Origin of the sequence: Mycobacterium sp. 852002-51152_SCH6134967 (genome assembly GCF_001667105.1) — a bacterium.
Classification (GTDB): Bacteria; Actinomycetota; Actinomycetes; order Mycobacteriales; family Mycobacteriaceae; genus Mycobacterium; species Mycobacterium neumannii_A.
Genome location: NZ_LZIK01000062.1, coordinates 55,133 through 110,879 on the forward strand (window position 1 = coordinate 55,133; position 55,747 = coordinate 110,879).

Below are 55,747 nucleotides of genomic sequence, written 5' to 3' on the forward strand. Positions count from 1 at the left end.
GGCGGGAGGTCGCGATGCGGTGGCGCGGGGTCAGTCACGTGGAGTTTGCGGTGCTGTACTACGACGACTCGATCGCCTTCTACGACGCGTTGTTCGGCTGGCTCGGATACAGCAGCTTCTCGTCGATGGACATGGAATACCAGTCGATCTACTACATGACGCGCTACGTCAACCCGCACAGCTACATCGGCATTCAACCTGCCCACACCGGGGCGAAGCTGACCCACGCCGACCAGTCCGTCGGCATCAACCACATCGCCCTGTGGGCGCGTAGCCGCAAAGAAGTCGATCGCTTCCACCGCGAGTTCCTGGTCGCGCGCGATGTCCCGGTCACCGACCCACCGAGGGAGTATCCGCAGTACTGGCCCGGCTACTACGCGGTCTTCTTCGACGATCCGATCAACGGCATCCACTGGGAGTTGGCGTGGGTGCCGAAAGTACCGACGCCCCGGCATGTTTGGTCGTTCTACCGAGCGTTGCGGGCATTCGCCAAAGCCAGGCCGGACCTGGCGAACACCGTGGCGGGGGTCACGTGGCAGGCGAGAAGGACCCTGCCGCGCCAGTAGACCGAAGTCAGGGGAGGGCTACCCGCACCGAGCCGTCACACGCCTGGACTGTAGGGCTGGCGACGCGCACCGAGCCGTCGCACAAGCCCGATTGCGGATGGCTTGGGCGCACCGAACCGTCACCGGGGGCAGCGACATCGGAGTATTCGATCCTCAGCTCCGGATGCGGTGAGGGGGTCGCATGGGCGGCACCCGCGGTGAGTGCTGCGGCGAGGGCCGCACCGCCCAACAGCGTCGCCCCGATCATCGACTTCATCGCGCCGTGTGTGTTCATGTCTGCCTGGTTCCTTTTCTCGAGGCTTCGCGTCGTATCGCGTCGCCAGTGCGATGACTAGAAGGCGCCGGACGCGCTACCGATCCCAAGAACTGCGATCGCCGAATCGGGTTCAATGTTGGTGATGACACGCACGGATAGCGCATCGCGGGTGGTCAAGGCGCCGTTGAGCCGCGTCTTCGAGGCGCTCGTCGACCCTGAGGCGCTGGTCCAGTGGCTGCCGCCGTCGCGGATGACCGGCCGATTCGAACACTTCGACCCCCAGCCTGGTGGTTCCTACCGAATGGTCCTGACATACAGTGACCCGCCCGCGCAGGGCGGCAAGAGCAACGCCGACGCCGATGTCGTCGAGGGACGCTTCGTTGAGATAGAGCCCGATGAACGCGTCGTTCAAACCGTCGACTTCGCCTCTGCCAATGCGATTTTCGGCGGAACGATGACGATGACGTGGTCGGTGACGAGGGTCGACGGCGGCACCCGGGTCGAACTGCGCGCGGACGACGTACCGGTCGGGATCTCGGCCGCCGACCACGCGGAGGGAATGAATTCTTCGCTGCAGAACCTCGCGGACTACCTCGCCAGGCGACAGGCCGTGTTTCGCGCCGAGTGATCGGCCCACCAAGCGATGCACGCCCGATGCATTGTGAGATCTCGCCGGCATCAGGTTTGAACGGGTTCTTATGCGTGAACACTTGCTCCCGAGCTAGGGGGGTGGGCTTGGAGTCCATGGGTCGTCTAGCTCCGACACAACAAAGGAGCAACACAATGCATAAATCACTGGCGGTTGGCGCAGTGACTCTCGGTCTGCTGTTCGGCGGCGCTGGTGTCGCCAATGCGACTGATCTGACCGTGCCCGCAACGACCACCACGACGGTGGCGCAGGAAGTCGAGCACGAGCAGGAAAGCGACAACACCGGTCTGTGGGGGCTTGCAGGGCTCCTGGGGCTGCTGGGCTTGCTCGGACTGAAGAAGCGCAGGGACGCCGACTACCCGGCCGTTCGCAACACCGGTACGACGAACCCGCCGCCGCCGCGGGCGTAGTACCTCACTCGATCTACGAGCCCCCGCCAGGCCCGCCCTGGCGGGGGCTTCTCGAGTACTGATAGGGCAGAATCGCGCACGTGACGCAGCCGCCGCACCGCCCGGGTCCGCCTGACTGGCGGGGCCGTGGCTCGCCGCCACCGCACCCGTCACAGCGGCGACCTCCGCCCCGGCCGCCGGAGCCGCCCCGGCAACCGGCCCCGCCGCCGCACGAGCGGCCGACCGAGCAACTCCGCACCCCGAGGGGGCCGGCGAGCGCCGGTCCGACACAACGCTTCCCGCGACCACCGTCACCGGCCGACGTGCAGCCGACCCAGCAGATCCATCGACGAGAACCGATCCCACCGCCGCCACCACCAACGTTCGGGGCGCCGGGCGGCGACGAGAAGCCGCGCCGCAGACACGGTTTCAACAAAACGTCGATCGTGCTGGTCGCCGTCATCGTGCTCGCCCTGCTGGCGGGTGGCCTGGCCGCCGGCGAGCTCTATGCGCGGCAGCGCGCGGACAACATCTTGACCGAGGTCGCCGAGTGCGTGACCGAAGACGGCGTCAAGATTTCCTTCGGAGTGAACCCCCCGTTCCTGTGGCAGCACATGACGGGGCATTACACCAACATCTCGGTCACCACCGACGGAAACCGGGTGCAGAGCGCCGACGGTATGACCGCGGAGGTCACCCTCGCCGATGTGCGGTTACAGGACCCCGGAGATTCCAAGGGCACCATCGGGTCGCTCGACGCGACGCTGAGCTGGAAGTCGACCGGTATCAAGGACACCGTTGCCGCGAACCTGCCCGGCGTCGGCAATCTGGTCACCGGCGTGCGTACCGACCCCGCGGCGGGGACGGTGATCCTGGAGGCCGGCGACAACAGTGTCAGCGCCAAACCCGTCGTCACCGACGGTGACCTCAACCTCCAGGTCCTCGACGTCACCGGGCCGCTGCCCAAGGACGCAGTGCAGACCGCGCTCAACGACCTGACCAAGAAGCTCAACGACAACTACCCGCTCGGGATCCAAGCCGACAGCGTCGAGGTCACCGACTCCGGCGTGGTCGGCACATTCTCGAGTCGAGACGCCGCCATCCCCAAGGAGGACGCCAACCCCTGCTTCGCGCGCCTCTGACCGCGATCTCGCAGGAAGCCGGAGGCAACTACATAGGGGTAGGTGCAATGATGGTTGCCTCGGGACCTCGCCTGTGAGAGGGCGTGAATCAGTCCAGCGTCACGGCGATTTCGGGGCTGAGTTGATAGCCGGGCGCGAGCGGCAGCGTGTCGCCGCTCCAGAACGAGCCCGGATCGAACCAGTTGTAGTGCTTCTCCGAGGTCAGCAAACCCATCTCCTCGTAGGTGATTGCGACGGTCTCGGCGCAGTACGCGGTCTGCAGCCCCACTTGGAGCTTCTCCTGTTTTCTGCGTAGCGTCGCATCGCGAACCTTCTTGTGTACGAACGGAATTCCGCGGGTGAAGTCGGTAACGGCGAGGCGCCCGCGAAACCACCGGCCGGTCAGCCGCGCGGTGCTCGGGAACGGTGTGCCGTCCATGCGGGCGACCACCTTCAACGCGCGGTCCTCCTGCTCGCGGCTGGCGTACGGCGTGAGCTGGCGCAGCCAGCAGCGCTGGTGATAGTTGTTGATCCACCGCTCCACCACCTGGCGTGCGTCGTTGAGTTGCACGCCCCGCTGGTTGCGCCCGGTCCACATGTCGGTCAGCTTGTCGCCCAGCTCGGCGTGCCAGATCAGCGGCGGCAGGTCTTCGATCGCGATCGTCATCCCTACGTGGTTGACCGGGCTGTTGGTCAAAGACTGAATCGCCCGGTCCGGCCCCGACCGTCCGCGAAACAGCCACAGATCGCCGGTGCGGGTCGCCTCGAGCGCCTGCTCCAACGACACGGTGGTTGGTTTCACATCCGCAGCTTAGGCAGACTGAGCGTCATGCGCGGTATCTGGAAGTGGGTCGGGCTGGCGAGTGTGGCGGGTGTGGTGGCAGGCGGGGCGCTGGTCGCGCGCGATCAGCGGCGCCGCAATTCGTACACACCCGATGACATCAGGGCGCGGCTACACCAGCGGGCGGCCGAGACCAACGCCGACGGTCAGGACGCGACGGCGTAGAGCCGGTGTGATCCGTTGAACCCCTTGAGTTCGGCGTCGCGGCCGTCGTCGAACTCGATGTCCTCGACGTCGGCTAGCGCGTCGCGCACCACCTCGCTCACCAGCACCTCGCCGCCGTTGGCTTCGTTCGCCACGCGGGCGGCCATCGCGACATTGCGCCCGAACAGGTCGTCACCGCGGCGCACCGACTTACCCATGTGAATGCCCATCCGGACGCGAATACCGTTGGGCAGACGACGAAGTGACTGCTGCACCTCGATGCTGCAGCGCACCGCTTCCTCCGGTTGGGCGAAGGCCACCATGAACCCGTCGCCCTGACTCTTGACCACGTAGCCCGAGTGTTTCTTCACGTGGCGGCGCACCATCTTGTCGTGGCGGCCCAGCAGTCGGACCCAGGCGCGATCACCGATGCGTTCGTTGAGCGCCGTCGACTCCTCGATGTCGGAGAACAGGATCACCATCTTGCCGCTCGGCGAGAGCCGGGCCAGGTCCGGTCGTTCGACCTCGGCCCAGTCCGCAAGGTCCTCGATCGAGGATCGCACCGCCGCGCCGAGGCCGTCCTTGCGCAGGATGTTCGCGGTCTGCCACACCTGCTTCACCGCCTCGCGACCGCCGCTGAACAGCATGTTCCTGGTGTCCAGACGCCGGTGGGCTTCGTCGAGTTCCTCACGCTGGCGGGTGTAGCGGATCCACAGCACGGCCAGCGCGACGGCTTCGGCCGCCGCCACAATCGCCAATACGTAGGCCACGATCTGGGCACCGGTCACCCCCTAAGTATTGGATGCTGAACCGGTGACGTCTGCGGAGCCCCCGTATTACGAGAGTCGCTACATCCGCGCCAACCATCCTGACCTGCCGCAGGCGCTGTGGCTCCGGCAGACGCTGCTGCTCCCCACGGCGGGGGAGGCGGTCGCAGACGTGTGGGTGATGGTCTTCGACCCGGACGGCGCAGGCAACCGCGCGCTCAAGGAGCCGTACCCGATCGAGTCGGCCGACTACGGCTATGAGGACTGGACCGCGCGCATCGCCGCGACCGTCCTCGACGACCGGTCGGCCGAGGGGGTGGTCACCGGTGGGCGCCGCTCGGCGCGGTGGGACCTGCGCATCACGCCGGGCGACGAAGCACCGGTCCGGCTGCTCACCGACCGTGCCTACGCGGCGCGGTTTCCGACCGCCAAGACGACGGTGCGCCATCCCCTCGCGCGCTTCGACGGATTGCTCGAACTCGACGATGTCCGCCTCGTTCTCGACGGCTGGACCGGCAGCGTCAACCACAACTGGGGCACCCGGCACACACCGTCATACGCATATGGGCAGGTCTGCGGGTTCGACGACGCACCGGATACGACGCTCGAGATCGTCACTGCCCGAGCGGCGTTCGGGCCGGTGCTGTTGCCCGGTGTGACGTTGTTCGTGTTTCGGCATGCCGGTCAGGAGTTCGCCGTGCGCTCGATCCGCGGCAGCCTGCAGACCCACGGCCACTACCAGCCGTTCACATGGACGTTCGGCGGGCGGGTCGCCGACCAGATGATCGAGGGCGAGATCGTCACGCAACCGTCCGACGTGATCGGGCTGACGTACACCGACACGGACGGCGCGACGAAATACTGCTACAACTCCGCGATCGCCAGCTGCCGAATCCAGGTGGCGGGCAAGGCGTTCGAGCGCGCCGAGTTGACGGCCAACCGGCGCGCGATGTTCGAGATCCTGACCAATGACCGCCACGAGGCAGTGTCACTGCTCGCCTGACGGCGACTCGAAACTGAACTTCTGCACGAATTCTCGCAACATTTTCGCGCAAAACCTCAGTTTCGGCGCATGCAGCGACCGTGGCGGTCGTGAGTCACCGGCTGACGAATTGCACCACGACTTCGGAGAACGCGTCATTGTCATCGCCGGCGGCGGTGTGCCCGGCCTCGGAGAGCTCGACGAATTCCGCCCGGGGCACCTTCTCCAGGAAGTCCTTGACCCCCGCGGTGCTGACCACGTCGGAGAGTTTCCCGCGGATCAACAGGATCGGGATGGTCAAGCTCATCACCGCGTGCTCGAGCTTCTCCTCGCGGACGAACCGGTCGTCGATCGGCGCGGTGAGAAACGCCGGATCCCAATGCCAGAACCAGCGTCCGTCGCGAAATCGCAGGTTCTTCTTCAGACCTTCGGGGTTGCGCGGTCGCTTCCGGTACGGCAGATACGCGGCGACCGCGTCGGCCGCCTCGTCGAGGGTCTCGAATCCGTCTATGCCGCTTGACATGAACTCGCGGATGCGCGCGCTGCCGTCCTTTTCGTACCGCGGCACCACGTCGACGAGCACGAGCTTGGTGACCTTTTCGGGTCCCGCAGCGGCGGAAGCCAGCATGCCCGTCATCCCGCCCATGCTCGCGCCGATCAAGGCGACCGGACGCCCGATCTGCTCGATGACCGCGAGCGTGTCAGCACTCAACGCGTCGACGGTGTAGTTGGCGCCCGGCGCCCGGTCGCTGTCGCCGTGTCCCCGGCTGTCCAGCGCGACCACGTGCAGACCCAGAGCGGCCAGAACGTGTCCGGTCTGCTTCCACGAGTAACGGTTCTGGCCGCCCCCGTGCAGCAGCAGGACGGAGGGCTGCTGCGTCTGCGCACCACGGTTCCACTCGTCGGCCACCAAGGTGATGTCCTCCGACCCGCGGAACTTAACGGTCTGCGGTTCGCTGTCAGTCGCGCTCACGGCCGTCCTCTCCGGCTCGCCCCGGTGGCTCACGTTACCTACCGGGAATTTCCGTCGATCCCGGTGTCCGTGATGAGAGCGTCAATATACTTTGCGCTCGTGCAGCCCGAGTTTGCCGCCCATGACCGTGAGCGCATCATCGAGGCTGCTTACGCCTGTTTGTCGCAACCACACTCGGGACCCGTTCCGATCGCTGCGATTCTGCAGCGGGCGGAAGTCTCGACCCGCGCTTTCTACCGTCACTTCGAATCCAAGGACGAGTTGTTCCTCGCCATGCTGCGCGAGGAGACCGACGCGTTGGCGCGGCGCCTCGACCGCGTCCTCGAGGAGAAGTCGGGTGCTCCCTCCGAGCAACTCGAAGCCTGGATCGAGGCGATGTTCGGGCTGATCCACGACGAGGAGATGCGGATGCACTTCACCGTCATCGACTCCGACGAGGTCCGCGCGGCCAAGGGCTATCGCGAGACGCGCGAGAAGGCACACGCCGATCGTGAGCGCTCACTGGTGGAGATCCTGCGGCGCGGCCGCGACCACGGCTCGTTTCCGCTGGCCGACCCCGAGCAGGATGCGGTAGCCATCAACGCGATCATCAGTCGCGTGTTGATCAGCCAGACCTTCGACGACCACGAGGGTCTGCGCCTGGCCAAGGCCCGCATGCTCGACTTCGCGCTCCGCGCGCTGGGCGCCAGGCAGGTCGTCGCCGAAGAGCGATGATTTCCGAGACCGCGCCGGTCCTGCCTGCTGGTTCGCGGTGCGCGAAAGTTAGCCGGTGGCCTTTGTAATGGGGAAACTGCCCTGACTGACGTCGGTGGTTGCGCAACCGCAAAATCCCGATATACGGTTCCCGGACGTCCGGCCGTGTGTACCCTTGCGCCACAGCCATCACGGGCGCGGGTTGTTGGTGTCAGGGAAGGTCGGCGGGCTATGGCAGTGCAGATGGCAGTGCGAAGCGCGCGGGTGGGAGCCGACTGATGGTCGCTGTCAATGCAATTGCAAAGCCCATGCGCGCGTTCGGCGGCTTCTACTCCATGGCGCTCGACACCTTCGTGTGGATGTTTCGGCCACCTTTCGCGTGGCGTGAGTTCGTCTCTCAGTCGTGGTTCGTCGCACGCGTGTCGATACTGCCGACCCTGATGCTGACCATTCCGTATACGGTGTTGCTGACCTTCACGTTCAATATTCTGTTGGTGGAGTTCGGCGCCGCCGACTTCTCCGGAACGGGCGCGGCGCTCGGAACCGTACGCCAGATCGGGCCGATCGTGACAGTGCTGGTGGTCGCGGGCGCAGGCGCCACCGCCATGTGCGCGGACCTCGGCGCGCGCACCATCCGCGAAGAACTCGATGCGCTGCGGGTAATGGGTGTGAATCCCATTCAGGCGCTGGTCGTTCCACGCGTGGCGGCCGCGACCTTGGTGTCGCTCGCCCTGTCGGCGACCGTGATCCTCGTCGGGCTGGCCGGCGCATACTTCTTCGTGGTCTACATTCAGAACGTCTCACCGGGTGCGTTCGCCGCCGGTCTGACGTTGCTCATCGGGACCACCGATGTCATCATCGCGTTGCTCAAGGCCGCGCTGTTCGGCTTGTCCGCCGGCATGATCGCTTGCTACAAGGGCATTTCCGTCGGCGGAGGGCCTGCCGGCGTCGGCAACGCGGTCAACGAGACCGTGGTCTTCACGTTCATGGCGCTGTTCGCGATCAACATCGTCGCGACCGCGGTCGCGGTGAAGGTGACGATGTGACTGTTTCACGGCCGCATTCCCAGTTCCCCTGGCTGAAAGCCCGGTTCAAGAGCGTCGCCGATCCATGGAACCGAGTCGGGATGCAAGCCAAGTTCTTCGGCCGCACCCTGACGTCGATCCGCTACACCGTCGTGCACTACCAGGTCGAGTTGATCCGGATCATCGCCCAGATGGGCCTTGGGGCCGGGGCGCTCATCATCATCGGCGGCACGGTGGCCATCGTCGGCTTCCTCACCGTGACGACCGGCGCCCTGGTGGCGGTGCAGGGCTACACCGACTTCTCCGAGATCGGCGTCGAGGCACTGACCGGTTTCGCCTCGGCGTTCTTCAACGTGCGGCTGATCGCGCCGGCGACGACGGCGGTGGCGTTGTCGGCCACCATCGGCGCGGGCGCCACCGCGCAACTGGGCGCCATGCGGATCAACGAGGAGGTCGACGCGCTGGAAGTGATGGGCATCCGAAGCATCGCCTACCTCGCATCGACGCGGGTGGTCGCCGGCTTCCTGGTCGTGATCCCGCTGTACTGCGTCGGCGTGATCGCCGCGTTCTGGGCGGCACGCTTCGGCACCACCGTGATCTACGGTCAGTCGACGGGCGTGTACGACCACTACTTCAGGACGTTCCTCAACCCCACGGATCTGATGTGGTCGTTCGGTCAAACCATCGCGCTCTCAGTGATGATCATGCTCGTACACACCTACTACGGCTACACCGCGCGAGGTGGACCCGCGGGCGTCGGTGAGGCCGTCGGGCGGGCGGTGCGCACCTCGCTCATCGTCTCGGCCTTCGTGCTGGTGATGCTGTCGCTCGCTGTCTACGGTCAATCCGGCAACTTCAACCTGGCCGGCTGATCATGGACATCGAAGACGAAGGCCTGCACCCCGCGTGGTGGACGTTGATCCTCGTGGTCATCCTCGCCGCCGCGATCTGGTTGACGTACGCCCTGTTCGTCGGCGCCTTCAGGTCGACCGAAACGGTCACGCTGACATCCGACCGCTCGGGTCTGGTGATGGAAACCGACGCCAAGGTCAAGTTGCGCGGCGTGCAGGTCGGTCGGGTCTCCGCAATCCAGGGTGGCAGCCAGCCGGTGGCGTTGAAGCTCGAGATCGACAAGGACAAGCTCCAGTTCATCCCGTCCAACGTCGAGGCGCAGATCCGGGCGACGACGGTGTTCGGGGCCAAGTTCGTCGATTTGATCTATCCGAGCGATCCGAGTTCACAGCACCTGGCCGCGGGTCAGGTGATCGAGTCGCGCAACGTCACCGTCGAAGCCAACACGGTGTTCCAGAACATCGTCGACGTGCTCGAACAGATCGACCCGGCCAAGCTCAACAGCACGCTGTACGCGCTCGCCGAGGGGGTCCGGGGTCAGGGCGAGCTGATCGGCCAGGCCACCACCGACGCGAATCAGGTTCTGCTCGAAGTCAATCCGCGCTACGAGACGGTGACCGCCGACTTGCGCGCGTTGCGGGATTTCAACGACACGTACAGCGCTGCGGCACAGGACATTCTGAGCACCTTGGACGCGCTCAGCACGACGAGCACCACGATCACGGCCCAGGCCAGCCAATTGGACGCGCTGCTGATGGCCACCATCGGGCTCTCCAACAGCGGAATCAACCTGCTGGCGCCGAACCAGGCCAACCTGATCAAGTCCATCAACGTGCTCGAGCCGACGACGAACCTGCTGTACAAGTACAGCCCGGAGTACACCTGCCTGCTGACCGGGGCGAAGACTCTGCTGGACACCGGCGGGTACGACGGGCCGGGAGGTAACGGCCGGACACTGGTGCTGGACGTGGCCCTGGGCGTCGGCGACGACCCGTACCGGTACCCCAATCACCTGCCGATCGTCGGCGCCAAGGGCGGGCCGGGCGGTAAGCCCAGTTGCGGCTCGCTGCCCGACGTCGCGCAGAACTGGCCGGTGCGCAACCTCGTCACCAACACCGGGTTCGGCACCGGAATCGACTGGCGGCCCAACCCCGGCATCGGCTTCCCCGGATACGCCAACTATCTTCCGACGACCCGCGCCGTGCCGGAACCGCCGAGCGTACGCAACCTGTTCGGCGGACCCGCGATAGGTCCGATCCCGTACCCGGGAGCCCCGGCTTACGGTGCCGATCTGTACGCCGACGACGGCACCCCACTGTGGCCGGGCCTGCCGGCCGCACCGCCGCCGATGGCGCCGCGGGACCCCGGTCCCACACCGGGTTCGGAGCCGTTCATCGTCCACTCGCCGGCCCAGGTACAGCCCACGCCGCTGCGACCGACACCGCTGCCGACGCCGGCACGACCGGGCCCCCCGTTCGGATGATCCACGACGCCATGAGAGGTGACACGCCATGTCCAGCATGAACGCCAGGGTTCGCCGAGACGCGGTGCGTCTCGGCGTGTTCCTGGCTGTCTGCCTGCTCGGCGTGTTCGGACTGTTCGCGGTCTTCGGCGAGATGCGCTTCGGGGAGGCCACCAACAGCTATGTCGCCGAGTTCACCAATGTCACCGGCCTGGAGAACGGGGACTTCGTGCGCATCGCCGGCGTCGAGGTCGGCAGCGTGGAAAAGGTTGCCATTCAACCGGATACCACCGCACGGGTCGAGTTCAACGCGGACCAGTCGGTGGTGCTGACCGAAGGCAGCAGGGCCGTCATCCGATACGACGACCTCATCGGCGGCCGTTATCTGGCACTCGAGGAGGGCGTGGGCGGAGTCAAGAAGCTCGAGCCCGGCGGCACGATTCCGTTCGCCCGCACGTCTCCGGCGCTCGACCTCGACGCGCTGATCGGCGGCTTCCGCCCGCTGTTCCGTGCACTGGATCCAGATCAGGTCAACGCGCTGTCGAGTCAGTTAATCCACGCGCTACAGGGGCAGGGCGCGACCATCAACTCGTTCCTGTCCCAGACCGCAGCGCTGACAACGACTTTGGCGGACCGGGACCGGCTGATCGGGGACGTCATCGTCAACCTCAACGTGGTGCTGGGGTCGCTCGGCGACCAGAACGACCAGTTCGCGAAGGCCGTCGACGCGCTCAGCGAACTGGTCGGGACGCTCGCGGAACGCAGAGCGGACATCAGCAACGGGCTGGCGTACACCAACGAAGCGGCCGGAACCGTCGCGGACCTGTTGGACCAGGCCCGGCCACCGTTGCGCAAGGCGGTCCAGGAAACGGACCGTGCTGCGGGGATCGTGGTGGCTGACCACGAGTACTTCGACAACCTGCTGAACACCCTGCCGGATGCCCATCAAGCGCTGGCGCGGCAAGGGCTTTACGGCGATTTCTTCAACTTCTATCTCTGCGACATCGTGCTCAAACTCAATGGCAAGGGCGGCCAGCCGGTGTACGTGAAAGTCGCCGGGCAGTCCACCGGGAGGTGTGCGCCGCGATGAGGTCCTTCTCGGAACGGAATCAGACCGTCATCGGAGCTATCGGGCTCGCGTTGACGATCGGCATCGTGCTCGGGGCGCTGAACTACGACCGGCTGCCGTTCTTGCAGGGCAGCGAGTACTCGGCCTACTTCGCCGAGGTGGGCGGGCTGCAAGCCGGTAAGGCCGTGCGTGTTTCGGGATTCGAGGTCGGCCGGGTCAAATCGATCGAGCTGGACGGACCGCGCGCCCTGGTGACGTTCACCGTCGACAGCGACATCCGGCTGGGTGATCGCACCGAGGCGGCGATCAAGACCGAGGGGCTGCTGGGCACGAAGATCCTCGAGGTCACCTCCCGCGGCGACGGCCGGCAGGAGGGCACGATCCCGCTCGACCGCACGAGGTCGCCCTATGAGCTGCCAGATGCGCTGGGCGAGTTGGCCACGGCGATCAGCGGTTTGAACACCGACCAGTTGTCCGAATCGCTGCGGGTGTTGTCGGCCACGTTCTCCGACACTCCACCGGAGTTGAAGATCGCGATCGAGGGCGTGGCGCGGTTCTCCGACACGCTGAACGAACGTGACGCCCAGTTGCGCGGGCTGCTCGGCAACGCTGACAAGGCCACCAAGGTGCTGGCCGAGCGCAGCAATCAGATCGTGAGTCTGGTCACCGACACCAACGCGCTGCTGGCTGAGCTGCAAAACCAAAGCGCCGCACTCGATGAGATCTCGGGCAACATCTCGGCGCTCAGCGGGCAGCTGCAGGGTTTCATCGGCGAGAACCGCGAAACCCTTCGGCCCGCTTTGGACAAGCTCAACGGCGTGCTGACGATCATCGACAATCGCAAGGAACGCGTGCAGAAGTCGCTCTCGTTGCTGACCGACTATGTGATGTCGCTGGGTGAATCGGTGTCGGGCGGCCCGTTCTTCAAGAACTACGTCGCCAATCTGTTGCCCGGCCAGTTCCTTCAGCCGTTCATCGATGCCGCATTCTCCGACCTCGGCCTGGATCCCAATGTGAAGCTGCCGTCCGAGCTGTCCGACCCGCAGGTCGGTCAGCCGGGTACACCGGCGCTGCCGGTGCCCTTCCCGCGGACAGGTCAAGGCGGTGAACCGCGGCTGACGGTCCCCGACGCCATCACCGGCAATCCCGGCGATCAAGCGTGCGGGCCGCCTGGGCTGCCATTGCCGGGGCCCGGCTGCTATCCATACCGCGAACCGCTGCCGGCGCCGCCCCCAGGCGGGCCGCCGCCGGGACCACCCGCCGAGGCGCCGCCTGCTATGCGCTCGACCGCGGACCCGACACCATCGCCGGTCGCGGTGCCCGCTCCCGGCGGGCAGGCCCACCTTTCATCGTCGGAGGCTGGACGATGACGCGGGGTGCGCGCAACATGTTGGCCGTTGCGTTGGTCGTGATACTGGCCGCCGGCGCGGTCGTGTTGTTACGCAACACCGGAGCGATCAACCGCACACACGTCGTCGCCTACTTCGACAACGCCAACGGCATCTACCCCGGCGACGACGTCAACATCGTCGGCGTCCCCGTCGGCAAGATCGAATCCATCGAACCGCAGCCCCACCGTGTCAAGATCTCGTTCTGGTACGACAGCAAGCACAAGGTGCCTGCCGATGCCAAGGCCGCGATCCTGTCGCCGACATTGGTGACAGCGCGCGCCATCCAACTGACCCCGCCCTACACCGGCGGACCGGTGATGGGCGACGACACTGTGATCCCGCAGTCGCGCACCGCCGTTCCGGTGGAGTGGGACGAGGTCCGGCAACAGTTGCAGAAGCTCGCCGAGACGCTGCAGCCCACCGAGCCCGGCGATGTCAGCCCGTTGGGATCGGTCATCAACACCACCGCCGACAACCTGCGCGGTGAAGGCGCCAACATCCGCGACACCGTCATCAAGCTGTCGCAGGCCGTGACCGCGCTTGGCGATCACAGCACCGACATCTTCTCCACGGTCAAGAACCTGGCGACCCTGGTCTCGGCACTGCAGGACAGCACCGACGTGATGCGTCAGCTCAACCAGAACCTCGCGTCCGTGACCGGACTGCTGGCCAACGATCCCGGCGAGGTCGCCGACGCGCTGCGCGACCTCAACAACGTCGTCGGGGAAGTGCAGACCTTCGTCGCCGACAACCGTGAAGCGCTGGGCACCACGTCGGACAAGCTGGCGGGGGTGACCCAGGCGCTGACCGACAGCCTCGGCGAGCTCAAGCAGTTCCTGCACGTGGCCCCCAACACGCTGCAGAACTACGTCAACATCTGGCAGCCCGCCCAGGGGGCGGTGAGCAGCTTGCCGATGCTCAACAACTTCGCCAACCCGATTTCGTTCCTGTGCGGCGGAATTCAGGCCGCATCCCGGCTGAATGCCGAGCAGTCGGCGAAGCTGTGCGTGCAGTACATGGCGCCGATCCTGAAGAACCGCCAGTACAACTTCCTGCCCATCATGCAGAACGTCTTCTCCGGTGCCACGACGCGGCCCAATGAGCTGACATACAGCGAGGACTGGCTGCGGCCGGATTACATTCCGCCGCAACCTGTCCCACCCGCAGCACCGCCGCCTCCGTCGGCGCAGGCGGCACCACCCGCACCGGCCGGCCCGCCGCTGGCGGCCGAGGCGCCGGTCTCGACGAACCCGGCCGACGGTCTGCACGGCATGATGGTGCCCCAGGGGGTCGGCCCATGATGCGGCGCAAGATTTTTCGTCCAGTAGCGGTGGTGGCCGTGTCGGCGGCGCTGCTGTCGGGCTGTTCCGACTGGCAGGGGCTGAACTCGCTTCCGTTGCCGGGCGTCGAGGGCACCGGCCCGGGTGCGTTCACGATTCAGGCGCAGATGCCCGACGTGGACAACATCGAGCCGAATTCCCGTGTCCGGGTTGCCGATGTGAATGTCGGCACCGTGCGCAGGATCGAGCGCCAGGGCTGGCATGCGCTGGTGACGATGGAACTCAACGGTGACGTCGAACTGCCCGCCAATGCGACGGCCAAGCTGGGGCTGACAAGCCTGTTGGGGTCGTTGCACATCGAGTTGGCCCCGCCGACCGACGCGCCCCCGACGGGCAAGCTGAAAGAGGGCTCGCTGATTCCGCTCGAGTCGTCGAGTGCCTACCCGAGCACCGAACAGGCGCTGGCCGCAGTGGCGCTGCTGCTCAACGGCGGTGGGATTGGCAATATCTACGACATCACCGAAGCGCTCAGTGTCGCGTTCACCGGCCGCGAGAACGACTTACGCAGCCTCATTGAGCAGCTCGACATCGCGATCGGGCACCTCGATGACCAGAAGCAGGACATCATCGAGGCCACCGAGAGCCTGAACAATCTGATGGGTCAGATCGCCGAGCAGAAGCCGGTGGTGGACAAGGCCTTACGAACCATTCCCGATGCCCTGGCCGTGCTCAGGGATCAGCGGCAGAACCTGGCTGAGGTGCTGACCCAGCTGGGTAGGTTCAGCGCGTTGGCCGCCGACTCGATCAACCAGACCAAAGACGCTCTGGTACAAGAGCTCAAGGACCTGGGCGTGGTGCTGGAGGAGTTGGCCGATGCCGGTCCCGCGTTGACCCGCGCGCTGAGCTTCTTGCCGACTTTCCCGTTCCCGAAGGAGACATTGCTCAATTGGATGCGCGGCGACTACGCGAACCTGACGTTGGTCGTCGACCTGACGTTGAGCCGAATCGATTCGGCGTTCTTCACCGGAACGCGGTTCGAGTGCAACCTGACCTGGCTGGAGCTGCAGTGGGGCCGCACCATCGGCCAATTCCCGAGCCCGTGCAACCACCATGTGCCGCCACCGGGCGGCAACCCGTTGGTCGCTCCGTATCGCTGGGATCAGGGGCCGTAGCATGCGAATGACCCGTCAGATCCTCATTCAGATGGCCATCTTCTCGGCCATCGCGATCATTGCGTTGAGCGTCATGATCTTTGGGTACATGCGGTTGCCGACTCTGCTCGGCGTGGGGCAGTACCGTGTCACGCTCGAATTGCCGGAGACCGGCGGGCTGTATCCGCGGGGCAACGTCACCTACCGCGGTGTGCAGGTCGGTGAGGTGAAAAGCGTCGATCTCACCGACAGGGGAGTCGAGGCGGTGCTGTCGCTGGACTCCAACGTCAGCATCCCCGCCGACCTCGAAGCCGAGGTGCACAGCGTGTCCGCCGTCGGCGAGCAGTACGTCCAGCTGCTCCCCCGTAGCGGCGATGGTCCGGAGTTGAGGGACGGCGATGTGATCCCGTTGGACCGCACCAGGGTTCCGACGGATATCAATACGGTGCTCGACGATACGGCCCGGGGGCTGCAGGCGATTCCGCAGGAGAACTTGAGGACCGTCGTCGACGAGGCCTATACCGCGGTGGGCGGGCTCGGCCCCGAACTGCGCCGGCTGGTCCAGGGGAGCGCCACGCTGGCCATTGATGCCCGCAAGAACCTCGACCCGCTGCTCACACTGATCGACGAGTCCAAGCCGATACTTGACACCCAGACCGAGACTGCCGGCTCCATTCAGGCGTGGGCGGCGAACCTGGCGAGCATCAGCGGTCAACTGCAGAGCCAGGATCCGGCGGTGTCGGGAATCCTGGCCAAGGGGCCGGGGGCCGCCGACGAGGTGCGCGCCCTGTTCGAACGACTGCAGCCGACCCTGCCGATCGTGTTGGCCAACCTGGTCAGCATCGGAGAGGTGGCACTCGCTTACCAGCCGAGCCTCGAGCAGCTGCTGGTGTTGTTGCCGCAGGGCACCGCGGTCACACAGGCGGTGGGCGTGCACAAGCGCAATACCAAGCAGGACTACATGGGCGACTCGCTCATCTTCAACCTCAATGCGATCCTGCCCGCGCTGCCCGCGCCGCTGCCGCTGCCGCCGCAGAACCTGCCGCCGCCGTGTACGACGGGGTTCCTGCCCGCGCAGCAGCAGCGCGTGCCGGTCTTCGAGGACTACCCCGACCGGCCGGTCGGCGACCTGTATTGCCGGACGCCGCAGGATGCGCCGTTCAATGTCCGTGGCGCGCGCAACCTGCCGTGTATCACGGTGCCGGGCAAGCGGGCTCCGACGTGGCAGATGTGCGAGAGCAACGAGCAGTACGTGCCGCTCAACGACGGCTACAACTGGAAGGGTGATCCGAACGCGACCCTCTCGGGGCAGCCGATCCCGCATGTGCCCCCGGATGTGCCCGTCGCCATCACGCCGCCTCCGCCGGGTACGCCGCCGCTGCCCGTCGCGGCCGCCGAATATGACCCCGCTTCCGGCGAATACGTGGGACCGGACGGCAAGGTGTACACCCAGTCAAACCTGGCAAACGGTGCGGCCGGCGAGCGGCCGTGGCAGTCGATGCTCGTCCCGCCGGGGAGCTGACGCTGAACTTTGCAGCATCGATACCGGCGCGGACGTGGTGCCGTTTCGCGGGCAGGTTCCGACGCTATGGTGTCGGACACGTAAGTTGTAGCCGACCTGTCTACCCGACCCCGACCTGGCCCGTGGGCCGCAGAGGAACTTAGATGGCAGACGAGACCACACCCGGCAAGGACGCCGCGGCCGAAGGTCCCGAGTCCACGACACCTGCCGAGACGGCACCGGCTGCTTCGGTGACACCCGCTGCTTCGACAACACCGACTGCGTCGACAACAGAGGCCGCCGAGACGACAGAGGCTGCCGGAGGCGTCGAGGCTGCCGGAGGCGCCGAGGATTACGACGCCGCCGAGGATGACGCGGAGCCCGCGCCGCCCAAGGCGCCGATGTCGCACGTCCGGTTGGCGACGATCGTCGGCCTGGTGGTCGTGGTGGCCCTCGCGGCGCTTGCGGGGTGGCTCGGATACCGGGCGTACGAGTCGCGGCAGGCCGAGGATCTGCGCAACCTCTTCCTGCAGGTCGGGCGGCAGGGCGCCTTGAACCTCACGACGATCAGTCACGAGCACGCCGAGCAGGATGTGCAACGTGTCCTGGACTCGTCGACCGGAACGTTCTACGACGATTTCCAGGCCCGCGCGCAACCGTTCGTCGAGGTCGTCAAGCAGGCGCAGTCGAAGTCGGAGGGCGAGATCGCCGAGGCGGGGATCGAGTCGTTGAACGACAACGAGGCCAAGGTGCTGGTCGCGGTGACCGTGAACACGACCAATGCCGGGGCGCCCGAGCAGGCGCCGCGGTCCTGGCGGATGAGGATCTCGGTGCAGAAGACCGGCGAGGACGAGGCCAAGATCTCGAATGTGGAGTTCGTACCGTGAGCAATAGACATCGACTTCCGCGGCGCAAGCGAGACAACGACGCCACCGACGAGGCCGCCGAGAAGGGCACGACGCCGGCATCCGAGGCGGTCGAGCTGACGGAATCGACGGCCGAGACGACGGCCGCGCCTGCGGAGAAGACCGAGGCAGTGGAGAAGACCACGGCCGCGGAGGACACCCCGGCGGCCGAAACGACCGAGTCAGCGGAGACGACCGAGCCCGCCACGACCGAGCCCGCCACGACCGAGCCGGCCACGACCGAGCCGGCCACGACCGAGCCCGCCACGACCGAGCCCGCCGGCAAGGGAGGCATCAACTGGGCCCGCGTCTTCGCCTTCGGCGTGCTGCCCGCCCTCGCGCTGCTGCTGGCAGGCGGAGCCGGTTATCTGAAGTGGGTCGACAACTCCGTGCGCAACGCGGATGCGGCGCGCGCCGAATCGGTCCAGGCCGCCAAGGACAGCACGGTGGCGATGCTGTCGTACAAGCCGGACACCGTCGAACAGCAGCTCAACGATGCACGCTCCCTGTTGACAGGCGAGTTCGAGGAGTCCTACACCGGGCTCATCAACGACGTGGTGATCCCCGGCGCACAGCAGAAGCAGATCTCCGCAGTGGCTTCCGTTCCGGCGGCCGCATCCGTTTCGGCCGACTCCGAGGAGGCCGTGGTCCTGGTGTTCGTCAACCAGACCGTGGTCATGGGGCAGGACGCGCCGACGGATACCGCCTCGAGTGTGCGGGTGACGTTGGAGAAGATCGACGGCGACTGGCTCATCTCGAAGTTCGAGCCGGTGTAGGGGCGTAGTGGCCGAACCCGAACTCATCGATGTCGATGCGCCGGGCGTACGGCTGCGCGCCCTCAGCTGGGGCACCGTCGGTGCGCCGATTGCACTGTGTCTGCACGGTTTTCCCGACACCGCGCACGGATGGCGCAACATCGCACCGCTGTTGGTCGACGCGGGATGGCGGGTGGTGGCGCCGTTCATCCGAGGCTATGCACCGTCGTCGACCGCATCCGACGGCAGCTACCACGTCGGCGCGCTGATGGACGATGCGCTGCGGGTGCTCGACGCGGCCGGACCGACGGGCCGCGACGTGCTCATCGGGCATGACTGGGGAGCGATCGCCGGTGCCGGGCTCGCCGCGATGCCCGACAGCCCGTTCTCGAAGGCCGTCATCATGTCGGTGCCGTTTGCCGCGGCGTTCCGACCCCTTGGCAAGACGCCGGATGCGGGCCGGCTCGCCGCGCAGTTGCCCCGCCAGTTACTCCGCAGCTGGTACATCATGTACTTCCAATTGCCCGGCCTTCCCGAGCGATCCGCGTCGTGGGTGGTGCCCCAGTTGTGGCGCCAGTGGTCGCCGGGTTACGACGCCACCGAGGACGTCGCCCACGTTCTCGACGCGATCGGTGCGCCCGAGAACTGGCGTGCCGCGCTCGGGTACTACCGGGCCACCGTGCGCAACAGCAAGCCGCCCGCGCAGTACGCTGAACTGCACCGGCATTGGCTCTCGGCGCCGCAGCTTCCGACTCTGTACCTGCATGGCACCGACGATGGTTGTGCCTCAGCGGATTACACCCGGTGGGTCCGGCGGGTTCTGCCGGAAGCTAGCGAGGTCGCCACCGTCGAGCGGGCCGGTCACTTCCTGCAGCTGGAACAGCCGGAAGCCGTCGCGGGGCACATCGTCGACTTCATCGGCTCGACGCGCGCTTAGCCTGGGGGACATGGGGCGACGACTGGCTGCGGTGGATGCGCAGACGTATTGGATGTCGGCGAAGATTCCCAGCGATCAGTTTCTGCTCTACGGTTTCGCGGGGGACGTTGCCGATGTCGAGTCGGCCCTAGCGCGAATCCGTGACCGGGCGCGGGGCTGTACTGAGCTGCGCCTGCGGGTGCGTGACGGCAATCCGCTGACATATCCGCGGTGGGTGCCCGCGGACGTCTCGCCGAACCAGTTCGTGATGCATGCCGCGGGGGCCAGTTGGGCGGGCTGCCTGGCGATCGTGGCGGGGTTGTTGAGCTCGGACCAACTCGATCCGCGGATCATGGCATGGCGAATCCACGTCTTCCCGGCTGTCGAGGATGTTCCGGGAGCGGGACTCGGAACGGTAGCGGCGGTGCAGGTGGCGCACGCGCTCGGGGACGGTGTGCGGTCATCGGCGTTGGCTGCGTGGCTGTTCGGGAGACGAGAGATCGTGCCGAATGTTGCGGCGCCAGAGCGGTTTCTAGGGTCGAGGCTGCCGTGGCGCGGTTGTGCTGCCGCGCGGGCTCACCGTGGGTTAGTGCGAGATACGTCGGCGGGATTGATTCCGCCGCAGGCGGATTCGCGTCCTGCGTTGCGGAGCAATGCGCGACCGGAAGGCTTGCGCAGCATCCGGACCGTGGTGATGCGGCGTTCACAGATGCCAGGGCCCACGGTGACGACTGGCGCATTGGCCGCGGTGTCCGAGGCGTTGGCCGCGCACTTGCGGGAGTTCGGTGATGACACATCGCTGCTGGGCGCCGAGGTGCCGATGGCGAAGACGGGCGAGCGGCGCGCCCACAATCACTTCGGCAATGTGGGTGTGGACCTGTATCCGGATCTGCCATTCCATGAACGTGCTGCGCGCATTGCCAAGGACCTGGAGCAACGCCGGCGCAGGGCCGCCCATCCGGCGATGGTTGCGTCTGGTAGGGCGTCCGCTGCGGTGCCGGCATCGTTATTGCGTTATGGCATAGAAAAATTCGATATGACACTGCGTTCCCCGACGGTCACCGGGAACACCGTCGTCTCCAGCGTGAACCGTGGACTTGCCGACTTGCAATTTGGAAGTTCGCCCGTCGTCCTGACGGCCGGATTTCCGGGGCTGTCTCCGATGATGGGCGTGACGCACGGCGTACACGGCATCGGAGACACCATCGCCGTCAGCGTGCATGCGGCTGAGTCGGCGATCGGCGACATCGACTCTTACGCCGAGAGATTGGAGGCGGCCTTGACCGCCGAACACCCCTAGAAGGGTGGGGGTTTGTTGCGTTCGGCTAGGAGTTGGTCGACGATGGTTTGGTTGTGGCGGCGTTCGTCGTTGATGGCTTGTTGGCGGGCTTGGGTGCGGGTTTGTTTGCGGCGCGGCATTTTCAGGGTGCGCGCCTGGCTGGCGTCGCCCTCGCTGTCGGTGTCGGCTGTGTGGTCGATGATGGCGGGGGCGGTGGGGCGGCACAGTTGGGGAAACAGCATTCGGCTACCGGGGTGGGTGGTGTAGGTCTGGCCCTCGCGTGAGGTCCACTCGACTCTGCCGTCGGGGTATTGCTTGTCGCGCCAGCCGGCGAAGGTTTTCAACAGATGATGTTGGCGGCATAAGCATTTGAGGTTGGCGGCTTGGGTGGGCCCGGCGGGGTAGGCGATGGTGTGGTCGAGATCGCAGTCGGTGGCGGCCACGTCACAGCCGGGGAACCGACACGTCATATCCCGGCAGCGCACGAACCACGCCAGCTTGGCTGAGGGCCGGTAGCGCGGTTCGGGCCCGGCCTGCCCGGGATGGATGAGGGGTTGGTGGGTGGCGGTGGCGGCCAGCTTGCCGGCCAGCAGCGGGGCCGGCAGCAGGCCCTTGCCCATCAGATAGCCCGGGTCGATGGCGGCCGGCCCGGCGGGTTCGGGCTCTTGGCTGTAGGACACGTGCCCGTCGAGCATGGCCGGGGTGTCATCGCCCAGTGAGTCTTCGCGCGCGATCACATGGACCACGACCGTGCTGGGGGTGGGTGCGGCAGCGTCGCAGTCAGCGCGCCCGCACGCGCAGGCCAGCCGCTCAGCACCATGGCCGATGGCGCCCAAGGCATCAGAGCGGCGTTGTTCGGCGGTGCGCGGGTCGTGGGCGCAGACCGCGGCGGCCATGGCGTCTAGGCGGGCATCGAGGGCGTCGGCGTAGGTGGCCACCAGTGTGCCGTCGATGGTGGCGGCGCCTGATCCGTCGGCGGGGTTGTGGATGTCGATGTGGCGTCCGCGCGCGGCGTATTCGGTGCGCCGCACGGCGGCGGGGTCGTAGCGGTCCACGCAGGTGTCGATGGCGGTGTGCAGTTTCTCGGTGGACAGGGTGGCCCATCCGCAGAGTTGGGTGGCCAGCTCGGTGTCGAGTTTTCTCAGCGCGCCCGCATCGCGCACCAGGCGGCTGCGGTGGGCCACTGCGGCCACGGTGCGGTAGGTGAGGGCCCCGGTGGCAAACACCCCAGCGACCTGGGGTAGGCGCCGGCGTAGGTCGTCGGCGAGCAGTAGTTGGTGAGAGGCCACCCCCAGGGAGACGCCTTGGGCGGCGGCGACCTCGGCGGCGGCGATGGTCCAGTTGTCGATGCACCACTGTTCGCGGTCGACGGCCCCGGCTTCGGCGATCAAACGTTCCAGGACGTCGGCGGCCGCGGCCAGTCGGCGCGCGCAGGCGGCGTTTTCCACCCGCGCCCACGCCCCGATCGCACCCGCACCCCGGGCGCCTTCGGCGGCGGCCACCAATCCCTCGAACATGTGATCGAATCTATCGACCCAGCCGTCGCGCAACCAGCGGCTACGCGCATCTGGGGATGAACCCCAACTTGGGGATAACCCGCGTGCGGGCGGATGCCCAGAGTTGGGGATACCTGGTTCACGCGACGGGGGCCAACAAGGTCGGCTGGAACGCGGAGGGCTGGGCACGCACGCACGGCGTGGGGGTAATGACCACTCGATCATGCGAGGGGGCTGGGCAGCGGCTTAACACATGGCCTAGATTTTGTTGCATGACTGCCTACGACGTCGGAGTGCTGATCCTGCGCGTGGTTCTGGGCCTGACCATGGCCGCCCACGGCTACAACAAGTTCTTCGGACCGGGAGGCCTCAGCGGCACTGCCGGGTGGTTCGACAGCATGGGGATGAAGCCGGGCAAGTTCCACGCCCGAGTCGCCGCGACGACCGAGATGGCGGCCGGCATCGGTCTCGCGCTCGGCCTGCTCACCCCGATACCGGCCGCGGGCTTCGTGGCGCTCATGCTCGTCGCCGCGTGGACCGTGCACCGGGCCAACGGCTTCTTCATCGTCAAGGAAGGTTGGGAGTACAACCTCGTGCTCGCCGCCGCCGCCGTCGGCATCGCGACGATCGGCGCGGGCAAGCTCAGCCTCGACCACCTGCTGTTCAGCTCGACGAGCTTCTACGACCTGCTGCACGGGTGGTGGGGTCTGGTCATCTCGCTGGGTCTCGGCCTGCTCGGCGGGATCGGTCAGCTGGCGATCTTCTACCGGCCGCCCGCCAAGACCGACGCCTGACGACAGCCCGGCGCAATACCGCACCTACATAGCTAGAACACGTTCTAGTCTGTGTTCCCATGGGGTTCTTGAAACAGGACGCGCCTGTCGTCGATTACGAGGAGTGGAGTAAGGGCAGCCGCGCCGAGAAGATCGTGCCCATGGCCCGGCACTGGGCCGAGGTGGGATTCGGGACGCCGGTGGTCCTGCACCTGTTCTACGTCGTCAAGATCCTGCTCTACATCCTCGGCGCATGGCTGATCGCGATCAGCACCACGGGGATCGATGGGTTCACCAACGTCGCCTCCTGGTACAACGAGCCGATCGTGTTCGAGAAGGTCGTGCTGTACACGATGCTGTTCGAGGTCGTCGGCCTCGGCTGCGGCTTCGGACCACTCAACAACCGCTTCTTCCCACCGATGGGCTCGATCCTGTACTGGTTGCGGCCGAACACGATTCGGCTGCCTCCGTGGCCGACCCGGATCCCGTTGACCAAAGGCGACAACCGCACACCGTTCGACGCGTTGCTCTATGCCGCCCTACTGGTGCTGCTCGTCGTGGCGCTGTTCTCCGACGGGACCGGACCGATACCCGAACTGGGGACGACGGTCGGCGTGTTGCCGGTGTGGCAGATCGCTGCCATCCTCGGCGTTCTGGCCGTGCTGGGCCTGCGCGACAAGGTGATCTTCCTGGCTGCCCGCGGCGAGGTGTACGCCTCGCTCGCGGTCTGCTTCCTGTTCGCCGGGCCCGACATCATCATCGCCGCCAAACTGGTCTGCCTGACGATCTGGCTCGGCGCAGCGACGTCGAAGCTCAACAAACACTTCCCGTTCGTCATCTCCACGATGATGAGCAACAACCCGGTGTTCCGGCCCAAGTGGATCAAACGTAAGTTCTTCGAACGCTTTCCGGACGATCTGCGACCCGGGCGCGCATCACGGTGGCTGGCGCATTTCAGCACGGCGATCGAAGGCCTCGTCCCGCTGGTGCTGTTCTTCTCCATCGGGGGCTGGCCGACCTACATCGCCGCGTTCGTGATGCTGGTCTTCCACTTCGGCATCCTGTCCTCGATTCCGATGGGCGTGCCGCTGGAGTGGAACGTCTTCATGATGTTCGCGGTCCTGGCGCTCTTCGTGGGACATCCGGGCATCGGCCTCGGCGACCTGCAGAGTCCATGGCCGATCGTCTTGTTCGCCGTCGTCGCGGGCACAGTGATTCTCGGAAACCTGTTCCCGCGCAAGGTGTCCTTCCTGCCGGGCATGCGCTACTACGCGGGCAACTGGGACACCGGGCTGTGGTGTGTGAAACCGTCAGCCTCGGCGAAGATCGAGGAGAACGTCGTCTCGATCGCGAGCATGCCGCAGGCGCAGATGGAGCGGTACTACGGCAGCCCCGAGACCGCCCAGATGTATCTCTACATGGGATACGCCTTCCGCGCGTTCAACTCTCACGGTCGCGCTATGTTCACCCTCGCCCACCGGGCGATGGCCGGGCACAACGAGGACGACTATGTGCTGACCGACGGTGAGCGCATCTGCAGCACCGCGATCGGCTGGAACTTCGGCGACGGCCATATGCACAACGAACAACTCATCGAGGCCCTGCAGAAGCGCTGCAATTTCGAGCCGGGAGAAATCATCGTCGTGCTGATCGACGGGCAGCCGATCCATCGGCAGACCCAGCAGTATCGGTTGGTCGACGCCGCGACAGGGGAATTCGAGCGGGGCTACATCCGCGTCGCCGACATGGTGACACGCCAGCCGTGGGACGACACGGTGCCGGTCCACGTCACGTGGCAGAAGGACAGCGCCGACGCTCCCTAGCCCATGACGTCGCGGACCTGGACATCCTCGAGTCCCTGCAAGAGCAGTTCCCGCGCGGTGTCGAGGTGCTTGCGCCAATGCGCTTCAGCGGCCGCGCCGTCGCCGGACCTCAACAGCTGCATCAACTTCCGGTACGAACGCATCAACTTGTCGAAGTCGGCACGGGAGACCGGCCGACGTTCCTTGAACAGGAATGCGTTGTGGCGCACCGTGATCTCGTGCAGCATGCCGGCGATGATGGACAGGGTCGCGTTGCCCGACAACTCGACGACGCGCCTGTGGAAGTCGCCCGTCGTCTCGGCCAGGGTGTCGTTCTGCCAGCCGGAGGGCACGTGCTCTTCGAGCAGGCCGTCGAGCTCGTCGAACGCCTCGGCCGAACCGGACTCGGCCAGAAGCCGCACCGCCATCGGTTCGATTCCGGCGCGCGCCGTCATCAGGTCGGCGATCGTCACGCCGGACAACTCGAGCAGCAAGCCGGCGGGGCGGGCGACGATCTCGGGGCCGGGCACGCGAACGCGGGCGCCGGTGCGCGACCCGCGCCGCACCTCGACGAGGCGTTCGGACTCCAGGACCCGGACGGCCTCCCGCAAGGTCGGCCGGCTCACCCCGAAGTGGGCCATCAGCTCCGCTTCGTTGGGGAGGAAGTCGCCGTCCTTGAGTTGGCCGTCGACCACCATGCGGCGCAGCGTTCCGGCGACGAGTTCGGCGGTCTTCGGTGACCGCACCGTCGTTCCGGCGCCGACGCCGTCCGGGCCGATCATCGGCGCCAGCGGTGTACTTCGAGCCACTCCCACTCCCACGTTGCGGCTGACCGAGCGGCCAGCTGTACAACTCAGTAAACCATGTGTAGTGGATACTTCGAGCAATGCGACTCGCGGCGGCGCCGTCACGGTCGCGGCCGGGACGGATGTGAACCTTATCCCGAATGACCAGGCAGGCCGAACCTTCTCGACGTCCGCGCACTCGCAGAATTGCCCCGTCGGCCATCTGCCCCCACCATGCCCACCAACCAGTAGGTTGACCTAGTAAACCTTGTTCGTTTACGTTCGGGGGTGGACCCCTGCGTGTGTGGGTCAATCACCGAACTTCGAAGGAGAAGCGTCATGGCTGAAGCCGTCATCGTCGAGGCAGTACGGTCGCCCGTCGGCAAGCGCAACGGCGGGCTGTCGGGGGTTCACCCCGGTGACCTGTCGGCCCAGGTGCTCAACGGCCTCGTCGAGCGCGCCGGCGTGGATCCCGCCCTGGTCGACGACGTGATCTGGGGATGTGTCATGCAGGCAGGCGAGCAGGCGCTCGACATCGCCCGCACCGCCGTGCTGGCGGCCGGCTGGCCCGAGACCGTGCCCGGTGTGACCGTCGACCGCCAGTGCGGTTCGAGCCAGCAGTCGGTGCACTTCGCAGCCGCGGGCGTGGTCGCCGGTCACTACGACGTCGTCGTCGCCGGTGGCGTCGAGGTGATGTCGCGTGTTCCGATGGGCTCGTCGCTGGCCAACGGCGGTCATCCCTACCCCGAGGCGTTCCGCAACCGCTACAGCCAGACCCCGAACCAGGGCATCGGCGCCGAGATGATCGCCGAGCAGTGGGGCTTCGACCGCACCACGCTCGACCAGTTCTCTCTCGACTCGCACGAGAAGGCTGCCGCTGCCCAGGATTCCGGTGCGTTCGACGACCAGATCGTCGGCATCAAGGCCAAGGACGAGGACGGCAATGAGAGCGTCGTGCTCAAGGACGAGGGCATCCGCCGCGGCACGCCGATCGAGAAGATGGCTCAGTTGAAGCCGGCGTTCAAGGAGGACGGCGTCATCCACGCCGGCAACTCCAGCCAGATCTCCGACGGTTCGGCGGCGCTGCTGTTCATGAGTGCGGAGAAGGCGAAGTCGTTGGGCCTCAAGCCGATCGCCAAGGTGCACACCGCGGTGCTGGCCGGATCCGATCCGGTCATCATGCTGACCGCGCCGATCCCTGCCACTCAGAAGGCGCTGAAGAAGTCGGGCCTGCAGCTGTCGGACATCGGTGTGTTCGAGGTCAACGAGGCGTTCGCGCCCGTGCCGATGGCGTGGTTGAAGGACATCGGCGCCGACGAGAAGAAGCTCAACCCCAACGGCGGTGCGATCGCGCTCGGCCACCCGCTGGGCGGCTCCGGTGCGCGCATCATGACCACGATGCTCTACCACATGCGGGACAACGGTATTCAGTACGGTCTGCAGACCATGTGCGAGGGTGGCGGGCAGGCCAACGCCACCATCCTCGAGCTGCTGTGACGGAAGCTGTGACGGCACCCGCGGCGCTGACCGAGCGCCGCGGGAACGTCATGCTCATCACGATCAATCGGCCCGAGGCGCGCAACGCCGTCAACAGCGCGGTCAGCACAGCGGTCGGCGATGCGCTGCAGCAGGCGCAGGACGACCCCGAGGTGCGCGCGGTGGTGATCACCGGTGCCGGGGAATCCTTCTGTGCCGGAGCCGATCTCAAGGCCATCTCACGGCGGGAGAACCTGTTCCACCCGGAACACGCCGAGTGGGGCTTTGCCGGTTACGTGCGGCACTACATCGACAAGCCGACCATCGCCGCGGTCAACGGCACTGCGCTGGGCGGAGGCACCGAACTCGCGCTCGCCAGCGATCTGGTGATCGCCGAAGAGCGCGCCAAATTCGGTCTGCCCGAAGTCAAGCGGGGCCTCATCGCCGCCGCGGGCGGGGTGTTCCGCATCGTCGACCACCTGCCGCGCAAGGTCGCGATGGAGCTGCTGTTCACGGGTGAGCCGATGTCGTCGGCCGATGCCCTGAAGTGGGGTCTGATCAACCGGGTGGTCTCCGACGGCACCGCGGTCGAGGCCGCATTCGAGCTCGCCGAACGCATCACCAGCAATGCGCCGCTTGCGGTTTGGGCGAGCAAGCGGGTCGCGATGGGTGTCGACGACGGCGTCATCGCCGGTGACGAGGGCGGATGGTCGAGGACCATGCGTGAGATCTCGACGGTGCTCCGCTCAGAGGACGCCAAAGAAGGACCGCTGGCATTCGCCGAGAAGCGCCAGCCTGTTTGGAAGGCCAAGTAAGCACGCTGACGAGCGCTTGCGCGAGGAAGAGAAAGCATATGAAGAGAACGATTTACGACGCCGAACACGAGGCGTTCCGCGAGACCGTCAGGGAGTACATCGAGCGCGAGCTCGTACCCAACCAGGAGAAGTGGGAGACCGAGCGCATCGTCGACCGGTCGGCGTACACCGCGGCAGGCAAGTACGGCCTCATCGGGTTCAACATGCCCGAGGAATACGGCGGCGGCGGCTCAGATGACTTCCGGTTCAACGCGATCATCGATGAGGAGACCGCTAGGTCCGGCGTGCATGGACCGGCGTTGAGCCTGCACAACGACGTCGTGGGCCCGTATTTCAAGGAGCTGGCCAACGACGAGCAGAAGAAGCGCTGGTTGCCGGGCATCACCAGCGGTGAGCTGATCATCGCGATCGCGATGACCGAGCCGGGCGCCGGTAGCGATCTGGCCGGTATCCGCACCTCCGCGGTGCGCGACGGTGACGATTGGATCATCAACGGCTCCAAGACATTCATCTCGTCGGGCATCAATTGCGACCTGTGTGTGGTCGTCGCGCGCACCGATCCCGAGGCCGGCCACAAGGGCTTCTCGTTGTTCGTGGTGGAGCGCGACATGGAGGGCTTCACCAGGGGCCGCAAGCTCGACAAGATGGGCCTGCACAGCCAGGACACCTCCGAGCTGCACTTCGAGAACGTGCGGGTGCCCAACGCCAACCTGCTTGGCAAGGAGGGTCGCGGCTTCTACCACCTGATGACCAACCTGCCCTCAGAGCGGTTGGGCATCGCGATCTCGGCCATCGCCGGAGCCCGCGGGGTCTTCGACGAGACGCTGCAATACGCCAAGGACCGCAAGGCATTCGGCCAGCCGATCGGCAGCTTCCAGCACAATCGCTTCCTACTCGCCGAGATGGAGACCGAGCTGGAGGTCACCGAAAACTACATCGACCGCTGCCTACAGGGTGTGGTCGACGGTGAGCTGACCGCGGTCGAGGCGGCCAAGGCCAAGTGGTGGGCCACCGAGGTGGCAAAGAAGGTCGTCGACCAGTGCGTACAGCTGCACGGCGGATACGGCTACATGATGGAGTACCGCGTCGCGCGCGCTTACGTCGACGGGCGGATCCAGACGATCTTCGGTGGCACCACCGAGATCATGAAGGAGATCATCGGCCGCGACTTGGGTGTCTAGCCGGCCCGCCGGCGTGGCGTCTAGTCCGGCTCGCCGGCGTGGCGTCTAGCCGGCTCTAGCGCCGCCCCCAACGCCAAAGCCCCCGAAACAACGGAGTTTCGGGGGCTTTCGCGTGTGCGGGCGAGATCAGCCGATCGGAGCGTCGCCTGCTGGCATCGGCTCCACCGGCGGGGCCGGCTCGGTGGTCTCGGTCGTCGTCGTGGTGGTCGTCGTCTCGCTGGTCGACGTCGCGGACGGCGTCACGGCCGCCGGCGCGTTGGCCGGATCGAGCACCGCGTCGATCAAGTAGATCCGGGCGTTCGCCGCCTGAATGCCACCGCAGACCACCTTGGCGGTTTCGTTGATCGTCACGTCGGCGTTCTCACCGGTCACCTTGATCTCGGCACCCTGCTGGGTGGGCCGCTGACCCTTGACGTCCTTGGGTCCGAGCAACCCGAGGAACACGTGGTAGTAGTCGAAGTCCGTCAGCGCGGCGGGGTCGGCCTTCAACGCGTCCAACTGCGCGGGCGGAAGCGCGGCGAACGCCTCGTTCGTCGGCACGAAGACCACGTACGGGCCGTTCTCCAGCACGGGCACCACGTTCACGGCGGGATTGAACCCACCCGAGATCGCGGAGTAGAAGGTGCTGGCCTCCGGGATGGCTTGCAGCGCCTGGCCCACGGGCAGGTTGTTCAGCGCCTTCCAGTCGGGCACCGCCTCCTTGAAGGCGTCACAGCCCTTCCCCTCGGGATTCGGGATCTCGACCACCGCAGTCGTGGTCGGCTCGGCCGGTTGCTCGGGTGCGGGCGCGGGCGGATCGGCGTATGCGGTCACGGCCAGCGGCACCGAAAAGGCGATCGCGGCGATCCCGGCAGTGGCACCAAGGGCTTTGCTGGTGCGAGTCTTCACTTACGGCTCCTCAGCTAGACAGGTCGAAAGGCATGTTAGAGGCAGTGCTGCGTGCCTGCCAAAGTCGCCACCTCGCCAAACACCTGCTGTGGCCCATCTGACCTGGGCTTTGTCAATCTGCCCACATAGTGCCCCGAACGGCGGTGAAAGGCCGATGCATACGATGAGCCGCATGCCTGAGCCGCTGATCGTTCCCATCCGTGGTCGCACGCCGTCGCTGCATGCCGAGGCGTGGGCGGCGCCCAACGCGAGCCTGATCGGTGACGTGACGCTCGCGGCGCGGGCCAGCGTCTGGTACGGCGCCACGTTGCGGGCCGAGGCTGAGCCCATCGAGGTCGGCTTCGGGACAAACATCCAGGACGGGGTGACGGTCCACGTCGACCCGGAGTTCCCGGTCTGCATCGGCGAAGAGGTCAGCGTCGGCCACAACGCCGTACTGCACGGCTGTGTCATCGAGGACGGGGCGCTCATCGGCATGGGGGCGGTCATCCTCAACGGCGCGACGGTGGGACAGGGCGCGTTGATTGCCGCGGGTGCGGTCGTGCCGCAGGGTTTCGTGGTGCCGCCGCGGACTCTCGTCGCCGGGGTTCCGGGCAAGGTGCGAAGGGACCTCAGTGACGCAGAGGTCAATCACAACCGATACAACGCGCAGGTGTACCAGCATCTGATCGATCTGCACCGAGACGCGAAGGCCTAGATCCTCCCGGGATTCCCCCGGCTCCGATCCGGGTACAGGCCCTACCGTGAAACGTGTTCGCACTCTGGTGACCGGCGCGACCGGTTACGTCGGCTCCCGGCTCGTCAACGAACTGCTCGCCGAGGGCCACGAGGTGGTCGCGGCCAGCCGAAATCCCGACCGGCTGGCCGAGTTCGGGTGGCAGGACCGCGTCGACGCCGTCGCGTTGGACGCCCACGACGAAGCCTCGGCGCGGTCGGCGTTCGCCGACGCCGGCCCGATCGACGTCGTCTACTACCTCGTACACGGCATCGGGCAGCCCGATTTCCGCGAGGCCGACAACCGCGCGGCGACCAACGTGGCGAGGGCCGCCAAGGACGCCGGGGTGCGTCGCATCGTGTACCTCGGCGGGTTCGTGCCCGACGGTGACGAGCTGTCCGAACACCTCGCGAGCCGCGCCGAAGTCGCCGAGGCGTTGCACGTCGACGGCGGACCGGACGTGGTGTGGCTCGGTGCGGCCATCATCATCGGCGCGGGGTCGACGTCGTTCGAGATGCTGCGCTACGTGGGTGATCGGTTCCTGGTCATCCCGATGCCGTCGTGGTCGGTGAACCCGATCGACCCGATCTCGATCTGCGATGTGCTGCACTACCTCGTCGCCGCCGCCGACAGCGAGCGTGTGCCCGCCGGCGCGTACGACATCACCGGCCCGGAAACCACGTCGTATGCCGACCTGCTGCGCACGTATGCGCGAATCGCCGGAAAGTGGCGGGCCGAGCTGCCGGTCAACGGCGTCGACACCGGTCTCGTCTCGTGGGTGACGGGGGTGGTGCTGCCGGTGCCGGGCGGACTCGCCGCCGACCTGGTGCAGTCGCTGGACCATCCGATGACGGCTTCTGACACCCGGCTGCGCGAGTTCGTGCCGGACCCGCCTGCCGGGCTGATCGGCGTCGAGGAGGCGATCACGCGGGCGCTGGCGAGCCGTCGGCGTCGACCCGTCGACGAGCTCACCGACCCACACCACCTCGCCGACACCGACCCCGGCTGGGCGGGTGGGGACACACTTCGTCTGCAACAGGTGGCCGGTGCGGTCACACCGTCCGTCGTCCGGCCCGCGCTCGGGCTCATCGGCGGGGTGCCCGGACCCGTCGCCGGGGCGGTGCGCACGGGGGTGGACACGCTGCTGCATTTCGTGCCTAAGGTCGATCTGACGTGACGGAGGAGACGCAGACGCGCCCCGGCCTGCTTCTGGAGATCCGCGAGATCGTCAGCGCGTGCCCCGTTCCGCATCACGAACCACCCAGCGTCATACGGCGCAGGCGCATCGTCGTCGCGGTCGTGCTCGTCATCGGCGCCGCCCTGCTCGGCTATTCGCTGACCCGCCCGCCGGGTGACTCGTCGTTCTACTGGCTGACGTTGGCCCTGGCCGGGGTGTGGGCGCTGGGCGCTTTCCTGTCCGGCCCGCTGCACATGGGATGCATCCGCTTCCGCGGCCGCAATCAACGGCCCGTGATCACCGGCACCGCAGTGGGTTTGGCGCTGGGCGCGGTGTTCGTCATCGGCGGCCTGATCGCGCGCGAGATCCCCGGTATAAGCGAATACATCACTCGCGTACTGGAATACGCCAACTACGGACCCTTGGTCCTGGTGACGTTCATCACCGTGATCAACGGGCTGGCCGAGGAGATGTTCTTCCGCGGCGCGCTCTACACGGCGTTGGGCACGATGAAGCCGATACTGATCTCGACGATCTTCTACGTCATCGCCACCGCGGCCACCACCGGCAACCCGATGCTCGGCTTCGCCGCGATCATCCTGGGCACGATCTGCGCGTTCGAGCGCCGGATGACCGGCGGCATACTCGCACCGATGCTGACCCACTTCTTCTGGGGTCTGGTCATGGTGCTCGCGCTGCCGCCGATCTTCGGCGTCTGAATCAGCGCAGCGGGTGGGCCAGCTCGTCGCGACGCATCCCGGCCGCCCACACCGCGACCGCGGCGACCAGCACGGGAACGGTACCCGCGACGAGGAAAATCGTCTGTGTCGAAACGACTTTCGACAGCGGTCCGACGATCGCGAACGACACCGGCATGAACGCCAGCGAGACGAAGAAGTCCAGGCTCGACACGCGGCCCAGCATCGCCGTCGGCACTCGTCGCTGCAGCAGGGTGCCCCAGATGACCATTCCGGTGCCGTCGGTGAACCCGATGACGAAGGTCGCGACCGCCATCACCATGAACGACGAGGTGAAGCCGAACACGATCAGCGGGATGGCGCCGAGACCCCACATCGCCATCATCACCGACAGATACCGGCGCGGCATACGGCCCGACGACACGGTGAGTGCCCCGAGCGCGCTGCCGAGCCCGAAGAACGCCAGGATGAATCCGTACATCCGCGCGCCGTCGGCGAAGCGGTCCTTGGCGATGAACGGCAGCAGCACCTCGATCGGTCCCAGGACGACCAGCACGAAGATGCTCGCGAACAGCAGCGTCCACAACAGCCACGGTGTGCCGAGAACGAACACGAAGCCATCGCGAAGATCGCGCAGCACATGTGTGTGCTCCTGTGGCGCAGGTGGTTTCAGTGCCGGCCGGGTCGCGATGAGCAACACCAGGCCGACGGCGAACAGGGCGGCCACCGCCACCGCGCCCAGTGCGGGGAACGTCGCGCCGACGATCACGCCGGCGGCGGCCGGGCCGATCGCGCGCTGGAACACCGGGCGCACCACACCCTCCACACCGTTGGCCGCGAGCAGCTGCTCGGGCGGCAGGATGCGCGGAAGGATCGCACTGTAGGCGGGGAAGAAGAAGGCCGCTGCTGTGCCGAGGGCCGCCGCGCCCACCGCCAGGTGCCAGATCTGCAGTGCGCCAAGCATCCCCAGCACCGCGACGGCGGTCGAGGCGAGTACGTTGACTGTCTCGACCGCGATGATGATCGCGCGTTGAGGGAATCGGTCCGCGGCGATCCCGCCTACCAACACGAACGCGACGAGCGCGCCGCCGAAACAGGTCGTCACGATCGACAGCGATACAGGGTCGTTGTTCAGGTCGATGACCTGCATGGCCAGTACCACCGCGAACATGCCGTCGGCGAAGATCGACAAGGTCACCGCGGCGATCAGCAGGCGGTACTCGCGGTTGCGGAACGGTGCGAGTACGCGCCAACCACCGGTGTTGCGCACCGGCTGTTGGATCTCGAATTGCGTACTCACCTGTCGATGGTTGCCGACGCGTAGGCGCCGAGTCCACCGATTTTCTTCGTGCGAGCGACCGCTTTTGTACGCCCGAACGCCGCGTGTCGCGGTGCAGACACGGTCGGTCGCGGCAGTAGAAGGTTAGAAGTCGGAGAAGTTGGCCTTGCGGCGCTGCTGAAACGCCGTGATGCCCTCGATGAAGTCCGGCGAGGTCAGCAGCGTCAACTGACCTTCGCGTTCCCGTCCTAGCGCGGGCTCGAACTCGGTGAGCGTTGCCGCGTTGATCGCGTGCTTGGTCTTGCGCAGCGCCACCGCCGGTCCCGACTTCAACGAGGTGAGCACCTTGTCGACCTGGGCGTCGAACTCATCGGCCGGATAGACCGCGGCCGCCAGACCCCACTCGAATGCCTCACGCGCCGAGACCTTTTCGGCAAGCAGCGCCATCCGGGCCGCACGGGTGCGCCCCACCGCCGCGGCCACCAGCGCCGAGGCCCCGCCGTCGGGCATCAGTCCGATCTTGGTGAACGCCAGCATGAAATACGCATTGTCCGAAGCCAATACGACGTCGGAGGCCAGTGCCAGCGAGACGCCGACACCTGCCGCCGCACCGTGCACCGCCGCGACAACGGGTTGGGGCAGGTTGACGATCGCGCGGACCGCGTCGTTGGCGGCGTCGAGCACCGAGGCCGGCCCGTCGACCTCCTTCTGCGCCTGGTCGTCGTCTCCGATGCCGGCGCCTGAGCAGAAGCCACGGCCCGCACCGCCGAGCCGCACCACCTTGACCCGCCGATCGGTGGCAGCCGTCTGGAGGGTTTCGGCGATACCGGCCAGCATCGCCCGGTTCAGCGAGTTGAGGCTGTCGGGCCGATTCAGCGTCACCGAAAGCACACCGTCGGCGAGGTCGACCCTCAGAGCGTCGATACCGGTGTATGTGGGAGCGCCCGAATCGAGGGTTGTCATGCACTGCACCCTAGAACCGGACGACTTGGTTATACAAGTAAGCTATGTCGGCGATCCGGAAGCGAATGTCCAACGAAGGGCGGTAAGCATGGCGGGACCTCTGCAGGGGCTGCGGGTGATCGAACTCGCGAGCATCGGACCCGGCCCGCACGCGGCGATGATCCTCGGTGACCTGGGCGCTGACGTCGTCCGGATCGAACGGCCGGGCAAGCTCGGGGGAGTGCCCACCAGCAAGCGCGAGGCTACGCTGCGCAACCGTCGCTCGGTGGCCGCCGACCTCAAGAGCGACGAGGGTCGCGAACTGGTTTTGCGGCTCGTCGCGAAGGCCGACGTGCTGATCGAGGGCCTGCGCCCCGGTGTCACCGAACGGCTCGGTCTCGGCCCGGAGGAGTGCGCGAAGGTCAACGAACGGCTGATCTACGGGCGCATGACCGGCTGGGGTCAGACCGGCCCGCGCCGCCTACAGGCCGGCCACGACATCAACTACATCTCGCTCAACGGTGTGCTGCACTCGATCGGGCGCGCGGGCGAACGGCCGGTGCCGCCGCTGAACCTCACCGGCGACTTCGGTGGCGGCTCGATGTTCCTGCTCGTCGGCATCCTGTCCGCGCTGTTCGAACGGCAGAACTCGGGCAAGGGTCAGGTGGTCGACGCCGCGATGATCGACGGGTCGAGCGTGCTGTCGCAGATGATCTGGGGCTTCCTGCAGGACGGGCTGTGGACCGATCAGCGCGGGGTCAACATCCTCGACGGTGGTGCGCCCTATTACGACACCTACACCTGCGCCGACGGCCGCTACATCGCGGTCGGGTGCATCGAACCGCAGTTCTACGCCGCGTTCCTCAAGGGCCTCGGCCTGGAGGACGCCGACCTTCCCGACCAGAACGACGCGGGCCGCTGGCCGGAGCTGCGCGCGAAGCTGACCGAGGTCATCGGCAGCAAGGACCGCGATCACTGGGCCGAGGTCTTCGCAGGCAGCGACGCCTGCGTGACGCCCGTGCTGTCGTTCAGCGAGGTCGAGTCCGAACCGCATATCACCGAGCGCAACACCTTCTATCGCGACGGTGAGCACCTGCAACCGATGCCCGCGCCGCGGTTCTCCCGCAGCACGCCGTCGGCACCCACGCCGCCCGGCCAACCCGGAGCCGACACCGAAGCCGTCTTACGAGACTGGGCATAGAGAAAGGAACACCCTCAAAGTGGAGATCAAGGACGCCGTAGCCGTCGTCACCGGTGGCGCATCGGGCCTCGGCCTGGCCACCACCAAGCGCCTGCTCGACAGGGGCGCATCGGTGGTCGTCATAGACCTCAAGGGCGAAGAGGCGGTCAAGGAGCTCGGTGATCGTGCCCAGTTCGTCGAGACCAACGTGACCGATCCCGACGCCGTCAGCGCGGCGCTGGACGCGGCCGAGAAGATGGGCCCGCTGCGCATCAACGTCAACTGCGCGGGCATCGGCAACGCGATCAAGACGCTGAGCAAGGACGGGCCGTTCCCGCTCGACGGCTTCAAGAAGGTCATCGAGGTCAACCTGATCGGCACGTTCAACGTGCTGCGGTTGGCGGCGGAGAGAATCGCCAAGACCGAGCCCATCAACGGTGAGCGCGGCGTCATCATCAACACCGCGTCCGTCGCGGCGTTCGAGGGCCAGATCGGTCAGGCCGCCTACTCCGCGTCCAAGGGCGGCGTGGTCGGGATGACGCTGCCGATCGCGCGTGACCTGTCGCGCGAGTTCATTCGCGTCGTCACGATCGCACCGGGTCTGTTCAAGACCCCGCTGCTGGGTTCGTTGCCGGAGGAGGCGCAGCAGTCCCTCGGCAAGCAGGTGCCGCATCCGGCGCGCCTCGGCGATCCCGACGAGTACGGCGCGCTGGCCGTGCACATCGTCGAGAACCCGATGCTCAACGGTGAAGTGATCCGCTTGGACGGCGCGATCCGGATGGCTCCGCGATGAGCGCTTGCGCGAAGAGAAGAGAGCAGCGATGAGCATCAGGACGAAGTTCACCGAGACGTTCGGAATCGAGCATCCCATCGTGCAGGGTGGGATGCAGTGGGTCGGCCGCGCGGAACTCGTTGCGGCCGTCGCGAATGCGGGTGCGCTCGGTTTTATCACTGCGCTGACCCAGCCGACGCCTGCCGATCTGGCCAAGGAGATCGCCAAGTGCCGCGAGCTGACCGACAAGCCGTTCGGGGTCAACCTGACGATCCTGCCGACGATCAACCCGCCGCCGTATGACGAGTACCGCCAGGTGATCGTCGACTCGGGCATCAAGATCGTTGAGACCGCGGGTTCGAACCCGGCGCCGCATCTGCCGATGTTTCACGAGAACGGGATCAAGGTGCTGCACAAGTGCACCTCGGTGCGGCATGCGGTCAAGGCGCAGAGCCTCGGCGTCGACGGCATCAGTATCGACGGATTCGAGTGTGCGGGCCATCCCGGCGAGGACGACATCCCGGGGCTGGTGCTGATCCCGGCGGCGTCGACCAAGATCGACATCCCGATGATCGCCTCCGGCGGATTCGCCGATGCCCGTGGCCTGGTGGCCGCGCTGGCGCTGGGCGCCGACGGCATCAACATGGGATCGCGGTTCATGTGCACCGTCGAATCGGCGATCCACCAGAACGTCAAGGAAGCGATCGTCGCGGGCACCGAGCTCGACACGGAGCTGATCTTCCGGCCGCTGCGCAACACCGCCCGCGTGGCCAGCAACGCGGTGTCGCGTGAGGTCGTGGAGATCCTCAACCGCGGCGGTCAGTTCGAGGACGTCAAGGACCTGGTCGCCGGTTCGCGCGGGGTGAAGGTCTACGAGGTCGGCGATCTGGACGCAGGCATCTGGAGCGTGGGCACCGCGATGGGGCTGATCAACGACATCCCGACCTGTGGGGATCTGGTCGCGCGCATCGTCGAGGAGGCCGAGGAGATCATCAGCGGCCGGCTCAGCGACATGATCGCCGACGACGAAGAAGAGAACGTGGCTTAAGAACGGGGATCGAATTCAGCGGGGCGGGTTCAACAAGGAAGCATCACAGAACCGGCTCTGGCCCTCGAGGCCCAACCGTCGGAGCGAATGCGCGACCCCTCGGCGCGCGTTCGGTCAGACGGCGGTGCGCAGGGTGTGCTCGTCGTCGAGCTGCTCCGAGGTATCGCCTTCTACCAGGACGTCGCCGTGGTAGAGCGCCTCGAAGTCGACCTTGATGACATCGGCACTGGTGTCGTCGATCCACATGTACTCGACAGTAGGGGTCACCCTTAAGGAATCTTTGAGTCACGATTCGGAATACTGTGGCAATTCTTACCGCCAAGTAGGGTCGCGGGCTACTCACCAGTAGCGATTTGCTGGCACGCTAGGCCCCGGCCGTGAAGTGGATGGGGTTGGTGCCCAGCAGCGCCACCCAGGTCAGGATCGCGGCTGCGAATGCCACGACCAGCAGACCCACGGCTACGCGCCGACCCCACGACACGCGGCCCCACACCTTGGCGTCGACCGAGTACGCGCCCGCCCCGAGGAACAACAGTGCAGCGGCGCCAACCCCGATCAGGAACGGCACGTTGAACGGTTCGGACCAGAAAGCCGACTGCGACACGTTGACGGCCCAGGCATCGACCATCGCCGCGATCACCGCGCACGCAGCCAACGGCGTCAGCACACCGAAGATGAGTCCCAGGCCGCCGAGCGTCTCGGCCGCGGTGACCATGAACGCGGCTAACCCCGGCAACCGCCACCCGGCGGACTCCATGAAACCGACCGTGGTGCCGAAGTCGAAGGCCTTGATGAGGCCGGCCTGAAGGATGGCCGCGCCGACACCGATTCTCAGGATGAGCAGGCCGATGTCCATCGCAGTGTCGCGCGTGGTGGTGGCGGTGGTCGCCGCGTCTGTCGTTGTCATGTCGATTACGACTACCAGGAACGTCACAACTCATCGCGAAGAATCGCAGTGAACGCGGCGGGTCCGTGATTCGTGTGTCCGAGAGGGGCGTTGCGCTGGTGACTTACCGTTGTTAAGTTACCGACGTTAGTCCAGAGCCGAGAGGACGCCGAGTGCTGCAGCGAATCGCACATCTGGCCATAGCGGCGCCCCGGCGCATCATCGCGATTGCGGTCCTGGTGATGGTCGCGTGCGGGATCTTCGGCATCCCTGTCGCCAAACACCTCTCCGCGGGCGGTTTCCAGGACCCTACGTCGGAGTCGGCGAAGGCCACCCAGCTCTTGGTCGACAAGTTCGGTCAGGGCGACATGGAGCTGATCCTCAGCGTGCATTCCGACGAGGGCGCGCAGAGCCCGACCGCCCGCGCTGTCGGGGAGGAACTCGCCGCTGAACTGCGGGCCGCACCGTCCGTCGTCGGGGTGACCTCGCTGTGGAGCGCACCACCCACCGCCGTGCCTTCGCTGATCAGCGAGGACGGGAAGACCGGGTTGATCGTCGCCGGTATCACAGGCGGTGAGAGCGCCGCGCAGAAGCATGCCAAGGAACTCTCCGAGCGTCTCGTGCACGACCGCGACGGTGTCACCGTGCGCGCCGGCGGCGAGGCCATGATCTACGTGCAGATCAACGGGCAGAGCGAAAGAGACCTCCTGAAGATGGAGGCGATCGCGATCCCGCTGTGCTTCGTGGCGCTGGTCTGGGTGTTCGGCGGCCTGCTCGCCGCCGCGCTGCCGTTGGCCATCGGTGGTCTCGCGATCCTCGGTTCGATGGCGGTGCTGCGCGGCGTCACCTACCTCACCGATGTGTCGATCTTCGCCTTGAACCTCACGGTCGCACTCGGTTTGGCGCTCGCAATCGACTACACGCTGTTGATCATCAGCCGGTATCGCGACGAGCTCGCCGATGGCGTGGAACCCGACTCGGCGTTGGTGCGCACGATGGTGACCGCCGGGCGCACCGTGTTGTTCTCGGCGATGACGGTCGCGCTGTCCATGGTCGCGATGGTGTTGTTCCCGATGTACTTCCTGAAGTCGTTCGCGTACGCGGGAATTGCGGTGGTGACGTTCGCGGCCGTCGCTGCGGTGGTGGTCGCGCCCGCGGCGATCGTCCTGCTCGGCGACCGGTTGGACTCGCTGGATGTGCGGCGGTTCGGTCGACGGCTGTTCGGCAGGCCGGAGCCGGAGCGCAAACCGATCGAGCAGTCGTTCTGGTACCGCTGCACGAAAGTCGTGATGCGCCGGGCGCTTCCGATCGGACTCGCGATCGTCACGCTGCTGCTGGTCCTCGGCGCGCCGTTCCTCAACGCCCGCTGGGGGTTCCCGGACGAGCGGGTGCTGCCTCAGTCCGCGTCGGCGCGCCAGGTCGGCGACGAGCTGCGCAACGACTTCGCCGTCGACTCGGCCCGCAACATCACCGTCGTCATACCGGACACCAAGGGAATCACGCCCGCGATGGTGGACCGTTACGCCGCCGATCTTTCGCGGGTTACCGACGTTTCGTCGGTGTCGGCTCCGGGCGGCACGTTCGTCGACGGTAGTTCGGTCGGGCCGCCGTCGGCCGCGACGGGCGTCAAGGACGGCAGCGCTTTTCTCACGGTCGCCAGTGAAGCGCCGCTGTACAGCGATGCCTCCGAAGCGCAGCTGGACCGGCTGGAGGCCGTGAGCACTCCCGCCGATGTTCCGGTGCTGCTGACCGGCACCGCACAACTGAACCGGGACAGTGCCTCGGCGATCACGTCGCGGCTGCCGCTGGTGCTCGGGGTGATCGGGGCCATCACGTTCGTGCTGCTCTTCCTGCTCACCGGGAGCGTGGTGCTGCCGGTGAAGGCGTTGATACTCAACGTCTTATCGCTGACGGCCGCATTCGGTGCGCTGGTGTGGATCTTCCAGGAAGGCCATCTCGGCGCGCTGGGCACCACGCCGACGGGAACCTTGGTGGCCAACATGCCGGTGTTGTTGTTCTGCATCGCGTTCGGGCTGTCGATGGACTACGAGGTCTTCCTGGTCTCGCGTATCCGCGAGTTCTGGCTGCAGTTGGGCAAGGACCCGGCGATGTCCGCGCGTGCCCGCAACGACGAGAGCGTGGCCCTCGGCCTGGCCAGGACCGGCCGCGTGGTGACCGCGGCGGCGCTGCTGATGTCGATCTCGTTCGCCGCGTTGATCGCCGCGGAGGTGTCGTTCATGCGGATGTTCGGCGTGGGGCTGACGCTGGCGGTGCTGGCCGACGCAACGCTGGTGCGGATGGGACTGGTGCCGGCGTTCATGCATCTGCTCGGCCGGTGGAACTGGTGGGCGCCCAAGCCGCTGGCGAGGCTGCACGAACGGATCGGCTTCAAGGAGTCCGTCGAACCGTCGCCCGCCCCGGGTGAGAGTTCGGTTCAACCGGCGGGTACGCGATGAAACGCCGACGCGCTCCGCGGGGGTCCGGCGAGCAGCTGCGCGACGAAATCCTCGACGCCACCACCGATCTGCTGCTCGAGTCAGGCAACGCGAAAGAGGTGTCGATCAGGTCGGTGGCGCAGCGGGTCGGGGTGACCCCGCCGTCGATCTACCTGCACTTCGCCGACAAGGACGCCCTGCTCGATGCGGTGTGCGCACGGTACTTCGAGAAGCTCGACGAGGAGATGCAAAGTGTGGCGGCAGGACAGCCGTCGACCATCGAGGTGCTGCGTGCCCAAGGGCTGGCGTATGTCCGGTTCGCGATGAAAACCCCTGAGCTGTACCGCATTGCGACGATGGGAGACAGCCGGCCGGGCAGCGATGTGGATATCGCGCTGAACAGCTCGGCATTCGTGCATCTGCGCAGCGCGGTTGAGGGACTGATGGCGGAGGGGACCTATCCACCTGGGGATGCGACCGCGACGGCGCTGGAATTGATGACCGTCGCGCACGGGGTCGCGGCAATGCTGATCTCCAAGCCGTACCTTCCATGGGGGGATGTCGAGGACTTCGCCGACCGGGTCCTGAAGGCCGTATGTCTTGGCCATATCGCCCGGGGCGCGGTAGACCCCGATGCGCCACCACCGGAAACCGTCGCTCAGTTGAAGGGAATGCTCTATGTCGGACACGGTCGATAACCCGTTCTTCGCTCGGTTGTGGACGGTGATGTCCACCCACGAGACCGACGCCATCCGGCAGCTCAGGCGCGAGAACCTCGCCGGCTTGTCGGGACGGGTGCTGGAGGTCGGTGCGGGCACCGGAACGAACTTCGAGTTCTACCCCGACACGGTCAGCGAGGTGGTGGCCGTCGAGCCCGAACGCCGTCTCGCCGAGCAGGCTCAGCGGGCCGCGGTGGGGGCCCGCGTGCCCGTCACCGTCAGTGCCGACACAGTGGAGCACTTCGCCGCCACGGGCAGCGAGCCGTTCGACGCGGTCGTCTGCTCGCTGGTGCTGTGTTCGATCGACGACTCGGATACGGTTCTGCGCCAGCTGCTTTCGTTGCTGCGGCCGGGTGGTGAGCTGCGCTATCTCGAGCACATCGCCAGTGACGGCGGCCGCGGGCGGCTGCAGCGAATCGCCGACGCGACGGTGTGGCCGCGGCTGTTCGGAAACTGCCACACCCACCGCCACACCGAGCAGAGCATCGTGGGCGCGGGTTTCGAGGTCGAGGGTGCCCGGCGGGAATGGACAATGCCGAGGTGGGTGCCGCTGCCCGTCGCCGAGTTCGCGATCGGGCGGGCGGTCAAGCCTGCGTGATGTGTGTGCGCTTCGGAGCGGTGAGGCTAGTTGAGGAGGGCCGGCAGTCGCTGCAGCAGGTTCGGCAGTGCACTGGCCGCCGTTTCGCGCAGTGACGCCGTCGCGGAGTCCGACAGCGGTGTGCGTTCCGGGTTGACCTCGATGACCGGGGTGCCGTTGGCCAGCGCGATCTCGGGTAGGCCCGCCGCGGGATAGACGATCGACGAGGTGCCGACGACGATCACCAGGTCGGCGCCGCTGACCGCCTCAACCGATCGCTGCCATGCGTCCTCGGGCAGCGCCTCGCCGAACCAGACCACGTTGGGCCTGATGAGCCCGCCGCACACACACCGCGGCGGGTCGACGGTCTCCACGGGTTCGGGCATGTCGGGTAGCTCACCGGAATACGTCTCCTGGCAGCGATCGCAGCGGAACTCGAACAGGCTTCCGTGCACGTGGTAAACGTTCTTGCTGCCCGCTCGCTCGTGCAGGTCGTCGACGTTCTGGGTGGCGACGTGCACGTCGGCGTAGTCCTGCCAGGCGGCGACGGCCCGGTGGCCATCGTTGGGCTGCACCGCGCTCATCATGCGGTGGCGCCACAGATACCACGCCCACACCTTCTCCGGGTGTGCCCGCCACCCGTCCGAGCTGGAGATTTCATATGGGTCGACCTTCGCCCACAGTCCGGTTTCGACATCGCGGAACGTCGGCACCCCGCTTTCGGCAGAGATGCCCGCACCGCTGAGGACCGTCACTTGCACATGACCAAACTAGCCGCTGTGGGCGATACTGAGCACGTGGCCGGGTTGGGGGATTGGGTACGCATCGACCAGCGCTCGTCGGGGGCCTTGTTCGACCAGCTCAGAACGCAGATCATCGACGGGGTGCGCGACGGCAGGCTGCCGCCGGGAACGCGGTTGCCGACGGTGCGCGAGCTGGCGGGCCAGCTCGGGCTCGCGGTGAACACCGTGGCGCGGGCTTACCGCGAGTTGGAGGCGGCGGGAATCCTCGAAACCCGCGGCCGCTTCGGCACATTCGTCGCACATGCGGATCCCGTCGACGGAGCGATGGCCACCGCGGCGAACACGTTCGTGTCGGCGGCCAAGACGCTCGGCGTCGGCAGGGACGACGCGCTGCGGTATGTGGAAGCGGCGTTCGGTTGATTTCGGCGAGCTAGCCGAATTCGAGCAGGGTGAAGACCGGTCGCACGGAATCGAACCACGGCAGTCGCTGAGCCCCCCACATCAGCGCGTTGAGCACCTTGCCGCGTCCAGGTGGCAGCGCGATGTCGTGCACCGCGCGGATCCCGGGGATCTCGTTGACGAGGTTGGCGACCTGCGAGGGCGTCATGTGGAACGGCATGGGCGGGACGCGGTAGCTGAACGACGGCCGCAACAGGCCGCGGCTGATCAACCGAGCGAACCACGCCGGTGGCAGCTCGAACAGCATTCGTCCGCCGGGGAAGCGGGCCGCGCACTCGCCGATCAGGCCGAGTGCCTCCTCCGGCTGCAGATACATCAGCAGACCTTCGGCGGTGATGAACACGCCGTGTTCGGTGTCGACCTGGTCCATCCAGCTGTAGTCGAGCGCCGACTGGGCCAGCATGCGCACCCGATCCGATGCGGGCAGCAGGCGTCGGCGCAGTTCGATGACCGGTGGGAGATCCACGGTGAGCCACTGAAATTCGTGTCCCACATCAGCGGCATCGATGCGGTAGAAGCTGGTCTGGAGCCCCTCGGCGAGCGCCACCACCGTCGCGCGAGGATGGTCGCCGAGGTAGCGCCGCGTCTCGCGGTCGAACGCCAGGGCCCGCACCGCCATGTCCTGGCGGCGCGACAGCCCGAATTTGGAGAAGTCGAAGTCGATGGAGTCGGCGAGCTGGATCGCCATCGGGTCATCGATCAGTCGGTCCGGTCGACGGGCCTCCGTGGCCCGCACGTTCAGCGTCATCAGCGCGGTCTCGGAGACACCGGTCAGTATGGTGGCGTCGGCCTTGGCGGACTCGGCGTTCGATTCGGAACTCACCTGCTCGAATGTACCTAGCGCAGGACTTTGTCCAACGTCCGCAGGTTCCTGGTGGTGGTCGACGACTTGTACCGCTTTTTGCCCATGGTCTTGCCGATCGTGGTGTCGAGCGTCGCGGCCTTGGGCACCTGCCAGTAGATGACGCCATCGCCCCGCTCGATCTTCTCCTCGGGCGCGGCCGACTCGGCCAGACCGGCGAGCTCGTCGAGCACCTGTTCGTCGGTCACGAACGTGACGTAGGAGTGGTGGTCGGGGACCTCGCGCTCGAAGGGGTAGGCGCGCGAGATCGCCGCGACGGTGTCGATCGGGTAGGCCAGCACCCAGGCGTCGTATCCGAACGTGTCGCGCAGCGCTTTCTCGGCCTTCTTCCGCACCACGTCGACCTTCGACCCGCTCTCGAACAGCACGTTGCCGCTGGCGAGAATCGTTCGTACCGAACGGAACCCGGCGTCCTCGAAGGCCTTCGCGACGTCAGCCATCTTGAGGTTGACGCCGCCGACGTTGACCCCTCGCAGGAAGGCGGCGTAGCGCGTCATCAGCCGAACTCCAGCAGGGTGTGGCTGGGCCGGCCTCTGCGCAGGAAGCCGAGGCTGTCCCACATCGGCGAGGCCAGCACCTTGTACAGTCCGCGCCCCGGAATCATGGGGAGGTCGTGGGCGGCGCGCACACCGGGAATGCGCCCGGCAAGCGCGACCGCCTCGTCGGGCGTCATCGCGAACGGCATCGGTGGGGTGACGTAGCGGTCGGAGAGCTTCAGTTTGCCGCGCACCGTGCGTCGACTGAACCAGGGCGGCACGTTGTCGAACACCATCCGGCCGCCGGGGAAGCGGGCCGCGCAGTCGCGGATCAGGCCGAGTGCGTCGTCGGGGTCCAGATACATCAGCAGGCCCTCGGTGGTGATCAACACCCCGTTCGACGCGTCGATGCGGTCCATCCAGCTGCGGTCCAGCGCTGACTGCGCCAGCGGGACGATACGCTCGTCGTGCGGTAACAGCTTCTCCCGCAAGGCCACGACAGGTGGGAGATCGACTGAGTACCAGGTCAATTCGTCGGTGACACCCTGCCGCTGCAGGCGCCAGAAACTGGTCTGCAGGCCTTCGGCGAGCGCGACCACCGAGGCTTTCGGATGCGCGGTCAGATACTCGCGGGTGGCGGCGTCGAAGGCGAGAGCCCGGACCGCGTGCGACTGATTGGGTCTGCCGAACTTGCCGTAGTCGTAATCGATGGCGTCGAACAGCGTGACCGCCCACGGGTCGCGGAGCACCCCGTCGGAGCGCTTGGCTTCGCTGGCGCGAAAGTACAGCGTCCACAGCGCGGTCGCGGATACGCCTTCGAGCACGTTGCCGTCGATTCGGGGTGCAGGAGCGGTCACATCTCGATGGTAGAGACGTAGGCTTCGAGCATGGGACGCCACGTGTTCGATGACAAACTGCTCGCGTTGATCGGCGGAAACTCCCTGGGCGTCCTGGCGACCATCAAACGCGACGGTCGTCCGCAGCTGTCAAATGTGTCGTACTACTTCGATTCGCGCGCGTTGACCATCCAGGTGTCGATCACCGAGCCGCGGGCCAAGACCCGTAACCTGCGGCGCGATCCGCGCGCCTCGCTTCACGTCAGCTCGGACGACGGCTGGTCCTACGCGGTCGCCGAGGGTGACGCGGCACTCACGCCGCCCGCGGCGTCACCGGACGATGACACCGTGGAGGGTCTGATCGCGTTGTACCGCAACATCGCCGGCGAACATCCCGACTGGGACGACTACCGGCGCGCGATGGTCGACGACCGCCGGGTCTTGATGACGCTGCCGATCAGCCACGTCTACGGCATGCCGCCCGGCAAGCGCTAAAAGCGGGCGACGCCCGCCGGCCCCACGGGCTAGGCTGCCGTCATGGCTGAGACACCGGAAGACGACACGAAGCGCAAGTTCCGGGAGGCGCTGGAGCGCAAGAAGGCCAAGTCTGCAGGTGGAGGCGACCACAAGGACGGCGGCGCCAAACAGCCGCGCACGCACGGGCCGGTCGAGCATCGCAGGGAGTTCCGCCGCAAGAGCGGCTAGCGGGACGCGCGCGCTTCGCGGACCAGGATCGCCGCCAGGCAGATCCCGGCGAGCACGGCCACCGCCACCGCGAAACTCACGCCGGCCGTGCGTAATCCCCATTGCTCGGCGGCCAAGCCCTCGCCCACGACGGGCAGCGAGATGGCCACATAGCCGATGACGAAGTAGGTCGAGTTGACCTCGGCGCGGCGGTCGGCCGGGCTGCGTTCGGAGATGGCGGCCAGGCCACGGCTGAAACTCATCCCCTGGCCCGCGCCCGACACCACGGCAGCCGCGATGAGCCCGATCAACGACGAGAGTTGAAGGGCCGCCGCGAGAATCGCCATCCCGGCGACCAGGATCGCGCAGCCGATGGCGAGCGCCCGCTGCGGCTGCATGGTGTTGGTAGCGATCTGGGTCAGGGCGGACGCGGCGAAGATCGAGCCGGCGATGAGCCCGGCAGCGGCCTGGTTGTCGATGCCGACGATTTCGGTCACGAAGGCCGGCGCGACGGCGGCGAACAGGCCGGTGACGGCGAATCCGGCGAAGCCTGCGATCGCGGCGAGGATGAACACCGAGCGCACCTCGGGCGGTACCGCCAGCCGCTGCAGCGCGATGCGTCCTGACCGCGGTGAGGTCTCGGGCACCAGCAGCACCGCCACTCCCGCCAGTGCCGCCAGCACGATGTGCACGATGAAGCTCAGGTGCAGCGGCATCGGCGCGTATTCGACCAACACGCCGGCCAGCATCGGACCGGCCCCCAGCCCGCCGATGTTGGCGACGGTCGCGACCGCGGCGGCCCGGCTGCGCCAGTGCGGCGGTGCGGCCTCGATGACTGCGGCGGTGGCCGTCCCGGTGAAGACGCCCGCGGACAGTCCGGAGAACACGCGCCCGACAACCAACAGCGGCACCGAGTCCGCGACCAGGAACACCCCGGCGCTCATCAGCGCCGCGACGACACCGCCGAGCAGCAGCGGGCGCCTGCCGATCGCGTCGGACCAGCGTCCGAACGCCAGCAGCGCGAACAGCACACCACCCGCATACGCCGCGTAGACGACGGTGGTGGTCGCCACCGAGAACCGCATCTGCTCGCCGTAGAGCGCGTACATCGGCGTCGGCATCGTGGTGCCGAGCATGATCGCCGCGAATGCGTACGCCAGTAGGGGGAACGCCCAGCGCGTGCTCACGCGGGTCGGAGCCTCAGCCACGAGGAGCTGCCACTTTCCACGCCGAAATTGCACTCCAGCAGGCGGTCACTCGGACTTTGCCTGCCGGAATGCAATCTCGCGCGGTAGAACTCAGTGGGCGACGGCCTTCTCGGCGCCGACGCCGGTCAGCGAGCGCACCTCGAACTCGGCGTTGATGTCCGGATCGCCCCGGTCCGATGAGGTCAGGGTGCCCAGGGCGCCGAGCAGGAAAGCCAACGGGATCGACACGATGCCGGGGTTGGCGAGCGGGAACCATGCGAAGTCGACGCTGGGCAGCATCGCGGTCTTCGATCCCGACACGGCCGGGGAGAACACGATCAGCACGATCGTCGAGATCAGACCGCCGTACATGCTCCACAACGCGCCGCGGGTGTTGAACCGCGGCCAGTACAGCGAGTACAGGATGGTCGGCAGGTTGGCCGCCGCGGCCACCGCGAAGGCGAGCGCGACCAGGAACGCGATGTTCTGCTCGGCGGCCAGCACGCCAAGGCCGATCGCGAAGACACCCAGCACCACGACCGTGATCCGCGAGACCCGCACCTGCTCGCTCTCGCTGACGCGGTCGCTCTTGAGCACGCCGGCATAGATGTCGTGCGCGAACGACGTTGCCGCCGTGATGGTCAGGCCGGCGACCACGGCGAGGATCGTCGCGAACGCGACCGCCGAGATGATGCCGAGCAGGATCACCCCGCCGAGTTCGAATGCCAGAAGCGGTGCGGCCGAGTTCTGCCCGCCGGGGGCGGCCAGGATGGTGTCGGGCCCGACGAGCGCCGAGGCGCCGTAACCGAGGGCGAGGGTGAACAGGTAGAACGCGCCGATGAGCGCGATCGCCCAGACCACCGAGCGGCGCGCCTCCTTGGCGGTCGGCACCGTGTAGAAGCGCATCAGCACGTGCGGCAGGCCCGCGGTGCCCAGCACCAGCGCCAGCGCCAACGAGATGAAGTTGATCTGCGATGTCAACGACGCGCCGTATTGCGCGCCGGGGGCCAGGACGTCGCGGGCGGCGACGGCCTCGTTCGACGAGCCCGAGACGGCAGACTGGGCTGCGCCGAGGATCTCGGAGAAGTTCGCACCGAACTTGGCGAGCACCCACACCGTCATCAGCGCCGTGCCGCCGATCAACAGCACGGCCTTGATGATCTGCACCCAGGTGGTGCCCTTCATGCCGCCGATCAGCACGTAGACGATCATCAGGACACCGACGACGGCGATCACGACGGCCTGGCCGAAATCGCTGGTGACGTTGAGCAGCAGCGCGACAAGTCCGCCCGCGCCGGCCATCTGCGCCAGCAGGTAGAACAGGCAGACCGCAAGTGTCGTCGTGGCCGCTGCGAGGCGCACCGGGCGCTGCCTGAGCCGGAAGCTCAGCACGTCGGCCATCGTGAATTTCCCTGCGTTGCGCAGTAATTCGGCGACCAACAGCAGCGCGACGAGCCAGGCCACCAGGAAGCCGATGGAGTAGAGGAAGCCGTCGTAGCCGTAGACCGCGATCGCACCCGCGATGCCCAGGAAGCTGGCGGCGGACAGATAGTCACCGGAGATCGCGATGCCGTTCTGGGGGCCGGTGAACGACCGCCCGGCCGTGAAGAATTCGGTGGCGGTGGCGTTGCGCTTGCTCGCGCGGATCACGATGTACAGCGTCACCGCGACGAACAGCCCGAAGATGCCGATGTTGGCGGCGGGGTTGCCGACGTTCGGGTCGACGGCCAGCAAGGTGGTCATACCGCACCGCCTTCCAGTTTGGTGCGGATGGCCTCGGCCCGCGGGTCGAGCTCGCGGTTGGCAAAGCGTACGTACAGGCCGGTGATCACGAACGTGGAGACGAACTGACCGACGCCGACCAACAGCCCGACGTTGATGTCGCCCCACACCTTGATCGCCATGAAGTCGTGGGCGAAGGCGCCCAGAATCACGTAGGCGGCATACCAGATGAGGAACACCGCGCTCATCGGAAAGACGAAGCGGCGCAGCCTGGAACGCAACTCTTGAAACTCCGGGCTGGCTTGTACGGTTCGGTATTCCTCGCCGCTGATCGGGGTATCCCGATGGGGTAGGTCTGTCTGGGACATCTCAACTCCTGGACCTCGGCGGTGGACGGATCAGTTGCTGGTAGGTGACTTTCGTTCACGGGTAGCCGCTGGCTCTCCCGACACGCCGACAGGGGAGGGCAGGATGTGAATGCCGAGGAACAAGAGAAGGGCGGTTACCGATCTGAGCATGGTTGCGTATGCGAAACATTGCCACACCCGGTCGTGGAAGTCGGCAAAGCTCACTGCCGATGAAACGCGATCAATCGACTTACGAGAATCGCGTCACGCCATCGTGCGTTCCGCCTCGCGAGCAGCGCGCTTCTCCTCGTAGTGCTTCGCCTTCGCATCGAGCGCCGCGAGGAAGAACGAGAGCTCGTCGCGAGCCTGCTCACCAGCCGACCCGAAGTCGGTGCGCTCGAAGACTCGCCAGAACCGGAGCACGGGCTGGATCACCGCGTCATGATGCAAGCGCAGGTCGTAGATGCCGGCTTTGGCGATCGTGATCGCGTTCTTGGCGTAATCCGTCATGCCCTGTCCCGGCATCTGAAATCCAACCACTTCGTCGCGGATTGTCTGCATGGCTGCGTCGGGCGCGATGTCGAGCGCTGCGTCCATGAGGTTCCGGTAAAAGATCATGTGGAGGTTCTCGTCGGTGGATATCCGAGCGAGCAGTTGCTCCGCGAGCGGACAGCCGGTCGCGCGTCCGGTGTTTCGGTGCGCGATTCGGGTGGCCAGTTCCTGGAAGGAGACGTAAGCCAGTGCCTGTAGCACAGTCTTGTCACCGCTGTCGTAACCGGCCACCATATGCTCCATGCGCAGCGCCTCCAGCCGGACCGGATCGACACCACGCGTGACGATGAGATAGTCGCGTATCGCGATCGCGTGTCGAGCTTCTTCGGCCGTCCAGCGACCGACCCACTGCCCCCAAGCGCCATCGCGTCCGAAGCGGGTGGCGATCTCGCGGTGATATGAAGGCAGGTTGTCCTCGGTGAGCAGGTTGACGATCATTGCCGTTTGGGCGACTGGATCGAGAGGCGAGTCCTCGGGCCGCCAGTCGGATCCTCCGAGGAACGCGAAGTCGCGCCCGCGTGACCACGGCACATAATCATGGGGCTGCCACTCTTTCGCAGCGCTGAGATGGCGGTCGAGGTTCGCTGCCACGACCGGCTCCAGTTCGGTCAGCACAGCGGCATGTAGATCTGGCACAGGGCTACGCTACCGTAACTTACGGTCTAGTAGCTGCGTTTTGAAGATTTGCTGTTGCCGACAAAGAGCGAGGACTGACTGGCGCGACAATTGTCACTTCAGTTTGCGGTGTAATTCATGTGGCCGCAATTGCGCGCCTAAGTCCGAGCGGGCTCATCTGCTGACGAAATCGCTCCTCTCTTGCTGGAAAACATCGGGCGTCACAGGTGGTTTCGCGACGAGGTTGATCTGGGTGACGGGTGTAGCTGTTCTCAACATGGAGTGCTGCTAGCAGCATCGCGCAGTTTTAAACTGGCGGCGTGGCGAAACTGCAGCTTGTCCAAGATCCCGCGGCCGACGCGCTGCTGGAATCCAACCCGTTCGCATTGCTGACCGGGATGCTGCTCGATCAGCAGTACCCGATGGAGGCCGCGTTTGCAGGTCCGAAGAAGATCGCCGACCGCCTCGGTGGCTTCGATGTCCGCGAGATCGCCGACTACGACCCCGAGAAGTTCGTCGAGTTGTGCTCGAAAACCCCTGCGATTCACCGTTTTCCGGGCTCGATGGCAAAACGGGTACAGGCGCTGGCGCAGTTGATCGTCGATCGCTACCGCGGTGATGCGGCCGCGCTGTGGACCGAGGGCGACCCGGACGGCGCCGAGGTGCTGCGTCGGCTCAAGGCCCTGCCGGGGTTCGGGGAGCAGAAGGCGAAGATCTTTCTGGCTCTGCTCGGCAAGCAGTACGGCGTGACCCCAGAAGGTTGGCGCAAGGCCGCCGGCGACTACGGCAAGGCGGGCTCGTACCGGTCGGTGGCCGACGTTGTCGACGCCGGTTCGCTGGAGAAGGTGCGGTCGTACAAGAAGCAGGCGAAGGCAGCCGCCAAGGCCGCAAAGGGTTAGACCGCGGCGTCTTCGGAATCCAGGCGGGCCAGCGTCTTGATGACGGATGCGACGACGCGGCCGGTGGAGGTCCCGGTGTCGAGGCCCTCTTTGAGAGTGCGAAGCCGAAGGCCGCGCTCGCAGAGTTCGGCGATGGTGCGGGTGACCTCGGTTCCGGTGCGGCCGAGCCGGTCGAGCGCGACCACGACGATGGTGTCGCCGGAACGGGCGTAGCTCAACATGGAGTGTAGGCCCGCGCCGATGCGGTCGGCGGAATCAGAAAGCCGGTCGGTGAACACCCGCCGGGGGTCGACACCTGCAGCGTTGAGCGCCGCGAGCTGACCCTCGAGGCCCTGCTCGGCGGTGCTTGCTGTGGCGTAGCCCAGCGTGCAGGTCACTTTCCCAAGGTCGCATGAAACGCCTGGCGAGCGGAATCGACTAAGCCATATCGAGTCTGGTTGCCGACCGAACTGTTACCGGACGTCACCAGTCATGCGCCGAACGGCTCTCCGTCGAAGCGCTCCCAGCTGGCGATCTCGGCAACGGGTTTGCGGGTCAACTTCGTCAGCTGGCGGACCGGCTTGCCGAGCGGCAGTACAGCGGCGACCGCGTAGTTGTCCGGGATGCCCAGCAACTCACGAACCCGCGGCTCTTCGGCGACGGCGGCAGTGGTGAGCACACCGCCGTACCCCTCGTTGCGGGCGGCCAGCAGGATGTTCCAGACGAACGGGTATACCGAGGCGCCCGCGACCAGACCCACACGGTCGAGGTGCTGATCGAACGCGGCCACGACGCCCAGATCGACGCAGACCACCAGCACCACCTCAGCGGTGCGCAGCGGTGACTGGTTCGGCACGTTGATCGCCGAGATGGTCTGCTCGTCAACCCGACAGGGATGCAACGGATTCCACGGGCTTTCGCCGTTGCGCAGCTGCGCGAGGTAGCGCTTGGCCCCGGGTATCGCGCATTCGATCAGCGCCTCGCGTGTTGCGGTATCGCGCACCACGACGACCCGAGTGCCTTGGCGGTTGCCGCCGCTCGGCGCGAAGCGGGCTTTGTCGAGAATGCGCTCGAGGACGTCGTCGGGCAGCGGGTCGCCGGTGTACTCGCGCACTGCAGCCGTTGTGCGCATGACGTCGTAGAGATCCATGGCTATATCTTGGGCCTGTCGGTGGCGACCTATGCGAAGGTGGGGATATGAAGACGCACCTGAACTGCCCGTGTGGCGAAGCGATTGTGGGTAAGGACGAGGAGGACCTGGTCGAGAAGGCCCAGGCGCATCTGTCCGAGTCGCATCCCGGCCGCGATTACGACCGGGACGCGATCCTCTTCATGGCCTACTGATCCTGATTCCACACCGACGCAATGGTCGATCGCGGGCGGGCGAATCAGCCAAAACGTCGGTTTGACGACTACTGATCCCGGCGAGCGACCGCATTTGCACGCGCCGGCGCGGCGTGTCGCGGTGCAAACACGGCCGCTCGCGGGGATGTGTGTGGTCCCGCGAGGATGTGTGTGGGCCCGCGGGGGTTGAGGCAGACGTTTACGGAACGACCGTCGAGCCGATCGTCGGCATGAACTGGCACTGCCGTTCGGTGGTCGTGACCTGTCCGAAGATCGTCGACAGGATGCTGCCGGAGCCGGTGTCGGCGATCGCCGTCAGAGTGGTCGGCCCCTCGGGGTTGATATCCGAGCGCGGCTTCAGCGTGGCGCTGCCCGACTTACCGGTGGTCAGGTTGACCCAGGTGACGTTGAGGGGCAGCTTCTGCTCGGCCGCGGGGCCGGGCGTGCCGACGGCGGTGAACACGTAAGCGGTCTGACCCGGACCGGGGCCCGGCGTCGGGATCTTCGCGGGCCCGGCCACCGAAATCGCGGTGGCGAGCACGTTTCCGCCGTCGCCCAGGCAGCCGTTGCTGATCGACGGGTACATGAAGTCCTGCGTTGGCGGGGCGTCCGGACCGAAGCCGGGGCCGGGCGCGGCGGCAGGAGCCGGTGCGGGTGCTGGACCTGGAGCCGGGGCAGTCTCCGGCGCCGGCGCCGGCGCCGGTACGGCCTCGGGTGCGGGCGCCGCGGCAACAGCCACCGGTGCAGCCGCAGGCGCGGGTGCCGGAGCGGGAGCGGCCGCAGGTGCGGGCGGCACCTCGGGTGCGGGCACCGCGTCCGGTACGGGTCCGACCGCGTGAGCCGGGTTGATTCCGGCCGGCAGGTGCGCCTGCTCGCCCGGCACCGCGCCGGGTGCGGGATTGTGCGCGACGAACTGGTTGACCGCCGACGCGACATTGCGTGACTCGGTGGGGGCGACCGCGTCACCGGCGAACACCGCGGCCGCGGCCATCAGCGTCGACGCGGCATTCGTCGGATCCGCAGCGGCCTGCTGGATCGCCGGGCTGATGCCCTGGACCGCCGTCAGTCCGGGCGCCTGCAGCCCGTCGATCGGTGCCGGGGGCGCGGGTTCGGCGCCGGCCACACCGGTCACGCCGCTGGCGAGCAGCGTGGCCGATGAGCCGATCGCGAGGGCGACGGTGGCGAACATCCTTCGAGCTGACATGGCTCCCTCAGAACGTGGTTGTAGTGGTCGTGTCTGCGAGTGGGTGGTTCGGCGTCGCCCCACGGATCACGGAAGAGCCGACAGCGGCATCAGCAGCGGTGCCATACCCGCGCTGGGCAGTGCCGGGGCAGCGGCAGGCGCCGCGGCGGCCGGGGCCGCGGCGGCGGGTGCGGCAGCCGCCGGCGTGGCCGCCTGTGCCGCGGCCGGCAGGAGGCCGGTCAACGGCGTTCCCTCAGGCAGCAGCGAGGCCAACCCGGTCGGCAGGTTGGACAGCAGGTTGGCCGGGTTGGCCGGTGCGGCCGCAGGCGTGGCTGCGGGTGCCGCCGGCGCCGCGGGCATACCGGGCAGCGATGACGGCGGCTGCGGAAGGGTGACCGTCGCCGTCGCCGACGGAGGCGTCGCGGCCGGGGCGGCGGGGGCCTGAGCGGTGTTCAGCAGCGATGTGAAGCCCTGCATGAGCTGCGTCGCGGCGGCCGGGTTCGACGCCAACTGCTGGATGAGCGGCAACCCCGGCACGCTGGGCGCGGGTGCCGGCGCCGCGGGCTGGGCGGTGGCGGTGGCGCTCAGCGCCAGCGCGGCCGAGACCGCTCCCGCCGCGGCGATCATGGTGGTCGCGAACAGTTTTCCGGTGCTGCGCATGGTTCTCCCAATCAGTTGTGTCGGCACGTCTTCGCCCGAAGCTACGGAGTTACTGGTGTGACTCAAGTGACACGTGTGGCAGTGACTCAACCGTTACGCAAGCGAGGGGTTTCGGTGACCGGCCGATAGAGTCGGGCGGATAGACACCTCGACAAGCGCCGCCACGTCGACGTCGCGGATGGCCGTGCGACTGGCCGCTGCGGCGCCCGTGCTGTTGGTGATCAGCATCGCCGCGCGGCTGGCGTGGACCTATCTGGTGCCCAACGGCGCGAACTTCGTCGACCTGCACGTCTACGTCGGAGGTGCCGGCACGCTGGATCAACCCGGCGCGCTCTACGACTACGTCTATGCCGAGCAGACGCCGGACTTCCCGCTGCCTTTCACCTATCCGCCGTTCGCCGCGGTGGTGTTCTATCCGCTTCACCTGTTGCCGTTCGGCCTCGTCGCGTTGTTGTGGCAACTCGGGATCATCGCCGCCCTTTACGGTGTGGTGCGCATCAGCCAGCGGCTCCTGGGTTCCGGCGATCGGCGGACCGCGATGCTGTGGACGGCGGTCGGCATCTGGCTCGAACCGCTGCGCAGCACCTT

62 protein-coding genes (1 of these 62 only partly in view) are annotated in these 55,747 nt (G+C 66.7%); 39 read left to right on the forward strand and 23 right to left on the reverse strand.

Annotation, left to right across the window (positions count from 1 at the left end):
* Positions 1–14: 14 nt before the first annotated feature.
* Positions 15–566 (forward strand): VOC family protein, encoded by a 552-nt coding sequence (locus tag A5790_RS18370; protein ID WP_066847379.1) that lies wholly within the window; start codon positions 15–17, stop codon positions 564–566.
* Positions 567–573: 7 nt separating this feature from the next.
* On the opposite strand, the gene A5790_RS18375 is transcribed toward A5790_RS18370, so the two are convergent.
* Complete coding sequence (locus tag A5790_RS18375; protein ID WP_066847381.1) at positions 574–840, reverse strand: hypothetical protein; 267 nt, start codon at positions 838–840, stop codon at positions 574–576.
* A gap of 124 nt (positions 841–964) precedes the next feature.
* Here A5790_RS18375 and A5790_RS18380 point away from each other — a divergent pair, with 124 nt between their 5' ends.
* From A5790_RS18380 to A5790_RS18390, 3 genes are all read left to right on the forward strand, one after another.
* Positions 965–1,450: an SRPBCC family protein gene (locus tag A5790_RS18380; protein ID WP_066847584.1), complete on the forward strand. Its 486-nt coding sequence runs from the start codon at positions 965–967 to the stop codon at positions 1,448–1,450.
* A 155-nt stretch (positions 1,451–1,605) separates the two neighbouring features.
* Positions 1,606–1,881 (forward strand): WGxxGxxG family protein, encoded by a 276-nt coding sequence (locus A5790_RS18385; protein ID WP_066807980.1) that lies wholly within the window; start codon positions 1,606–1,608, stop codon positions 1,879–1,881.
* Positions 1,882–2,183: 302 nt separating this feature from the next.
* Positions 2,184–3,002: a DUF2993 domain-containing protein gene (locus tag A5790_RS18390; RefSeq protein ID WP_082961784.1), complete on the forward strand. Its 819-nt coding sequence runs from the start codon at positions 2,184–2,186 to the stop codon at positions 3,000–3,002.
* 88 nt (positions 3,003–3,090) lie between these two features.
* Here A5790_RS18390 and A5790_RS18395 read toward each other — a convergent pair whose 3' ends face one another.
* Positions 3,091–3,768 (reverse strand): guanylate cyclase, encoded by a 678-nt coding sequence (locus A5790_RS18395; protein WP_066847385.1) that lies wholly within the window; start codon positions 3,766–3,768, stop codon positions 3,091–3,093.
* A 42-nt stretch (positions 3,769–3,810) separates the two neighbouring features.
* On the opposite strand from A5790_RS18395, the gene A5790_RS25825 reads away from it, so the two are divergent.
* Complete coding sequence (locus A5790_RS25825; protein ID WP_156656447.1) at positions 3,811–3,987, forward strand: hypothetical protein; 177 nt, start codon at positions 3,811–3,813, stop codon at positions 3,985–3,987.
* Here the strand turns inward: A5790_RS25825 and A5790_RS18400 are convergent.
* On the reverse strand, positions 3,969–4,754 hold the full coding sequence (locus A5790_RS18400; protein WP_066847387.1) for an adenylate/guanylate cyclase domain-containing protein: 786 nt from the start codon (positions 4,752–4,754) through the stop codon (positions 3,969–3,971). The genes A5790_RS25825 and A5790_RS18400 overlap by 19 nt on opposite strands.
* Before the next feature lie 25 nt (positions 4,755–4,779).
* Between A5790_RS18400 and A5790_RS18405 the strand changes: the two genes are divergently transcribed.
* Complete coding sequence (locus A5790_RS18405; protein WP_066847393.1) at positions 4,780–5,736, forward strand: hypothetical protein; 957 nt, start codon at positions 4,780–4,782, stop codon at positions 5,734–5,736.
* Positions 5,737–5,830: 94 nt separating this feature from the next.
* Here the strand turns inward: A5790_RS18405 and A5790_RS18410 are convergent, their stop codons facing one another.
* Complete coding sequence (locus A5790_RS18410; RefSeq protein WP_066847587.1) at positions 5,831–6,688, reverse strand: alpha/beta fold hydrolase; 858 nt, start codon at positions 6,686–6,688, stop codon at positions 5,831–5,833.
* Positions 6,689–6,787: 99 nt separating this feature from the next.
* Here A5790_RS18410 and A5790_RS18415 point away from each other — a divergent pair, with 99 nt between their 5' ends.
* The 13 genes from A5790_RS18415 (at position 6,788) to A5790_RS18475 (ending at position 20,988) form a co-directional block, all read left to right on the forward strand.
* On the forward strand, positions 6,788–7,402 hold the full coding sequence (locus tag A5790_RS18415) for a TetR/AcrR family transcriptional regulator (protein ID WP_231984572.1): 615 nt from the start codon (positions 6,788–6,790) through the stop codon (positions 7,400–7,402).
* A gap of 257 nt (positions 7,403–7,659) precedes the next feature.
* Positions 7,660–8,427 carry an ABC transporter permease gene (locus tag A5790_RS18420; RefSeq protein ID WP_066847405.1) on the forward strand — a complete coding sequence of 256 codons (768 nt, stop codon included), beginning with the start codon at positions 7,660–7,662 and terminating at the stop codon, positions 8,425–8,427.
* Positions 8,424–9,278, forward strand: coding sequence for an ABC transporter permease (locus tag A5790_RS18425; RefSeq protein WP_064397607.1), 855 nt, complete (start codon positions 8,424–8,426; stop codon positions 9,276–9,278). The genes A5790_RS18420 and A5790_RS18425 overlap by 4 nt, the downstream gene beginning before the upstream one ends.
* Before the next feature lie 2 nt (positions 9,279–9,280).
* Entirely contained in the window at positions 9,281–10,741 is a 1,461-nt protein-coding gene (locus tag A5790_RS18430; protein ID WP_066847408.1) for an MCE family protein, read from the forward strand.
* 37 nt (positions 10,742–10,778) lie between these two features.
* On the forward strand, positions 10,779–11,810 hold the full coding sequence (locus A5790_RS18435) for a virulence factor Mce family protein (RefSeq protein WP_066847593.1): 1,032 nt from the start codon (positions 10,779–10,781) through the stop codon (positions 11,808–11,810).
* Positions 11,807–13,159, forward strand: coding sequence for an MCE family protein (locus tag A5790_RS18440; protein WP_066847596.1), 1,353 nt, complete (start codon positions 11,807–11,809; stop codon positions 13,157–13,159). Before A5790_RS18435 ends, A5790_RS18440 begins: the two co-directional genes overlap by 4 nt.
* Positions 13,156–14,481: a virulence factor Mce family protein gene (locus A5790_RS18445; RefSeq protein ID WP_066847411.1), complete on the forward strand. Its 1,326-nt coding sequence runs from the start codon at positions 13,156–13,158 to the stop codon at positions 14,479–14,481. Before A5790_RS18440 ends, A5790_RS18445 begins: the two co-directional genes overlap by 4 nt.
* The gene (locus tag A5790_RS18450) at positions 14,481–15,632 is read left to right on the forward strand and encodes an MCE family protein (RefSeq protein WP_156656452.1); all 1,152 of its coding nucleotides are present in this window, start codon (positions 14,481–14,483) and stop codon (positions 15,630–15,632) included. The genes A5790_RS18445 and A5790_RS18450 overlap by 1 nt, the downstream gene beginning before the upstream one ends.
* Before the next feature lies 1 nt (position 15,633).
* On the forward strand, positions 15,634–17,133 hold the full coding sequence (locus tag A5790_RS18455; protein ID WP_066847417.1) for an MCE family protein: 1,500 nt from the start codon (positions 15,634–15,636) through the stop codon (positions 17,131–17,133).
* 143 nt (positions 17,134–17,276) lie between these two features.
* Positions 17,277–17,999: a tetratricopeptide repeat protein gene (locus A5790_RS18460; RefSeq protein WP_066847420.1), complete on the forward strand. Its 723-nt coding sequence runs from the start codon at positions 17,277–17,279 to the stop codon at positions 17,997–17,999.
* Complete coding sequence (locus A5790_RS18465; protein WP_066847423.1) at positions 17,996–18,793, forward strand: hypothetical protein; 798 nt, start codon at positions 17,996–17,998, stop codon at positions 18,791–18,793. The genes A5790_RS18460 and A5790_RS18465 overlap by 4 nt, the downstream gene beginning before the upstream one ends.
* 7 nt (positions 18,794–18,800) lie before the next feature.
* The gene (locus A5790_RS18470) at positions 18,801–19,709 is read left to right on the forward strand and encodes an alpha/beta fold hydrolase (RefSeq protein WP_066847428.1); all 909 of its coding nucleotides are present in this window, start codon (positions 18,801–18,803) and stop codon (positions 19,707–19,709) included.
* 10 nt (positions 19,710–19,719) lie between these two features.
* Positions 19,720–20,988: a DUF1298 domain-containing protein gene (locus A5790_RS18475; protein WP_066847430.1), complete on the forward strand. Its 1,269-nt coding sequence runs from the start codon at positions 19,720–19,722 to the stop codon at positions 20,986–20,988.
* Here A5790_RS18475 and A5790_RS18480 read toward each other — a convergent pair.
* Positions 20,985–22,484: an HNH endonuclease signature motif containing protein gene (locus A5790_RS18480; RefSeq protein WP_066847433.1), complete on the reverse strand. Its 1,500-nt coding sequence runs from the start codon at positions 22,482–22,484 to the stop codon at positions 20,985–20,987. The genes A5790_RS18475 and A5790_RS18480 overlap by 4 nt on opposite strands.
* Before the next feature lie 251 nt (positions 22,485–22,735).
* Here A5790_RS18480 and A5790_RS18485 point away from each other — a divergent pair, with 251 nt between their 5' ends.
* Complete coding sequence (locus A5790_RS18485; protein WP_064397629.1) at positions 22,736–23,257, forward strand: DoxX family protein; 522 nt, start codon at positions 22,736–22,738, stop codon at positions 23,255–23,257.
* 59 nt (positions 23,258–23,316) lie between these two features.
* Complete coding sequence (locus A5790_RS18490) at positions 23,317–25,059, forward strand: DUF3556 domain-containing protein (protein WP_066847436.1); 1,743 nt, start codon at positions 23,317–23,319, stop codon at positions 25,057–25,059.
* Here A5790_RS18490 and A5790_RS18495 read toward each other — a convergent pair.
* Positions 25,056–25,847 (reverse strand): FadR/GntR family transcriptional regulator, encoded by a 792-nt coding sequence (locus A5790_RS18495; protein WP_066847444.1) that lies wholly within the window; start codon positions 25,845–25,847, stop codon positions 25,056–25,058. The genes A5790_RS18490 and A5790_RS18495 overlap by 4 nt on opposite strands.
* A 315-nt stretch (positions 25,848–26,162) precedes the next feature.
* Between A5790_RS18495 and A5790_RS18500 the strand changes: the two genes are divergently transcribed.
* From A5790_RS18500 to A5790_RS18510, 3 genes are read left to right on the forward strand one after another with little or no spacing between them, the layout of a single operon-like run.
* The gene (locus A5790_RS18500; RefSeq protein ID WP_066847446.1) at positions 26,163–27,320 is read left to right on the forward strand and encodes a thiolase family protein; all 1,158 of its coding nucleotides are present in this window, start codon (positions 26,163–26,165) and stop codon (positions 27,318–27,320) included.
* A complete protein-coding gene (locus A5790_RS18505; protein WP_066847449.1) occupies positions 27,317–28,114 on the forward strand; it encodes a crotonase/enoyl-CoA hydratase family protein in 798 nt (265 codons plus the stop codon). Before A5790_RS18500 ends, A5790_RS18505 begins: the two co-directional genes overlap by 4 nt.
* A 38-nt stretch (positions 28,115–28,152) precedes the next feature.
* Positions 28,153–29,295 carry an acyl-CoA dehydrogenase family protein gene (locus A5790_RS18510; RefSeq protein WP_064397639.1) on the forward strand — a complete coding sequence of 381 codons (1,143 nt, stop codon included), beginning with the start codon at positions 28,153–28,155 and terminating at the stop codon, positions 29,293–29,295.
* 126 nt (positions 29,296–29,421) lie between these two features.
* Here the strand turns inward: A5790_RS18510 and A5790_RS18515 are convergent, their stop codons facing one another.
* Positions 29,422–30,183 carry a fasciclin domain-containing protein gene (locus A5790_RS18515; RefSeq protein WP_066847453.1) on the reverse strand — a complete coding sequence of 254 codons (762 nt, stop codon included), beginning with the start codon at positions 30,181–30,183 and terminating at the stop codon, positions 29,422–29,424.
* Between the two features lie 172 nt (positions 30,184–30,355).
* On the opposite strand from A5790_RS18515, the gene A5790_RS18520 reads away from it, so the two are divergent.
* The 3 genes from A5790_RS18520 to A5790_RS18530 are packed head-to-tail and all read left to right on the forward strand — an operon-like array spanning position 30,356 to position 32,794.
* On the forward strand, positions 30,356–30,880 hold the full coding sequence (locus A5790_RS18520; protein WP_066847455.1) for a gamma carbonic anhydrase family protein: 525 nt from the start codon (positions 30,356–30,358) through the stop codon (positions 30,878–30,880).
* A 46-nt stretch (positions 30,881–30,926) separates the two neighbouring features.
* Positions 30,927–32,075: an NAD(P)H-binding protein gene (locus A5790_RS18525; RefSeq protein WP_066847457.1), complete on the forward strand. Its 1,149-nt coding sequence runs from the start codon at positions 30,927–30,929 to the stop codon at positions 32,073–32,075.
* A gap of 26 nt (positions 32,076–32,101) precedes the next feature.
* A complete protein-coding gene (locus A5790_RS18530) occupies positions 32,102–32,794 on the forward strand; it encodes a lysostaphin resistance A-like protein (RefSeq protein ID WP_369829799.1) in 693 nt (230 codons plus the stop codon).
* 1 nt (position 32,795) lies between these two features.
* Here the strand turns inward: A5790_RS18530 and tet(V) are convergent, their stop codons facing one another.
* Positions 32,796–34,043 carry a tetracycline efflux MFS transporter Tet(V) gene (gene tet(V) / locus A5790_RS18535; protein ID WP_197696831.1) on the reverse strand — a complete coding sequence of 416 codons (1,248 nt, stop codon included), beginning with the start codon at positions 34,041–34,043 and terminating at the stop codon, positions 32,796–32,798.
* Between the two features lie 153 nt (positions 34,044–34,196).
* Positions 34,197–35,015, reverse strand: a complete 819-nt coding sequence (locus tag A5790_RS18540; protein ID WP_066847463.1) for an enoyl-CoA hydratase — start codon at positions 35,013–35,015, stop codon at positions 34,197–34,199.
* A gap of 88 nt (positions 35,016–35,103) precedes the next feature.
* Here A5790_RS18540 and A5790_RS18545 point away from each other — a divergent pair, with 88 nt between their 5' ends.
* Genes A5790_RS18545 through A5790_RS18555 form a run of 3 tightly spaced genes read left to right on the forward strand, consistent with a single transcriptional unit; the run spans position 35,104 to position 37,994 of the window.
* Positions 35,104–36,195 (forward strand): CaiB/BaiF CoA-transferase family protein, encoded by a 1,092-nt coding sequence (locus A5790_RS18545; protein ID WP_066847466.1) that lies wholly within the window; start codon positions 35,104–35,106, stop codon positions 36,193–36,195.
* A 19-nt stretch (positions 36,196–36,214) separates the two neighbouring features.
* Positions 36,215–36,967, forward strand: coding sequence for a 3-hydroxyacyl-CoA dehydrogenase (locus A5790_RS18550; protein WP_064397653.1), 753 nt, complete (start codon positions 36,215–36,217; stop codon positions 36,965–36,967).
* Between the two features lie 28 nt (positions 36,968–36,995).
* Entirely contained in the window at positions 36,996–37,994 is a 999-nt protein-coding gene (locus A5790_RS18555; RefSeq protein WP_066847469.1) for a nitronate monooxygenase family protein, read from the forward strand.
* A gap of 114 nt (positions 37,995–38,108) precedes the next feature.
* Here A5790_RS18555 and A5790_RS25830 read toward each other — a convergent pair whose 3' ends face one another.
* Positions 38,109–38,261: a hypothetical protein gene (locus A5790_RS25830; protein WP_164673963.1), complete on the reverse strand. Its 153-nt coding sequence runs from the start codon at positions 38,259–38,261 to the stop codon at positions 38,109–38,111.
* A gap of 97 nt (positions 38,262–38,358) precedes the next feature.
* The gene (locus tag A5790_RS18560; RefSeq protein WP_066847472.1) at positions 38,359–38,901 is read right to left on the reverse strand and encodes a DoxX family protein; all 543 of its coding nucleotides are present in this window, start codon (positions 38,899–38,901) and stop codon (positions 38,359–38,361) included.
* Positions 38,902–39,053: 152 nt separating this feature from the next.
* Between A5790_RS18560 and A5790_RS18565 the strand changes: the two genes are divergently transcribed.
* Genes A5790_RS18565 through A5790_RS18575 form a run of 3 tightly spaced genes read left to right on the forward strand, consistent with a single transcriptional unit; the run spans position 39,054 to position 42,632 of the window.
* Entirely contained in the window at positions 39,054–41,336 is a 2,283-nt protein-coding gene (locus A5790_RS18565) for an MMPL family transporter (protein ID WP_066847475.1), read from the forward strand.
* Positions 41,333–42,013 carry a TetR/AcrR family transcriptional regulator gene (locus A5790_RS18570; protein WP_066847478.1) on the forward strand — a complete coding sequence of 227 codons (681 nt, stop codon included), beginning with the start codon at positions 41,333–41,335 and terminating at the stop codon, positions 42,011–42,013. The genes A5790_RS18565 and A5790_RS18570 overlap by 4 nt, the downstream gene beginning before the upstream one ends.
* On the forward strand, positions 41,994–42,632 hold the full coding sequence (locus A5790_RS18575) for a bifunctional 2-polyprenyl-6-hydroxyphenol methylase/3-demethylubiquinol 3-O-methyltransferase UbiG (protein ID WP_066847480.1): 639 nt from the start codon (positions 41,994–41,996) through the stop codon (positions 42,630–42,632). The genes A5790_RS18570 and A5790_RS18575 overlap by 20 nt, the downstream gene beginning before the upstream one ends.
* Before the next feature lie 26 nt (positions 42,633–42,658).
* On the opposite strand, the gene A5790_RS18580 is transcribed toward A5790_RS18575, so the two are convergent.
* Positions 42,659–43,372 carry an NAD-dependent deacylase gene (locus tag A5790_RS18580; protein WP_066847482.1) on the reverse strand — a complete coding sequence of 238 codons (714 nt, stop codon included), beginning with the start codon at positions 43,370–43,372 and terminating at the stop codon, positions 42,659–42,661.
* A gap of 36 nt (positions 43,373–43,408) precedes the next feature.
* On the opposite strand from A5790_RS18580, the gene A5790_RS18585 reads away from it, so the two are divergent.
* A complete protein-coding gene (locus tag A5790_RS18585; protein ID WP_066847485.1) occupies positions 43,409–43,774 on the forward strand; it encodes a GntR family transcriptional regulator in 366 nt (121 codons plus the stop codon).
* Between the two features lie 10 nt (positions 43,775–43,784).
* Here A5790_RS18585 and A5790_RS18590 read toward each other — a convergent pair whose 3' ends face one another.
* From A5790_RS18590 to A5790_RS18600, 3 genes are all read right to left on the reverse strand, one after another.
* Positions 43,785–44,561, reverse strand: coding sequence for a class I SAM-dependent methyltransferase (locus A5790_RS18590; RefSeq protein WP_082961790.1), 777 nt, complete (start codon positions 44,559–44,561; stop codon positions 43,785–43,787).
* 89 nt (positions 44,562–44,650) lie between these two features.
* Entirely contained in the window at positions 44,651–45,172 is a 522-nt protein-coding gene (locus A5790_RS18595) for a DUF1697 domain-containing protein (protein ID WP_066847487.1), read from the reverse strand.
* Positions 45,172–46,008, reverse strand: coding sequence for a class I SAM-dependent methyltransferase (locus A5790_RS18600; protein WP_066847489.1), 837 nt, complete (start codon positions 46,006–46,008; stop codon positions 45,172–45,174). The genes A5790_RS18595 and A5790_RS18600 overlap by 1 nt, the downstream gene beginning before the upstream one ends.
* Before the next feature lie 30 nt (positions 46,009–46,038).
* Between A5790_RS18600 and A5790_RS18605 the strand changes: the two genes are divergently transcribed.
* Positions 46,039–46,482, forward strand: coding sequence for a PPOX class F420-dependent oxidoreductase (locus tag A5790_RS18605; protein ID WP_066847492.1), 444 nt, complete (start codon positions 46,039–46,041; stop codon positions 46,480–46,482).
* Between the two features lie 42 nt (positions 46,483–46,524).
* Positions 46,525–46,692, forward strand: a complete 168-nt coding sequence (locus tag A5790_RS25835; protein ID WP_094289178.1) for a DUF5302 domain-containing protein — start codon at positions 46,525–46,527, stop codon at positions 46,690–46,692.
* Here A5790_RS25835 and A5790_RS18610 read toward each other — a convergent pair.
* From A5790_RS18610 to A5790_RS18625, 4 genes are all read right to left on the reverse strand, one after another.
* Entirely contained in the window at positions 46,689–47,879 is a 1,191-nt protein-coding gene (locus A5790_RS18610; protein ID WP_369829798.1) for an MFS transporter, read from the reverse strand. The genes A5790_RS25835 and A5790_RS18610 overlap by 4 nt on opposite strands.
* Positions 47,880–47,969: 90 nt before the next feature.
* Positions 47,970–49,601: a cation acetate symporter gene (locus tag A5790_RS18615; protein WP_066847495.1), complete on the reverse strand. Its 1,632-nt coding sequence runs from the start codon at positions 49,599–49,601 to the stop codon at positions 47,970–47,972.
* Positions 49,598–49,948 (reverse strand): DUF485 domain-containing protein, encoded by a 351-nt coding sequence (locus A5790_RS18620; RefSeq protein ID WP_066847502.1) that lies wholly within the window; start codon positions 49,946–49,948, stop codon positions 49,598–49,600. The genes A5790_RS18615 and A5790_RS18620 overlap by 4 nt, the downstream gene beginning before the upstream one ends.
* Positions 49,949–50,191: 243 nt before the next feature.
* Positions 50,192–51,115: an acyl-ACP desaturase gene (locus tag A5790_RS18625; RefSeq protein ID WP_066847505.1), complete on the reverse strand. Its 924-nt coding sequence runs from the start codon at positions 51,113–51,115 to the stop codon at positions 50,192–50,194.
* Positions 51,116–51,414: 299 nt separating this feature from the next.
* Here A5790_RS18625 and A5790_RS18630 point away from each other — a divergent pair, with 299 nt between their 5' ends.
* A complete protein-coding gene (locus tag A5790_RS18630; protein WP_066847508.1) occupies positions 51,415–51,993 on the forward strand; it encodes an HhH-GPD-type base excision DNA repair protein in 579 nt (192 codons plus the stop codon).
* Here the strand turns inward: A5790_RS18630 and A5790_RS18635 are convergent.
* Both A5790_RS18635 and A5790_RS18640 read right to left on the reverse strand, forming a co-directional pair.
* Positions 51,990–52,370: a recombinase family protein gene (locus A5790_RS18635; protein WP_064397985.1), complete on the reverse strand. Its 381-nt coding sequence runs from the start codon at positions 52,368–52,370 to the stop codon at positions 51,990–51,992. The genes A5790_RS18630 and A5790_RS18635 overlap by 4 nt on opposite strands.
* A gap of 92 nt (positions 52,371–52,462) precedes the next feature.
* Positions 52,463–53,122: a nitroreductase family protein gene (locus A5790_RS18640; protein ID WP_066847510.1), complete on the reverse strand. Its 660-nt coding sequence runs from the start codon at positions 53,120–53,122 to the stop codon at positions 52,463–52,465.
* A 47-nt stretch (positions 53,123–53,169) separates the two neighbouring features.
* Between A5790_RS18640 and A5790_RS18645 the strand changes: the two genes are divergently transcribed.
* Positions 53,170–53,316, forward strand: coding sequence for a DUF1059 domain-containing protein (locus tag A5790_RS18645; protein WP_066808023.1), 147 nt, complete (start codon positions 53,170–53,172; stop codon positions 53,314–53,316).
* A gap of 199 nt (positions 53,317–53,515) precedes the next feature.
* Here A5790_RS18645 and A5790_RS18650 read toward each other — a convergent pair whose 3' ends face one another.
* Both A5790_RS18650 and A5790_RS18655 read right to left on the reverse strand, forming a co-directional pair.
* Positions 53,516–54,520 carry a hypothetical protein gene (locus tag A5790_RS18650; protein ID WP_066847517.1) on the reverse strand — a complete coding sequence of 335 codons (1,005 nt, stop codon included), beginning with the start codon at positions 54,518–54,520 and terminating at the stop codon, positions 53,516–53,518.
* Between the two features lie 66 nt (positions 54,521–54,586).
* Positions 54,587–55,159, reverse strand: a complete 573-nt coding sequence (locus A5790_RS18655; protein ID WP_064420176.1) for a hypothetical protein — start codon at positions 55,157–55,159, stop codon at positions 54,587–54,589.
* Positions 55,160–55,337: 178 nt separating this feature from the next.
* On the opposite strand from A5790_RS18655, the gene A5790_RS18660 reads away from it, so the two are divergent.
* A protein-coding gene (locus A5790_RS18660) for a mannosyltransferase (RefSeq protein ID WP_066847520.1) crosses the window boundary here: on the forward strand, positions 55,338–55,747 show its 5' portion. The gene runs 751 nt beyond the window's last position; 410 of the gene's 1,161 nt are visible here — the first part of the coding sequence; the start codon lies at positions 55,338–55,340; the stop codon falls past the right edge of the window.

Coding starts and splice junctions, on each gene's coding strand:
- A5790_RS18380 (WP_066847584.1), top strand. CDS start 965: ATGACACGCACGGATAGCGCATCGCGGGTGGTCAAGGCGCCGTTGAGC.
- A5790_RS18450 (WP_156656452.1), top strand. CDS start 14,481: ATGCGGCGCAAGATTTTTCGTCCAGTAGCGGTGGTGGCCGTGTCGGCG.
- A5790_RS18490 (WP_066847436.1), top strand. CDS start 23,317: ATGGGGTTCTTGAAACAGGACGCGCCTGTCGTCGATTACGAGGAGTGG.
- A5790_RS18545 (WP_066847466.1), top strand. CDS start 35,104: ATGGCGGGACCTCTGCAGGGGCTGCGGGTGATCGAACTCGCGAGCATC.
- A5790_RS18370 (WP_066847379.1), top strand. CDS start 15: ATGCGGTGGCGCGGGGTCAGTCACGTGGAGTTTGCGGTGCTGTACTAC.
- A5790_RS18555 (WP_066847469.1), top strand. CDS start 36,996: ATGAGCATCAGGACGAAGTTCACCGAGACGTTCGGAATCGAGCATCCC.
- A5790_RS18615 (WP_066847495.1), bottom strand. CDS start 49,601: ATGACCACCTTGCTGGCCGTCGACCCGAACGTCGGCAACCCCGCCGCC.
- A5790_RS18645 (WP_066808023.1), top strand. CDS start 53,170: ATGAAGACGCACCTGAACTGCCCGTGTGGCGAAGCGATTGTGGGTAAG.
- A5790_RS18650 (WP_066847517.1), bottom strand. CDS start 54,520: ATGTCAGCTCGAAGGATGTTCGCCACCGTCGCCCTCGCGATCGGCTCA.
- A5790_RS18475 (WP_066847430.1), top strand. CDS start 19,720: ATGGGGCGACGACTGGCTGCGGTGGATGCGCAGACGTATTGGATGTCG.
- A5790_RS18570 (WP_066847478.1), top strand. CDS start 41,333: ATGAAACGCCGACGCGCTCCGCGGGGGTCCGGCGAGCAGCTGCGCGAC.
- A5790_RS18375 (WP_066847381.1), bottom strand. CDS start 840: ATGAACACACACGGCGCGATGAAGTCGATGATCGGGGCGACGCTGTTG.
- A5790_RS18595 (WP_066847487.1), bottom strand. CDS start 45,172: ATGACGCGCTACGCCGCCTTCCTGCGAGGGGTCAACGTCGGCGGCGTC.
- A5790_RS18655 (WP_064420176.1), bottom strand. CDS start 55,159: ATGCGCAGCACCGGAAAACTGTTCGCGACCACCATGATCGCCGCGGCG.
- A5790_RS18445 (WP_066847411.1), top strand. CDS start 13,156: ATGACGCGGGGTGCGCGCAACATGTTGGCCGTTGCGTTGGTCGTGATA.
- A5790_RS18540 (WP_066847463.1), bottom strand. CDS start 35,015: ATGACAACCCTCGATTCGGGCGCTCCCACATACACCGGTATCGACGCT.
- A5790_RS18520 (WP_066847455.1), top strand. CDS start 30,356: ATGCCTGAGCCGCTGATCGTTCCCATCCGTGGTCGCACGCCGTCGCTG.
- A5790_RS18640 (WP_066847510.1), bottom strand. CDS start 53,122: ATGGATCTCTACGACGTCATGCGCACAACGGCTGCAGTGCGCGAGTAC.
- A5790_RS18435 (WP_066847593.1), top strand. CDS start 10,779: ATGAACGCCAGGGTTCGCCGAGACGCGGTGCGTCTCGGCGTGTTCCTG.
- A5790_RS18485 (WP_064397629.1), top strand. CDS start 22,736: ATGACTGCCTACGACGTCGGAGTGCTGATCCTGCGCGTGGTTCTGGGC.
- A5790_RS25825 (WP_156656447.1), top strand. CDS start 3,811: ATGCGCGGTATCTGGAAGTGGGTCGGGCTGGCGAGTGTGGCGGGTGTG.
- A5790_RS18480 (WP_066847433.1), bottom strand. CDS start 22,484: ATGTTCGAGGGATTGGTGGCCGCCGCCGAAGGCGCCCGGGGTGCGGGT.
- A5790_RS18440 (WP_066847596.1), top strand. CDS start 11,807: ATGAGGTCCTTCTCGGAACGGAATCAGACCGTCATCGGAGCTATCGGG.
- A5790_RS18620 (WP_066847502.1), bottom strand. CDS start 49,948: ATGTCCCAGACAGACCTACCCCATCGGGATACCCCGATCAGCGGCGAG.
- A5790_RS18560 (WP_066847472.1), bottom strand. CDS start 38,901: ATGACAACGACAGACGCGGCGACCACCGCCACCACCACGCGCGACACT.
- A5790_RS18430 (WP_066847408.1), top strand. CDS start 9,281: ATGGACATCGAAGACGAAGGCCTGCACCCCGCGTGGTGGACGTTGATC.
- A5790_RS18500 (WP_066847446.1), top strand. CDS start 26,163: ATGGCTGAAGCCGTCATCGTCGAGGCAGTACGGTCGCCCGTCGGCAAG.
- A5790_RS18420 (WP_066847405.1), top strand. CDS start 7,660: ATGGTCGCTGTCAATGCAATTGCAAAGCCCATGCGCGCGTTCGGCGGC.
- A5790_RS18455 (WP_066847417.1), top strand. CDS start 15,634: ATGCGAATGACCCGTCAGATCCTCATTCAGATGGCCATCTTCTCGGCC.
- A5790_RS18510 (WP_064397639.1), top strand. CDS start 28,153: ATGAAGAGAACGATTTACGACGCCGAACACGAGGCGTTCCGCGAGACC.
- A5790_RS18575 (WP_066847480.1), top strand. CDS start 41,994: ATGTCGGACACGGTCGATAACCCGTTCTTCGCTCGGTTGTGGACGGTG.
- A5790_RS18460 (WP_066847420.1), top strand. CDS start 17,277: ATGGCAGACGAGACCACACCCGGCAAGGACGCCGCGGCCGAAGGTCCC.
- A5790_RS18605 (WP_066847492.1), top strand. CDS start 46,039: ATGGGACGCCACGTGTTCGATGACAAACTGCTCGCGTTGATCGGCGGA.
- A5790_RS25835 (WP_094289178.1), top strand. CDS start 46,525: ATGGCTGAGACACCGGAAGACGACACGAAGCGCAAGTTCCGGGAGGCG.
- A5790_RS18385 (WP_066807980.1), top strand. CDS start 1,606: ATGCATAAATCACTGGCGGTTGGCGCAGTGACTCTCGGTCTGCTGTTC.
- A5790_RS18590 (WP_082961790.1), bottom strand. CDS start 44,561: ATGACGCTGAACGTGCGGGCCACGGAGGCCCGTCGACCGGACCGACTG.